This window comes from Bradyrhizobium sp. S3.2.6 (genome assembly GCF_040546885.1).
Classification (GTDB): Bacteria; Pseudomonadota; Alphaproteobacteria; order Rhizobiales; family Xanthobacteraceae; genus Bradyrhizobium; species Bradyrhizobium cytisi.
The window spans coordinates 1-56840 of sequence record NZ_JBEPOS010000033.1 but is presented as its reverse complement, the minus strand read 5'-3'; the positions used below and the strand labels follow the sequence as shown (position 1 = coordinate 56840).

Genomic DNA, 56840 nt, shown 5'->3' with positions numbered 1-56840 from the left:
GCGCGGCGAATTCTCGAGATCGCTTGTTCGAGGACTGAGCGAGTTTCAGGGTTCCCGATGCCAATTCTTATTGCGTCTGGCGGTATGAAGCCGTCACGGGCATAAGAGGCGCTGGCTGCAACCTGAACACCGTGCTTAAAAATTGCTGCCGCGATTCGATTGCTTGATAGGCCTTTCAGCGGCATCCAAACGTGAAGGCACCCCGGGTCACTGGCGAGCGGTTTTCCCCTGAGTCCGTTTACGACTAGATGATGACGTGCCGCGAGTTCGACTTTTACGGCGGCAAGGATTTGCAGGTCCTCGCCAGTCGAAATCAGCTCAGTCATAAGAGCTGCGCTCACCGGGGATGCCATCCAGTATGTCGCGCGAACGCCGGGCCAGAAAGCCCGCGCAGCTTCAGCCCCATTTGGAGCGACGACGAATGCCAGCTTTAAGCCCGCTGAAAAGCTCTTTGCCGTCCCGAGCAAATACCAGGAAAGCTCCGGCACAAAGGCTGAAATGGGTGGAGGCGGTGACGCTGCCAGCAGGCTGTAGACATCATCTTCGATTAGTTGGACTTGGTGCCGGCGTGCGACCGCAGCGATTTCTTGCCGCCTACCGACGGACATTGTTACCGTGGTCGGATTCTGAAATGTCGACAGCAGATACAGAGCGGCAGGTTTCTCTCGCCGACAAACCTGCTCGAATGCGTCAGGATTAAGTCCATCGCCATCAATTGCAACGTTTACGACCCGGATTCCATAGCGGGCTGCGAATGAGCGAACTGGTGGATAGCTCAACTCTTCGATAGCAAGCGGCCGCCCGTTGCCAGCGATACTTGGAAGAAGCATGTGCACTGCGGCTTGAATGCTGTGGGTAACAATTATTCGATCTGGACTTGGGATTTCGCCGAGGCGTCGCGCCACGAAAGCCGCACCTTGCTGTCTGTCCTCTTCGCTGCCCATCCAGCGATGGGTCGCCATCAGTTCGACCGGTGGACTCTTGGCCAAAACGCGGTTTAGGGCCTCAGAAACTATCGGATTGAACACATCAGGAACTGGAGGCGGATGATTCAGTGCGAGCCGGATCACACCGTCAGGGGAAATCGCTCTATCCCGGGTGTTTTTTGAGCTGTGGTTTGAAAGCGCTATCGCATTCATGATCATTCCTCCAAGACAATTGTTACTGTCGGCTTAGTTGCTATCCTTGGCGCGATAGAGCGGGCTCGATGAGCAGGGCCAAGGCGACTGAGGCGACGACAGCAAAGCCTGTCGCGACTGGTATCGCTTTCCCTCGAATTGGTGGCACCTTGATCGCCGTATTCACGTGAAGGATTGCCAATACGATGAAGGCGATGGCGACTATGTCGGGAAATGTTGTGCCAGGAACCAACGGCCGTCCGAGGATCAATATCGCGATAAGTGGCGTGTCATAGGAAACTGGAATGCCGACAAATCGCGCGTCCGCTGTTAGTCCGACATTTTCGAAATAGCTGAGCCTGATCGCACCACACAGAATGAGACCCAAACTGGCGACGAACGAAAGTGCCGTGCCATGACCAACAAGGATGATGACAACAGCCGGGAACACGACGCCGTGGATTAAGTCGGCAAAGCCATCAAAGCTTTTTCCGAACTCCGGTACACCTCGACGGCGACGATGCCTCGTCTTGCGGGCAACATGCCCGTCCCAATGATCCAGAAACCAGGTCCAGAGCATTGCCGCAACGCCGAGCTCGATCTTGCCGTTGAGGGCCAGGAACAGTCCGATGACGGCAAACAGATAGGCGAGGGCGGTGATGGCATTTGCATAGTCACGCAGATACCCGATCATCGCCTTGCTCCCGTCAGCGGGGAGGAACTCGCCGCGGAAACTGCGCGGCCCATCGACGGCGCGAAAATCTTCTCCGCTAGGCGCAGATCATCTTCGCTATCGATTTCGAACCAGCGGGTATCGCTGCAATCCGCCGCTGAAAGCTGCAGCTCTCGCTGCTCGACAAGCCGTGCGAGGACCTGCTCAACATAGGCCGTACGATGCCCGCTTTCCACAGCCTGGTGCAGTGCCGGCACGAGCTGTTCGCGCGAGGCTTCTGCGGAAAAGCGCGTCAGGTTGATGGTCTTGAAGAGACCTCTGGCCCGGGCCTCGACGGGCGTCTGGTTCATGACGAACGTGACGACAGAACCGTCGTCAGCCAGCTCGACGGCGGAACCACTCATTGCTGCGTTGAACGCCGCCACAGCCGCCACGCTCTGCTTGGTAGGTGAGACCGTTCGAAGTGTTCTTTCGAGGACTTCGCGCTCAAAGAACACATCGCCTTCGAGAAAGACGGTGTCGCCGGCAAGCATTGTATTTCGCGCTAGCAATAAGGAATAGGCGCTGCCGGTCCGATCGAAGATGGGATTGTGGACATACTCGATGTCGACCTCCTCGAACCGATGGCCGCAGGACTGTTCGATGGCTTCTTCGCGATAACCCACGACGATGGTTGCTTCGCTAGCCCCGAGCTCAGACAACTGATGCAGCGCGTTGTGCAGCATCGGGGTTCCGTTCACCTCCACCAAAGGTTTCGGAACAAATTCCGTGTAGGGGCGCAGCCTCGCGCCCATTCCTGCGGCAAGGATCACCGCCCGTGTACCATTGAGCATTTTCAAACGTCCTTCTGGCAAGCTTCAGGCTGCTTGCCTGGTCTTCAGGTTGTTCAGGGTCTCGACGACGCGTTTCAGTCCCGTCTCCAGCAGGTCCGGTGGAGCACCGAAACAGAGACGCAGGCCATTCACGTCGCCAAAGGTACCGCCGGCAACGGATCCCACATCGGCTTCCTCCAGGAGCAATCGTGCAATGTCGTCGGTGGATCGAAGGTGGCCGCTGGCCGGCAAAGCTGAGACAAGCCTACTGAGATCGAGATAGAAGAAAAACGAGCCGTCGGCGCCCGGCGAGCTTACGTCCTGCAGACCAGAGAGGATGCGAAGACCATTGTTGCGAGCGTCGGACAGACGCTCATGCATCTTTCGTTGAAAACTGCCGTCGCCGACTTGAAGATGATGCAGGATGGCGTGCTGTGCGATTACATTGGCATTCGAGGTCGTATGGCTCTGCAGCTTCTTGGCCGCGGAAACGATCTCCGGAGGAGCTGCGAAGTAACCCAGGCGCCAACCGGTGATCGCCAGCTCTTTTGAGAAGGCATTGACCAGGATTGTCCTTGAACGGACGCCGGGATGCGCCATGACGATCGACTCATGGCGCGAACCGGTGAATACGAAGCTGGAGTAGCTTTCGTCGGAAACGATCCAGAGCTGATAGTTGATCGCGAGATCGCCGATAGCTTGTAGAGTGGTTCGATCATAGACTGCGCCAGTCGGATTGTTCGGCGAGTTAATGATAATGGCTTTCGTGCGCGGGGTGACAGCGGCGCGAATTGCGACGATATCAGGAGTATATGTCGGGGGGCGAACATCAACGAACACGGGCTTTGCGCCAGCGAGAAGAACCTGGGACGGGAATGTCGGCCAGCAGGGACGAATGATGATGACCTCATCTCCGGGATTGAACACGGCCAAGGCAACGTCGAGGAGGCCCTGCTTTGCACCCGCAGTGATAGCGATGTTATCCGTATTCCAGCCGATGCCTGTTTCCGCAGACAGCTTTGCGGCGACAGCGCCGCGAAGCGGCGTCAGGCCGATGGAATCGGTATACCGGTTCGCCCCGGCATTGATGGCGGCAATCGCTCCTTCGCGCACGGACGATGGTGGCTCGATGATGACTTCGCCGGCGGCCAGATCGATGATCTGACGACCGGTCGCGGCAGCTATCTTAGCCGCCTCACGGGCGGCGGCCGTGCCCGAACCTGACAGCAAAGACATCCGTTGCGCCAACATGTGCGCTCCTCCTGCATCGATTGTCGAGTTTGTTAAGAAGATCGCAACCGCTTCGCCGCCGGTACGCGATCTGCCTCGGCGGATATCACTCTTCCGTTCGACAACCGCGGCGTAGCCAATGGGGCTTAAGCGTTTGTTGAGACCGGCGCCCCCTTCATCGCGCCAAGGTGCCCTTCATGCACTTACAAGGAGGGGCGCGGTTGGAGCAGACCTGAGCACACAGTATTTTGGAACCGAGGAGCCAACGCGTCGAGCGCGGCCGTCGGCCAGAACAGATTGTGAGTGAGTTTGCATGCTGAACTCCTTGCAGCTGATGTTCGTGTAGCCCGATGCTCATCCGTCAAATAGCTAGCTCCCATCACTGGATCAAATACTAGCGTTGGTAGTTGACCAGAGCGCAAGCGTAAGTCGTTAGAATTGAGACGAGAGTTGCGGCTCTAGGGTGCTCGGAGTCGAGCACGTCTCGAGTTGCCCATGCCGATGGCTTCTATCATTTGCAAGCATGTCGATCACGAGGCGGTTGAAACATGCCGCCGTCGGATCCTGAGAGTGCCGCCCGCGCTACCGACGAGGCCTATTGAGCTCACAGCGGCGCGGATGAGCGATGCATCGATGTGAACGACCTCGGCGGTGGCGATCTTCGCCTTGAGACGGGCCCCGACCGTCCGCTTGAAGATCATGCGGTGGCGCTCTGCACCCCACCGCTGGCGGATGCGTATCAAGCTGGAGTGGTCGGGAAGAGCGTCATGCGGTCCTTAGCCGACGAACCATCGGGTGGCGACATTGACTTGAGCCTCCGATCGTCGACGATGCCCGGTGACAGCCCAGCGAGCATCAAACGTACAGCGACTTCCGGATAGTCGCCCGGCCATCGCCGAGGCAACAACAGTGAGACTTCGTAGTGTAGCCAAGAAGAGTGCGCGATCGACCCGAACCACCACGTGATCGTCGGGGGATTAGCTGGCGAAGCGAGCCGGTGACGAACAGCTTTAGCTGATCCTGTTCCTTCCCAGCATGTGGCGCCCCTCCGACCGCGAATCACAAGGAAAGCGGAATCAATCTGAGCGGACTCTTCAACGACCTCCACTCGGCAGCGCTGTCACGTGGCGTTCAGCACCTTGGCGGCCGCCTTGATGGCTTCGTGGGCGTCCGAGATTCACTAGCTTGAGGCCGCGCAGACCCCGCCTGGCGAGCCTGCGCAGGAACGCCATCCGCGGATGGGCCGACATCCATGCCGGGAACTTCGCGCCGGCCATCACTGTACGATGATCGCGAGATCCCCGCGACCGATATAATGCGCCCCTGCTGGCGTACCTTCACGTAGGTGGCGTCGATCCACAGAGAGGCCTTCGCCCTCGACCGGACGGGCGAGGAACGCCCCGTCAACTATCAAGCCTGCTAATTGATCTAGATGTCAGAAAAGCCGAGTGATTGCCGAATGAAGGTTGGGCTGCTCAGTCGGGTTGCTCAACCGTCGCTCCTGGGGTGTTCGGCATGAAACGTCAACCACAATCTGTACTCGCCAACGGTCGTTGCACCGCATCCTCGCCCGCAGAGATGCTGCGTGCACAGGTGTGTTCTAATCTTGAACTTTCCGTTCTCATGGAAGCGCATGACGGCCTCTCCGCTGCGATCGCCGAGCGCGCAGGGTTCAAAGGTCTCTGGGCGTCCGGTCTTTCAATTGCCTCCTCTCTTGGGTATCGTGATGTCAACGAAGCGTCATGGTGCCAACTTGTCGATGCAGTCGAGCGGATCGTGGACTCGAGCAAACTTCCTGTTCTGGTTGACGGCGATGGCGGCTTCGGGAATTTCAACAATGCACGCCTCCTCGCCCGCAAGCTCCGTCAGCGAGGCGCTGCGGGCGTTGCGCTGGAGGACAGCTGCTTTCCAAAGATGAACTCGCTCATTGGCGATCGTCATCCCCTCGCCGATATTGACGAATTCTCAGGCCGCCTGCGGGCAGTCAAGGATACAGTCGCGGAAGACTTGGTCCTCGTGGCCCGGATCGAGGCGTTGATCGCGGGGCATGGAATGGACGACGCAATTTTACGTGCTCACGCCTACGCGGACGCGGGTGCGGATGCGATCCTCATTCACTCGCGAAAGAGCACCGCGGACGAGGTTCTTTCCTTCACGCGCACCTGGCAGAGCCGACTGCCCGTCGTGATCGTGCCAACGACATACTATCGAACACCGGTCTCTGCATATCGTAATGCCCGCATCTCAACAGTGATCTGGGCCAACCATTCCATGCGAGCTGCAATAGCGGCAATGCAGCAGATCTGCCGTCGCATCATTGCTGAAGAAGGCGTTGCCGGTATCGAGCCCAATATTGCGACGCTCGACGAGGTCTTCGAACTGCTGAGGTATGACGAACTTGCCCGCGCGGAAGCGCGCTATCTTCACCCTCCTGACTGAGGGCGATGACCTCTCATTTAAACGCAACAAACTCATTCTCGAAGGACCACCGCCATGCAATCGGGCGCCTTACTGGTACGCTCCACTGCATTTTCAGTGAAGCACAGGCGTTCCCTCCCAAAATTAGATGCGCCATAATCTTGCGCGGCTGATCCGAAGATGCTGCAGATCTACGGGCTCATTCCTCTCTTGAAGAGGCGCTAACGCGGACGGTGATCCGTCTTCCTCTTCGAGAAAGCTGCTAGACTCCGCAACAGCAACCACAAGCGACATTTGAGACCGACGGAGAGCGCTCATGTTAAGGCAGCGGACGGTTCTGCTCGACTCTTCGGGCACCGCCGCCAACGTGACAGATCTGCCTGGCGGCGCCGTTCGCAACGTGTTCGCTTTCAGTACGCGCCGCTGGCGCAAGCAACTGACCCGGCTAAGGCTGATTGGGACCATGGTTGTCGCCTCAACTGTGGCTGGCAGTGTTACCGATGCGATCGCGGGAGACGAGGGGAAGGCTGGCTTGCAAACCCAAATCGGCCGGGTGCAGCGGGGCTAAAGCCATCTCTCTACCGGTTCCCGCATGTGGCGAGACAACCCAAAAATTTGGCTCCAATGATCCGAACGATCCCGTCGATGGCGCCGTCAACAAGACGATCACCGACTGGCTGGCGGCAAGGCCGCTTGGAAATCCAGCTTTGGTCTGGATAGGCCCGCTCTTGGCGACGCAGAGTCCGAAATCGACACCTCCGATTACGGGAAGGATCTCTTCCCGACCGGCCCCGAAGCCAAGACCCGCGGCATCGATCCGCAGGTGCTTAGTGGCATCGGACATGCCAGAGGCATCGAGTGTCTTCAGCAACGCCGAGACGTTCCGTTGTCGTTTTTGAGCCCGCCTAGGCGGGGCTCTATGAGACCTCGTCAGGTTGTCTTCAGTTTTAGGGTGCTTGTCGGATAACCGAAGGCGAGAAAAAAGTGTGAAACTCGAATGGTGCCGTGCGTGGGAGCCAGCGACGGATCTCGTTCGTGCTCAGTGTCGAAATCTGCCGCCCTGAACATATTGGACGGCCTCCCTATCGGGTCGCCGCCGGAGGTAGGCTTAAGGCGCAATGCGGTTGCGAGGGCGGCGTCCTCCAGTGCTTCCCTGATCGGCGGGACCACATCAGCCTCCGGATCAAGAAGGACGCCCACCATGGCGGCGACCGCTTGTCGCCGGCTGTAGATGCCTGTGACGAAACGACCGAGGCCTTGTTCGAGCAGATAATGGTTACGGTGCTTCTTTTGCCGTCCCATGCGCTTGAACTCGAAGACGAGACGCATGCCTTGAGTGGTGTCGTTCCGGCCATAGACAATGTCGGTCCGCCGCTCCTGAATGAGCGCTCCAGTGCTCAGATCGATTTCCCCGATCACGTCGTCGGCTGATCGAGACCGCGCGCTCGCGCTTGCCATGGAGCAGCGGACGCGCGCGCTGCGGCTGTCGGAGCCGTTCTGCGACAAATCGCGCGAGCTCCCCGACGGAAGCTATGTCGGGTTGGTCGAGGCCGCCCGCGGCAGTCTCGGGCACTGGATGGCAGTGCGCGACGGCAAGATAGAGCGCTACCAGATCATCGCGCCGACCACCTGGAATTTCTCGCCGCGCGCTTCCTTCGACGTCGGCGGCCCGCTGGAGCGGGCGCTGGTCGGCACTGATGTCGGCGACGCCGGCCCGCGTGCGGTTGCGATCCAGCACATCGTGCGCTCGTTCGATCCCTGCATGGTGTGCACCGCGCATTGACCGGAAACTTCGTTGCCGGCTGCAAATCGAATTGTTTCCTCTTCTCGTGTTGGCAGCGTCCTCGCGTACCGTTCATGAAAGTGGTTCAAATTCACAACGTTATGGAATCTCTCCACTTTTGAATCTCTCCAGGCTGTTGGCCTGCTTCTTGCTACCCTTTGCGTCATCGAAAAGTCAAAGCCGAAGGCGGGAGCATTCATGGGCGCGGCGACGGAAACGTTTTACAGCGTGATCAGGCGGCAAGGCATCACGCGTCGGTGCTTTCATAAATTCTGCAGCCTGACGGCGACGAGCCTCGGCCTCGGACCGCTGGCGGCGAGCCGCATCGCGAACGCGCTCGAGACTAAGCCGCGCGTGCCCGTGATCTGGATGCACGGCCTCGAATGCACCTGCTGTTCGGAGAGCTTCATCCGCTCCGCGCACCCGCTGGTCAAGGATGCGGTGCTGTCGATGATCTCGCTCGACTACGACGACACCATCATGGCGGCTGCGGGCCACCAGGCCGAAGCCATCCTCGAGGAGACCCGCGCCAAGCACAAAGGCCAGTATATCCTCGCGGTGGAAGGCAATCCGCCGCTGAACGAAGGCGGGATGTTCTGCATCGACGGCGGCAAGCCGTTCGTCGAGAAGCTGAAGATGATGGCCGAGGACGCGATGGCAATCATCGCCTGGGGCGCCTGCGCCTCCTGGGGCTGCGTGCAGGCGGCAAAGCCCAATCCGACACAGGCAACTCCGATCGACAAGGTGATCACCAACAAGCCCATCATCAAGGTGCCGGGATGCCCCCCGATCGCCGAGGTGATGACCGGCGTCGTCACCTTCATCACCACCTTCGGCAAGCTGCCCGAGCTCGATCGCCAGGGCCGACCGAAGATGTTCTACTCGCAGCGCATTCATGACAAGTGCTACCGGCGCCCGCATTTCGACGCGGGGCAGTTCGTCGAGGAGTGGGACGACGAGGCCGCGCGCAAGGGCTATTGCCTCTACAAGATGGGCTGCAAGGGGCCGACCACCTACAACGCCTGCTCGACCGTGCGCTGGAACGGCGGCGTCTCCTTCCCGATCCAGTCGGGTCATGGCTGCATCGGATGCTCAGAGGACGGCTTCTGGGACAAGGGCTCATTCTACGACCGCCTCACCAACATCAAGCAGTTCGGCATCGAGAAGAATGCCGATCAGATCGGCATGGCGGCAGCCGGTGCCGTCGGCGCGGCGGTCGCGGCGCATGCCGCGGTGACGGCGGCGAAGCGCCTCGCCAACAAGCGCGACGATGCGAACCAAGATCACTAATCGAGTTCAGGGGAGATAGCGATGGGCATCCAGACACCCAATGGGTTCAAGCTCGACAATTCCGGCAAGCGCATCGTCGTCGATCCGGTCACCCGCATCGAAGGTCACATGCGGGTCGAGGTCAACGTCGATTCTGACAACATCATCCGTAACGCCGTATCGACCGGCACGATGTGGCGCGGCATCGAGGTGATCCTCAAGAACCGCGATCCGCGCGACGCCTGGGCGTTTACCGAACGGATTTGCGGCGTCTGCACCGGCACGCATGCCCTGACTTCGGTCCGCGCGGTCGAGAATGCACTTGGGATCACAATTCCGGAGAATGCCAACTCGATCCGCAATCTGATGCAGCTCGCGCTGCAGGTGCACGACCATGTCGTTCACTTCTATCACCTGCACGCGCTGGACTGGGTCGACGTCGTTTCCGCGCTCTCGGCCGATCCGCGGGCGACCTCGACGCTGGCGCAGTCGATCTCGAGCTGGCCGCTGTCGTCACCCGGCTATTTCAAGGATCTGCAGACCCGTCTCAAGAAGTTCGTCGAGTCGGGGCAGCTCGGTCCGTTCAAGAACGGGTATTGGGGCAGCAAGGCCTACAAGCTACCGCCCGAGGCCAATCTGATGGCGGTGGCCCATTATCTGGAGGCGCTCGATTTCCAGAAGGAGATCGTCAAGATTCACACCATCTTCGGCGGCAAGAACCCGCATCCTAACTGGCTCGTCGGCGGCGTGCCCTGTCCGATCAATGTCGACGGCACCGGCGCTGTCGGCGCCATCAACATGGAACGACTGAACCTGATCTCCTCGATCATCGACAGTCTGATCGAGTTCAACGAAATGGTCTATCTCCCCGATGTGGCGGCGATCGGCTCATTCTACAAGGATTGGCTCTATGGCGGCGGCCTTTCGAGCCAGAGCGTGCTCTCGTATGGTGATGTGCCAGAACATGCCAACGACTATTCCGCCAAGAGCCTGAAGCTGCCGCGTGGCGCCATTATCAACGGCAACCTGTCCGAGGTGCTTCCGGTCGACCACGCCAATCCCGACGAGATCCAGGAGTTCGTGGTGCACTCCTGGTACAAATATCCCGACGAGACCAAGGGACTTCATCCCTGGGACGGCGTCACCGAGCCGAATTACGTGCTGGGACCGAACGCGAAGGGCACCAAGACGGCGATCGAGCAGCTCGACGAAGGCGGCAAGTACTCCTGGATCAAGGCGCCGCGCTGGCGCGGTCACGCCATGGAGGTCGGCCCGCTGGCGCGCTGGGTCGTCGGCTACGCGCAGAACAAGGCGGAGTTCAAGGATCCCGTCGACAAGTTCCTTCGGGATCTGAACCTGCCGATGTCGGCGCTGTTCTCGACGCTCGGCCGCACGGCGGCGCGTGCGCTCGAATCCGTCTGGGCCGGACGCCAGATGCGCTACTTCCAGGACAAGCTCGTCGCCAACATCAAGGCCGGCGACAGCTCGACCGCCAATGTCGACAAGTGGAAGCCGGAGAGCTGGCCGAAGGAGGCCAAGGGAGTCGGCTTCACCGAGGCGCCGCGCGGCGCGCTCGCGCACTGGGTCAAGATCAAGGACACCAAGATCGACAACTACCAGTGCGTGGTGCCGACGACTTGGAACGGCTCGCCGCGCGACCCCAAGGGAAATATTGGCGCCTTCGAGGCGTCGCTGATGAACACGCCGATGGTCAATCCCGAGCAGCCGCTGGAGATCCTGCGCACCATCCATTCCTTCGATCCGTGCCTCGCCTGTTCGACGCACGTCATGAGCCCGGACGGCCAGGAGCTCGCCAAGGTCAAGGTCAGGTAGGAGAGGATCATGATGGATGCAGTTGCTCCCGCCTCGGACGCCAGGCCCGACCGCGCGGCGATCGCAGCCGATGCTTCCGGAGAACGTGCGGTGGGTCGTCCTAGCGTCTATGTCTACGAAGCGCCGGTACGGATCTGTCACTGGGTGAACGCGTTCTCGATTATCGTGCTTATGGTGACCGGCTATCTGATCGGAACGCCGTTGCCGACGGTCGCGGGCGAGGCGTCCGACAACTTCGTGATGGGCTACATCCGGTTTGCCCATTTCGCGGCGGGGCAAGTGCTGGCGGTGTTCTTCCTCGCCCGCATTCTCTGGGCCTTCGTCGGCAACCACCACTGCCGGCAGATTTTCTATCTGCCCGTGCATCGCAGGCAGTTCTGGAAAGAAGTGCTGCATGAAATCCGCTGGTACGCGTTCCTGGAGCGCGAGCCCAAATTGTATGTCGGCCATAATCCTCTGGCGCAGATTGCGATGTTCACGGGATTCACGCTGTTCGTGGCCTTCATGATCGTCACCGGGTTTGCGCTCTATTCGGAAGGCACCGGCATCGATAGCTGGCAGCATAAGCTGTTCGGCTGGGTGTTTGCGATCTGGCCGAACAGCCAGGACGTGCACACCTGGCATCATCTCGGCATGTGGGCGCTGGTCGTGTTCGTGATGGTGCACATCTACACCGCGATCCGCGAAGACATCATGTCGCACCAGAGCATTATCTCCTCGATGATCTCGGGCGAACGGCAATTCCGCGACTGAAATGGGAACGCCAAGTGAAGCCGACATTCTCGCCAGACGATCGCATCCTGGTGCTCGGCATCGGCAATATCCTGTGGGCCGATGAAGGGTTCGGCGTCCGGGCGGTGGAGGAATTCCACCGCCGCTACGCCGTACCCGACAATGTCACCATTCTCGATGGCGGCACGCAGGGGCTCTATCTCGTCAACTATCTGGAAGAGGCGGACCGCCTGATCGTGTTCGACGCGATCGACTATGGCCTCGAGCCCGGCCAGTTGAAGCTTGTGCGTGACGACGAGGTGCCGCGTTTCACTGGCGCCAAGAAGATGAGCCTGCACCAGACCGGCTTCCAGGAAGTCATCAGCGCGGCCGACCTGCTCGGCCGCTGCCCGAAACATCTGGTGCTGATCGGCTGCCAGCCGCTCGATCTCGAAGACTGGGGCGGGCCGCTGACGCCGCCGGTGCGCGACCAGATCGCGTCGGCGATCAATCTCGCTTGCGCCATCCTGGCCGAATGGGGCCTCACGGTGAGCCAACGCGCCGAGCCATTGGCAGATATCGAGCGGCTGCTCGCCAATGACATCGATCATCTCCATTACGAGACGCGGCCGGCCTGATCGGCCACACTGCCGGAGACTTGCCCATGTGCCTCGGCCTGCCCATGACGATTGTCGAGACCGACGGGATCTCGGCGCTGTGCGCGTATCGCGGCGAGCAGCGCCCCGTCTCTGTGCTGCTGCTCTCGAATCCTCCGGTCGGCGCCAAGGTGCTGGTCTATATCGACACCGCGATCCGGCTGCTGGACGAGGACGAGGCACGCCTGATCGCGAATGCGATCGAAGGTCTCAGCGCGGCGCTCGATGGCGAGGATTGCGACCGCTTCTTCGCCGACCTCATCGACCGCGAGCCGCAACTACCCGAGCACCTGCGGTCCGACTAGGATCGCCGCTGCTTCTCCCGTTTGATGCGTTGACGACATCAGTGACCGGCCGGCCTCGGCGGCCGCTGTGGGCCTGGAAGGTCGATTTCTACCTGCAAGGACAGCTCTCACCAGATATGGCAAGTATCTTTCCATTGAAGCTTAGCTTACAATCGGCGCCAAGAAATACATGATCCGGATCAATGGGATAAATCCGGACATGTGATAACCGATCCTGGCACGTGGCTTGCTAACCTCTAGTTCGGCAAAAACACAAGCTTGTCAGGAGAGGTTCGATGGAATTCCAGGTAGGAAAGCATGATCTGGCGCGGAATGGTCTGCCCGAGGTCGATGCTGCGACGGTCGATCATTTTCTTGGCGGAGCGGACGAGGCCGGTGCGGTCGCGGTGCTGCTGTCGGCGGGCGATCCCAACCGCTTTCCGGAGGCAATCGATGTCGCCGTGGTGCTGCCCGAGCTTATCGCAGCGTTCGGTAATCGGCTGCGCGGTGCGATCATCGCACGCGACGCTGAGCGTGTGCTCGGCGAGCGCTTCGAGGTGCGGGTGCAGCCGACGCTGATCTTCGTCGCCAACGGCAAGACGCTGGGGTTGATCGCCAAGATCCAGGACTGGTCGGTCTATGCCGACCGCATCACCAAGCTGATCGACCGGCCGCGCGGGCAAGGCGCCGCAGTCGCCGTCACCATCGTTCCCCAGCATCGCGCACAAGAGGTCGGGCTATGAAGGCCGGCTTCTGGGATGCGCCCGAAGGCGCCGAGCAACCAGTCAACGTGTTTCCGATCGGCGACGAGAGTCTCAATGCAGCGAAGGGCAGCCTGACGGCGGCCGGCGCGCTCGCAAAGCTTGCAACGCTCGACAGTGCGGAGCTTGCAGAGAGCTGCCCGAACGCGGTCGCGCTGCTCTCGAGGATCGCGGATGCCATCGCGGATCAAAAGGCGAACGCGCCGACAAGACTGTTTCGGCTGGCCAATCTCAACGATCTCGAGAGCAAGCTGGTGGCCGACGTGCTCGGCGAAGGCGAGGTCGCCGGCGTCGTCGCGCTGCCGGACGGATCGCTGGCGCAGATCCAGGAATCGGTGCTGGCGGGAATTTGGCGTGTGCGGCTCGAGACCGACGCCACTTCCGAATATCTCGAGATCGGCGCGGTTCCCGAGATCGTCAAGCGTGCGGCTGCCGACCTGACATCCGCCGATTTCGAGATCGGGCAGGTGCCGGAGGGCGCCATGAACGTGCTCCCGGTGCTCGCCGAAATCCGCGAGCGGGCACGGGCCTGGCGGCCCGGCATTCGCTCGCAGATCATCAATTTCACGCTGCTGCCGATGAGCCCGGTCGACATGAGCTTCCTGCAGGACACGATCCGGAACGGACCGATTCAGCTCGTCTCGCGCGGCTACGGCACCTGCCGGGCGCTCTCCACCGGCATCCGCAATGTCTGGTCGGTGCAGTTCTTCAACGCCATGGACACTATCATTCTCGATACGCTCGAAGTCGGCGGCGTGCCGACGGTTGCGCTGGCAGCGGACGAGGATTTCGAGGATTCCGCCGAGCGGCTGCAGGAAATCATCGAGGCCTACTTCAAATGAGCGCCTTCGAGAATATTGGCGTGCGCCAGGACGTCGCCGACGTCACGCGGCTGGAATGCGGCATCTGCTGGACCGTCTACGATCCGGCGGATGGCGATGAGGTAGCGCAGATCGCGCCGGGCACGCCGTTCGCGGCGCTGCCGGAGGAGTGGCACTGCCCGAATTGCGACGCGCCAAAGTCCAAGTTCATGGCGATCGAAACATGACAGGCAGCGCGCCAGCGAGTGCGTCAGGTCCTGCCGGCGACGCCGACGCCGCGGCGTGGGGCGAGCTTCTGGCCGCAAGCTACAGGGAGATCGGCGAGCGCGCGATGCGCGATCTACCCATCTACAACGATGCGCTCGGCATCGAGGCGGTCGGTTTCCGTCCCTTCAACGGCACGATCGTCGGCATCATGGTCACGCCGTGGTTCATGAACGTGGCGATGCCGGCGGGCGCGGTGACGCCAGCCACCTCGGACGCGACCGTGCGAATGCGTTTTCCCGCGGGCGATATCGAATTCACCCTCAGCGAGATCGCCCGGATCGGCCGGAACGCGAGCTGCTCGCTGTTCTCGCCGATGTTCCAATTCGCCGACATGGATGCCGCGCGAGCGACGGCCGAAGCCGCGCTTGCCGAATTGATGCTGCCGGCGGACAGCGAGGAGGCGGTTCGCCGCCGCGAGCCCGAGACAAGCCCGATCGATCGGCGTAACTTCCTGCGGGGTGTCTTGATGGAGCGGCATGGATGAGTCTCTCGTTCCGCAACGAGATCGATATTACGGTGCTGTTGTCCGGCGCCACGATCGCCGACGTCGCGATCAAGCCGCGCAACCGGCCGCCGCTGACGCGGCTGTTTGCGGGAAAGCCCGCGGCTTCGCTGCTTCCGGTGCTGCCGCGTCTGTTCTCGCTGTGCTCGATCGCCCATCACGTGGCGTTCCAGTCGGCGGTGGAAGCCGCGCAAGGGCGGGAGGCGGCTCCCGCAACGGTGCGGCGCCGCGTCACCGCAGTCGTCGTCGAGCGGCTGACCGAACTGCTGCGCGGCCTGTTCGTCGGACGGCTCGCGCTCGACGGCACAAACGCTCCGGCGGTGCGCGCCGTAATGCAGGCAAGCGCGCTGCTTTGGGGCGCGGACGAGGCCGTCCCGCCGGCCTTGCATCGCAACGCCGTGGTGCAGATCAAGGCCGCGCTCGGCGCGATGGGGATCGCCGGCGAAGAAGACGAGACGCTCGCGCCGGGCAGCCCGCTCGCCGCCTCCGTCGCGGGATGCCACGGCAAGCTGGTGTCAGAGCCCGAGGCCGATCCATCCTTCCTGACGGTGGCGGACGATTTGGACATCGTCACGCGTCTGCTGGCGGACGGTGCGGCCTATTCCGATGCGCCGGACCTCTGTGGCCGGATTCCGGAAACCGGCGTCTGGGCACGCAGGGCACGCCGTGAAGCGGTCTCGGCGGCGGAAGCGGGCTCCGCCGCGCGTCTGAATGCGCGGATTGCCGAGGTCGCGCGGCTCTGCGCCTGGCTCGATCGTGGCGATGCGGATCTTGATGAAGGCGTCGTCGCGAGCTACCGGCTCGGCGCGGGCAAGGGGGCAGCCGCGGTCGAATGCGCACGCGGGCGCCTTCATCACGCCGTCGCACTGGACGACGAGGATCGCGTCGTCAACTTCGAGTTCCTGGCACCGACCGAGTGGAATTTTCACGCCCGCGGACCGCTGGTCAGGAGCCTCAGGGGCGCGACGCTCGCGACCGGCCGGCAGGGACGGGACGCGGTTCGCGCGCTGGTCGGCTCCTTCGATCCCTGCGTCGGCTTCAGCCTGCAATTTCGCGAGGCCGGCCATGCATGAGATGGCGCTGTGCGAAGGCATCGTCGGTATCGTCGAGGAGGAAGCGCGCAAGCGCGCTTTCACCAAGGTGAACGTCGTCTGTCTGGAGATCGGTGCGCTGAGCCATGTCGTGCCGGAGGCGCTGAAATTCTGCTTCGAGGCCGTGGCCGCGCGGACCATCGCGCAAGGCGCGCGGCTCGAGATCGTCGAGACGCCCGGCACGGCTTGGTGCATGGCCTGTTCCAAAACCGTTGAGATCGGGCAGCGTTACGAGCTGTGCCCGTCCTGCGGCGGCTACCAATTGCAGGTGACGGGCGGCGAAGAATCGCGCGTAAGGGAATTGGAGGTCGACTGATGTGTACGGTCTGCCGCTGCAGCGACGGCAAGGCATCGATCGAAGATGCGCATGGTCATCATCATGATCACGGCGATGGCCATGAGCACGGAGGGCACCATCATCATGACCGCGGTCATGGCCACGACCACGGTCACCACCATCACCACGGTGGTGCCCACGACCACGCCCCCGATGAGGCCGGGCTGCTCGACTGCGGCGCCAATCCCGCGGGCCAGAAGATCGCCGGCATGAGCAGCGACCGCATCATCCAGGTCGAGCGCGACATCCTCGACAAGAACGACCGGCTTGCGGCCGACAACCGCGCCCGCTTCGCGGCCGACGGCGTGCTCGCCTTCAACCTGGTCTCCAGCCCCGGCGCCGGCAAGACCTCGCTGCTGGTCCGCGCCCTGTCCGAGCTAAAGGCAAGCTTTGCGATCGGCGTGATCGAAGGCGACCAGCAGACCTCCAACGATGCCGAGCGCATTCGCGCGACCGGCGTGCCGGCGATCCAGGTCAATACCGGCAAGGGCTGTCACCTCGACGCCGCCATGGTCGGCGAGGCCTATGACCGGCTGCCCTGGCTGAACGGCGGCCTGCTCTTCATCGAGAATGTCGGCAACTTGGTTTGCCCGGCGGCGTTCGATCTCGGCGAGGCCTGCAAGATCGTGGTGTTCTCGACCACCGAGGGCGAGGACAAGCCGCTGAAATACCCCGACATGTTCGCAGCCTCGTCGCTGATGCTGATCAACAAGATCGATCTCGCGCCCGTGCTCGATTTCGATCTGGCGAAGACCATCGACTATGCGCGCCGGGTCAACCCGAAGATCGAGGTGCTGACGGTGTCGGCGCGCACCGGCGAAGGCTTTGCGACGTTCTTTGCCTGGATCCGCAAGCGGATGGCGGCGACGACGCCTGCCGCGATGACGGCGGCGGAGTGACGATGGGCGGCGAGGCCACGGCGCGGGACGGACGGCGGCTGCGCCTGCACGTGCGCGGCGCGGTACAGGGCGTCGGCTTTCGCCCCTATGTCTACGGCCTCGCCACGCGCTACCGCCTCGGCGGCTTCGTCGCCAACGATTCCCATGGCGTCGTCATCGAGGTCCAGGGCGAGCGCGCGTCGGACTTCGTCAGGGCACTGCCGCTGGAAAAGCCGCCGCTCGCCCGGATCGACGAGATCTCGGTGCAGCCGGTCGGGGCGGGGGCGAGCGAAGGGTTTTATATCCGCGCGAGCGACCAGGGCAGGGTGTCGACACGCATCGTCGCCGATGCCGCGACCTGTCCAAAATGCCTGAGCGAGCTGTTCGATCCAGCCGGCCGGTTCTATCGCTACCCCTTCGTCAACTGCACCCATTGCGGTCCGCGCTATACCATTGCCGAGCGGCTTCCTTACGACCGCGCGACCACGGCCATGAAGCGCTTTGCGATGTGCAAGGCCTGTGCGGGCGACTATGCCGATCCCGACAGCCGCCGCTTCCATGCCGAAGCGATCGCCTGCCCGCAATGCGGCCCGCGGCTCAGCCACGGTATCGAGGACATCGCTGCCGCGATCGCCGCAGGCAAGATCGTCGCAGTCAAGGGGCTCGGCGGTTATCAGCTTGTCTGCGATGCCCGGGACGAGGCGGCCGTGCAGCGCCTGCGCCAGCGCAAGCAGCGCGACCAGAAGCCGTTTGCCGTCATGGTCGGCTCGGTGGACGCGGTCGCCGGCATCGCCGACGCCGATGCTGCCGAGCTCGCCTTGCTCGAGACGTCGCCGCGGCCGATCGTGCTGATGACATCGCGCCATCGGCTCTCGCCGGCGATCGCGCCGGAGCTGGCGCGGATCGGCATCGCGCTGCCGGTCACTCCGCTCCATCATTTGATCTTCGAGGCGCTGGATGCGGCGTATCCGCTCGCCGGCGAGAGCTGGGCGATCGTCGCCACCAGCGCCAATCCCGGCGGCGAGCCGCTTCTGACCGACAATCGCGAGGCCGAGCTGCGGCTTGCCGGCATCGCCGACCTCATCGTCAGCCATGATCGCGACATCGTCACCCGCGCCGACGATTCCGTGGCGGCCGTCGTCGCCGGCCGGACGCAATTTATCCGCCGTGCCCGCGGCTACGTGCCGGAGCCGGTTCGGCTGGCGCGACCGGTGCCGCCGATCCTTGCGGTCGGCGGCACGTTGAAGTCGACCGTGACGGTCACGCGCGGCAGCGAGGCCTTCGTTTCCCAGCACGTCGGCGACCTCGGCACCGCCGAAGGCGTCCGTGTCTTCGAAGAAACCATCGGCCACCTGCTGTCGACGCTGGACGTGGAGCCGGCGGTTATCGCCCATGATCTGCACCCGAACATAGCCTCGACCCGCTTCGCCGAAGCGAGCGGGCGGCGACTGATAGCAGTCCAGCACCATCATGCCCATGCCGCCTCCGTGATGGCGGAGCATGGCCTCGCGGGATCTGCGTTGGCGCTGGTGCTCGACGGCTTCGGCCAGGGCAGCGACGGCGGCAATTGGGGGGGCGAGCTCCTGCTGTGCGAGCGCGCGCAGTTCCGGCGGCTCGGCCATCTGGCGCCGATGAAGATGGCGGGCGGCGATCGCGCCGCGCGCGAGCCGTGGCGCATGGCTGCAAGCGCATTGCATGGCCTGGCCCGCGGCAACGCGATCGCGACCCGGTTTGCGGCGCAGCCGCAGGCTGCGCGTCTCCATGCCTTGCTCGACCAGCCGGGCGTACCGGTGACGACCAGCGCCGGCCGGCTGTTCGATGCGGCGGCGGGGCTGCTCGGTCTTTGCCAGGTGCAGAGCTATGAGGGCGAAGCCGCGATGAAACTGGAGGCGCGGGTTCGCGCGCCGCGCTCCATGAAAGACGGCTGGACGATCGAGGATGGGGTGCTGTCCCTGTTTCCGTTGCTTGCGCGCCTTGCGGCCGAGGGCATCGATCCGGTCGAGGGGGCCGGGCTGTTCCATGGCACGCTCGCCGCTGCCTGCGTCGACTGGATCGCCCGTGCGGCGCGCGAGACCGGTGTCACGACCGTCGCTCTGAGCGGCGGCTGCTTTCTCAACGCGATCCTCAGTTGCGAGATCGAGCGCGGCTGTATCGCCGCCGGTCTCTTGCCGCTGCTGCCGCGGCAAGTGCCGCCCAATGACGGCGGTCTCAGCCTCGGCCAGGCCTGGATCGCCGCGCTCCAACTCGAACAGTACGGCCTGGAAGGAACCGCCTGATGTGTCTCGCGATACCTGCTGAGGTCACGAAGCTCCTGCCCGACGAGATGGCGATCGTCTCGATCGACGGCGTGAGCAAGGAGATATCGGTCGCCTTGATCGAGAATCTCGCCGTCAGCGACTATGTGATCATCCATGTCGGCTATGCCCTGACGAAGATCGATCCGGAGGAGGCAATGCGGACGCTCGAGCTGCTGCGCGAGCTTAGCGCCGAGGGGCAGGGAGCCGCGTCATGAAATATGCCGACGAGTTTCGCGACAAGGAGATCGCGCTCGGGCTTGCGAAAGCGATCCGCGCGGAAGCCGATCCGCAAAAGCTCTATCGCTTCATGGAATTCTGCGGCGGCCATACCCACGCGATCTCGCGTTACGGCCTCGAGGACATGCTGCCGAAGAACGTGCGGATGATCCACGGCCCCGGCTGTCCGGTGTGCGTGCTGCCGGCCGGACGCATCGACATGGCGATCCGGCTCGCCGAGCGGCCGGACGTCATCCTGTGCGTCTATGGCGACCTGATGCACGTTCCCGGCTCGCAGGGCACATCGCTGTTGAAGGCGAAGGCGCGCGGCGCCGACATCCGCATGGTCTATTCCACCATCGACGCGATCCGGATCGCCGAGGACAATCCCGGACGCGAGGTCGTGTTCTTCGCCATCGGCTTCGAGACCACGACGCCGCCGACTGCAGTCATGATCCGGCTGGCGGAGAAGAAGCAGCTCGAAAACTTCACCGTGTTCTGCAACCACGTGCTGACGCCGCCGGCGATGCAGAACATCCTGGAAAGTCCCGACATCCGCAACATCGGCCGGGTCGAGATCGACGGTTTCGTCGGGCCGGCCCATGTCTCGACGATCATCGGCACGGCCCCTTACGAGTTCTTTGCCGAGGAGTTCGGCAAGCCCGTGGTGATCGCGGGCTTCGAGCCGCTCGACATGATGCAGGCGATCCTGATGCTGGTGCGGCAGGTCAACGAGGATAGGCACGAGGTCGAGAACCAGTACAGCCGCGCGGTAAACCGCGACGGCAATCTGCGCGCCAAGGAGGAGGTCTCCGACATCTTCGAGCTGCGCGATCAGTTCGAATGGCGGGGGCTCGGACAGGTTCCCTATAGCGGGCTGAAGCTGAAGCGCGCTTACGCCATATACGACGCCGAGGTGCGCTTCGACATGCACGAGCTGCGCGTCGACGACAATCCCGCCTGCGAATGCGGCGCCATCCTGCGCGGCGTGAAGAAGCCGGTCGACTGCAAGCTGTTCGGCACCGTCTGCACGCCGGAGACGCCCATGGGCTCCTGCATGGTCTCCTCCGAAGGCGCCTGCGCCGCACACTGGACCTATGGCCGCTTCCGCGACCACCAGCAAAGACGCGTGTCATGAAGGCCTACCAGCGCAAGCTCGACATCAGGAACGGCTGCGTCGACCTATCCCACGGCTCGGGCGGCCGGGCCATGGCGCAGTTGATCTCGGGTCTGTTCCACGAGGCCTTCGGCAATGAATGGCTGGCGCGCGGCAACGACCAGTCGGCATTCGACGTTGGTGCCGGGCGCATGGTGATGACGACCGACGGCTATGTGGTCTCGCCGCTGTTCTTCCCCGGCGGCAATATCGGCTCGCTTGCAGTGCACGGCACCGTCAACGATATCGCCATGGCCGGTGCACGCCCGCTCTACCTCTCTGCAAGCTTTATCATCGAGGAAGGCTTCCGCTTCGCCGACCTCAAGATGATCGCGGAATCGATGGGCGAGGCTGCGCGCACGGCCGACGTTCACATTGTCACCGGCGACACCAAGGTTGTCGAGCGCGGCAAGGCCGACGGCCTGTTCATCTCGACCGCCGGCGTCGGGGTCGTGCCCCACGGGCTCGATCTCTCGGCGGAGAATGCCCGCGTCGGCGATCGCGTCCTGATCTCGGGCACGCTCGGCGATCACGGCGTGGCGATCATGTCGAAGCGGCAGAATCTCGCCTTCGAGACCGAGATCGTCTCGGATTCGGCGGCGCTGAACGATCTCGTCGCGAAGATGGTCGAAGCCGGCGGCCACGGCATCCGCCTGATGCGCGATCCCACCCGCGGCGGGCTTGCCGCCACGCTGAACGAGATCGCCCAGCAGTCCGACCTCGGCTTCCATCTTCGCGAGGAGGCGATCCCGGTCAAGCCGGGCGTCGCGGCAGCGTGCGAGCTGCTCGGGCTCGATCCGCTCCATGTCGCCAATGAGGGCAAGCTGGTCGCGATCGTGGCGCCCGAAAATGCTGCTCCAGTGCTGGCCGCGATGCGGGCGCATCCGCTTGGCCGCGACGCCGCCGACATCGGCGAGGCCGTGGCCGACGATCATCATTTCGTGCAGATGGCCACGAGCTTCGGCGGCGGGCGGATCGTCGACTGGCCGTCGGGCGAGCAATTGCCGAGAATCTGTTGAGGCAAATCATGCGCATCCTGCTCCTGTCGCATTCCTTCAACAGCCTGACGCAGCGGCTGCATGTCGAGCTCAGGGATCGAGGCCACGATGTCGCGGTCGAGCTCGACATCCATGCCGAGGTCACGCGCGAGAGCGTGGCGCTGCATCGGCCGGATCTTGTGATCGCGCCGTTCCTGAAGCAGGCGATTTCCCAACGACGTCTGGCGCAGCCTGCGGTGCCTGGTCGTCCATCCCGGTCCGCGCGGCGATCGCGGTCCGGCGGCGCTCGACTGGGCGATTCTGGACGGTGCAAGCGAGTGGGGCGTCACGGTCTTGCAGGCGGATGGCGAGTTCGACGCCGGTTCGGTCTGGGCGTTCCGCAGCTTCCCGATGCGGCGCGCGCCTAAGTCCAGCATCTACCGCAATGACGTGATGTCCTGCGCGGTTGCGGCGGTGCTCGAAGCCGTCGCGGCGATCGAATCCGGACGGTCTGCCCCGCAGCCGATGGACACGGACGACCCGCGCATTCGCGTGCGCGGACCTTGCCGCCAGGCGGCCGGGCGATCGACTGGCAGCACGACACCACCGCGACGTGCTGCGCAAGATCGACAGCGCCGACGGCATGCCGGGCCTGGTCGACAGCCTGTCCTTCCAGGAGGCCAGGCTATTCGATGCGCATGAGGCGCACGGCATCTCCGGCGTGCCCGGCACCGTCGTCGCGCAATGCGACCGCGCGCTGACGCGCGCCACGGTCGATGGTGCGGTCTGGATCGGGCATGTCAGGAAGCTCGCGCCGAAGAGCCTGAAGCTGCCGGCGGCGAAACTCTTCGCCGCCGAGGCGGCGCATCTGCCGCACCGGCCCGGCTGCGGCTACGCCCCGATCCGGTATCGCGAGCATGTCGAGGTCGGCGAGCTCACGTTCTCCTTCTACAACGGCGCCATGGCGACCGGCGACTGTGAGGCCCTGCTCGAGGCCTATCGCGCGGCGCTGGCGCGCCCGACCAGGGTGCTGCTCCTGACCGGCGGCCGGGATTATTGGTCGAACGGCATTCATCTTACAGAAATCGAGGCGGCCGACAGCCCCGCGGATCAGTCCTGGCGCAACATCAATGCGATCGACGATCTTGCCCGCGCGATCATCGAGACCACCGACTGCCTGGTCGTCTCGGTCATTCGCGGCAATGCGGGTGCGGGCGGCGTCTTCCTGAGTCTTGCCGCCGACGAGGTCTGGGCAAGCGACCAGATCGTCCTCAATCCGCATTACAAGGACATGGCAATCTTTACGGCTCGGAATACTGGACCTATCTGCTGCCGCGCCGTGCGGGCGCCGCGAACGCAACCCGGATCACGCAATGCCGGCTCCCGATGGGCGTGGCGGAGGCGCGGCGCCTCGGCATCGTCGATCGCGTGCTATCGGGCGAGGAGCTTGCCGATATAAGCCTCGTACAGCGCGGCGCCACCATGGCGTCGGATGCCGGCTTTGCCAAGCACCTCGCCGCCAAGCGGCAGCGGCGCGCCGCCGATGAGGCCGAGAAGCCCCTGCAATCCTACCGCGACGAGGAGCTGCGGCGGATGAAGCTGAATTTCTACGGCTTCGATCCGAGCTACCACGTCGCGCGCTACAATTTCATCCACAAGGTGCCGAAGTCGCGCACGCCGCTGACCATCGCTGGTCACCGGTCCCCGGCGTGCGCCAGATCGGCCTGTCGGAATGGTGGTGCCATCGTGAACATCAGGGAACCATTCTCGTCGTCGACGACGAGGTCCGCTCGCAGGAAGCGCTGCGGCGCGTGCTCAGGGAGGATTTCGAGGTGCTCTGCGTCGGCAATGCGACCGATGCGGAGAAGCTGCTGGAGGGCGAGATCGTCCACGCGATCCTCTGCGACCAGCGGATGCCGCACGAATCCGGCGTGAGCTTCCTGAAGCGCGTCCGCGAGCTCTGGCCGGATCCGGTGCGGATGATCATTTCCGGCTATTCGGAGTCCGAGGACATCATCGCACGACTGAACGAGGCCGGCATCTATCAATACATCACCAGGCCCTGGCAGCCGGACCAACTGGTCGAAACCGTCAAGGAGGCGGTTTAGCTCTATCGGCTGCAGACGGAGACCGAGACCGCCGGCGTCGACGTCAAGGCGACCTCGGGGCACATCAAGAAGGTCGTCTCGGTCAAGCGCGGAGTGGCCAAGCAGCTCTACGATTTCGACCGCATCGTGCATTCGACGGAAAGCCCGATGCATGTCAATCGGCGTTCAAATATTGCAAGCCGAATGACACCGGGTTGAGTTGCGAGGCTTCGGAGTATTTTCGGTCAGCCATCGGCAGGCTCGCACAGGCCGTAACCCAAAAACGGGCCAGTACGTGCAAATCGAGCAAAGCGCTTTCCGGTCTTCAAGGCCGAAGCGCTGCTCTGTCCCGGAAATTCGCCAGCAAAGCCGGGCCAGTTCCTGGAGGATGGAGCTGGCGATAGCCATCCACTCAAACGGACGTAGGGTTCCATCATGCCAAGCCGGCGGCGGCCGACGCGGTAACGACTACCCGTTGGGCAGGGTCCTAGTCACCATTAGCATCGACAAGTCCCGCGGTCCGCCAAGATCAGTCCATCCACGCCTGACTCAGACCAGGGCCGTTGCGCTGAATTGGTTCGGCTTCAAGTGAATGATCGTGAACAAACCGTGGTGAGAACCTTCGTCCGCCCCCTCGGAACCGATTATCACTGGGCTCCCGGAAGCACGGAAACCACAAACGAGGGTCTTTGATCTGGCGTTCGTTTCGGGCCCCGCCACCAAATCGATCGAAAGAGCCCAGCAACTCAAGAGATTGCTGGATTTCGTTTTGGGTCGCTTTGGTCAAGCGATCAGTAACGGGAGGTGCCACCCCGAATGTCCTCTGCGCTGACGCGTAAAGCCATAGCGCGGGTTGATGCCGCATCCTGCATGCTGCCCGAACCGTCGCCCTGCACTGGGCCGTTCGGTTTGCTGTCGCCCGCGATTAAAGACCGGACGACTTTAGATACCGACAACGAAACCTTGTCCCGCGTCGTAAACTACACGGCCAGCATTGGGCCGCCAAACCTGGAGCACGAAATTTTCCTCCGCCGAAGCTGATTAGGGGGCTAGCTTCAGCACGTGTTGCGTTCAAACGACGGGTTATCGGCGCAAGCGCTGGGCCGTCTTGGCCGTAGTCGCCTCGCTCAACGAGACTTGCCAGCAGCGCGTATGCCTTGAGCAGCGCATCGACAGTTTCCCCGGCCTCGTCGTTGAGACCGCCGGAGAAAGGGCGCAGTGCCGACCGCGCGCGCGTCATGTGGTCGTTCACAACCGAAAAAACTCGCGCAAAAATGGCGTGCCAAATCAGGCCAATTTCAACGAATCAAGTCCTCTGTGTCGAGGTACAGGTCAGCTTCTCGAAAGCCAACCTTCTAGCATTCGAACCTGGTCTCTAGATGCCGATGCCGCCTATGACTGGACTGGTGACTGCGCTCCTCGCTAACGACCTCCTTGCCGATTCCAAGGCGGCCGGCAGGCTGCGTTACATACCCGTCGGTATCGAACGCTCCTAATTCCATCCGCTGGAGGTGCCGCAGCTCATTGAGGAAAGCTTCTATCAGATCCTGGCAACCGCTGCCGCGATCAGCGACCCCTTCGAACAAGCGTTTTCGTGATGGTGCAGCTCCATACCTGCAGCCCTTCGACGACGTGAACAAGCCCGTGTCGCGCCTCGCCGCCAACATCCCGCTACCGCTCGGCGAGCATGTCGTCTTTAAGGGCGGTCCGTCGCTCTCGAAAGGCTACAAGGTTATTCGTCGATTCTATGCCCACGCCAACCGCTCTCCGGTTCTCACCCCAGGGCGGAGCGGAGAGCGAGGCTCGAAGCTACGCGTGGCGTTGCCTAAAGTTAATTGGGTTTGGCCGGTATTTTGGGCGATGCCGTGGCGCCTAGCTGCTCGGCGCCTGGTCAGGAAGTCGCTGCCGATGGCACGGTGGTCGACCGGGCTGCGCCCATTGGGGAGCGGCCGACGATAATGGTGAGCAGACCCTGGCCCCACAGCCGCTGTGCGGCCCTCTTGGCGTCCTCCAACGTCACTGCATCGACGATGGCGTTATGCTGTTTGACATAGTCGATCGGCAGCTTATCAAGCTGATGCTGCAGAAGCGTTCGCGCAAACTTCGAGGAAGTGTTGAGGGCCAGCATCTGTGAGCCTCTCAGGTAAGACTTTGCATCGTCGAGTTCCTGCTGGGTCGGTCCTTCCTCCGCGATTCGGCGGGCTTGATTCTCGATCTGTTCGACCGTCTCGTCAGCGCGATCGGCGCGGGTGCCGCTATTGCCGACAAACATGGCGGAATGATCCATCCAGACCAAGCGCTCATGGACCGAATAGGCCAGCCCGCGCTTCTCGCGGACTTCGCGGAACAGCCGCGACGTCAGACCGGGGCCGCCGAGGATGTGGTTGACGACATAGGCCGCCATGAAATCGGGCTCGCTGCGGCGGACGCCGGGACCGCCGAAGGTCACAACGGTCTGGGGCACATCGAGCGGAATGAAGACGCGCTGCGGCGGTGTTGCTGCGACCACGTCGGGCACCGGCGCCAACTCCGCCATGGCCGGCAGGCCGCCAAAAGTCCTGTCGAGCAATTTGCACAGGGCCTCTGGATCGACGTCGCCGACCACCGCGATCTTGAGCGTGTCTTTTGCTATCACGCGTCGGACATAGCCCTTGAGATCCGCGACCTCGATCTTTGGCACGCTCTCTATCGTGCCTCTGGCCTCCCGAGCATAAGGATGATCGTTAAAGGCGACTTCGAGGAATTTGCGCTTGGCGAGGGACGAGGGATCGGTCGAGCCTTGCCGAAGGCTCGCAAGCATGCCGGTACGAATCCGTTCGACATCGGCCGCGTCGAACCGCGGCGAGGTTAGTGCCATCCGTAGCAGGTCGAAGGCCTCGTCCCTGTTGTCTTCGAGCGTGCACAAGGCACCGCGGAAGTGATCGCGGGTCGATTCAAAGTTCAGCTCAATCGCGCGACGGCCGAGCCGCTCATGAAAGGTCTGGGAATCCAGATCGCCGGAGCCTTCACCGAGTAGGTCAGAAACCATGTAGCCGACGCCGGGTTTATCGGCGGGGTCTTGGGTCGCGCCGCCGCCGAATGCGTAATCCATCGCAATCAACGGGACAGTGGCGTCCTGCACGAACCAGGCTACTATACCGCAAGATGACACTAGGCGCTGGATCTTGGTCGGGCCACGCGTTCCGGCCGCGGAAAGTGAACGTGGCGAGGCGAGCATCGCGGTCGAGCGCGAGGCTCCGCCAGCGAAGACCGCACGACGTGTGAAGGAATAGGTCATGATCGCTTCTCCTGGTGGTTCCGCTTTGACTCTTTCATAAGATAGCCGGTCACGGAGCGCTTCTTGTCGAGCCATTTCCCAGCGGCCGCGCGCACCTGGTCGGCGGTGACGGCGCGGATGCCGTCCTGCCAGCCTCGGATTTCGTCGATGCTGAGCCCAGTCGTGAGCCCGCCACCATACCAGACTGCAAGCTTTGTTTGGCTGTCCTGGGCGTAGGTTGCTTGCGCGATCAGCTGCGTCTTGACCCGCTCGAGATCCTCGGCGCGCGCGCAACTGTGCGCAATATCGGCTATCACCTCGTCGATGGCGCACTCAATCTCCCCGAATCCGACGCCGGGTTTCGGGGTCGCATAAATCTCGAATTGCGTAGGATCGAGCGAGGTACGCTCGTAGATTGTCTCCGCCGTGATCGCAATCTGCTTGTCGATTACCAGCGCGCGATAAAGATGTGAGTTGGCGCCGCCACCCATCAATTGCGCGAGCACATCAAGAACTGGACTCTCGCCGGCGGCCGCGGGGTGAGCCGACGGCACGAGATAATAACGGCGCAAGGCTGGCTGCTCGACGCGGGGATCGGTCAGCGTCACGGTACGCGGCGCGGCCGGCGTCGGCTCCTGCGGTCGCAGGCGTTCCGCGGGAATTGATGGTTGCGGGGGGATGTGGCCATAATTCTTCTCTACCATCGGGCGGATCGCATTTGCGTCGACGTCACCGGCGATGATCAGGATGGCGTTGTTCGGCGCGTAAAAACGCTTGTAGAAGGCGAGCGCGTCCTCGCGGTCGAACTTTTCGATTTCCTGACGCCAGCCGATTAAAGGGCGGCCGTAGGGATGGTTGAGGTAAAGAGCCGCCATCATCTGCTCGGCGAGCTGCGCATCCGGCTCGTTGGCGACCCGCCTATTGAGTTCCTCCAGCACCACGTCGCGCTCCGACAGCACGTTCTCCTCTTTGAGGATGAGACCGGTCATGCGGTCGGCTTCAAATTCCATCATCTTACCGAGCTGCTCGCGCGGCACCTGCTGGAAATAGGCGGTATAGTCGGTCCCGGTGAAGCCGTTCTGGTAGCCGCCGCAGCGCTGCACGGTCTGGGAGAATTCACCCGCCGGATGTTTGGATGTGCCCTTGAACATCAGGTGTTCGAGGAAATGCGCAAGCCCCGATTTGCCGGGTGGCTCGTCGGCGGAGCCGACCTTATACCAGATCATCTGAGTCGCAACGGGCGTCCGATGATCCGCAATCACCACGACCTGCAGGCCGTTCTGAAGCGTGAAGCTGGCTGGTCGATCCGACCTGACTGTGTCCCGGGCAAGCACGCTCCCTTCTCCAGGAACGTACCGAAGGTTACCATCCGCGCTATCATACGTTTCGACAGCCAGTGCGGTGCGCGTCATCAAATCGAAGGCACCGGCCGCGGTGCTTCGCACCTCGGCGGTTACCGAACTCCAGTTCTTCATCGCATCGCCTTTTCGTTCCACTGAGAGCCACGTTCTGTAACAGACAATCCCGACAAAAGCGGGAAACCGCACACCGTTTGGCAAGCAGCTGAGCAAAGACCGGGCCAACTGCTGGCGGCCTGCGCACGGCCACGCTACGCGCCAACTGGACGCAGAACAAAACGTGGGGCGCACGTTCTGGCCAAAGGTCAACCCCGGCATGTCGTGAACACGACATTGCGCACGAAAGCGCACCATAACTTGGCGCCGACTGGCAGAATGGCAACTTGCAGCAAACGACAGACCGAGCGGCAATTACAACGCCGTCTCAACTTTCGCCTGGCTCACTGTTACACGCTTAAGGACCCTCATCCATCGAAACGTCTGACGCACGGCGTCCTACCGACGGTCCAACTCGGGCGGGCAGTGAACGATTGCCTGTTCGCTGGAGCGCAAATTTCTTCGCAGTGGATGCCACGGCATTGCACTCAACTCGGCTGATGGCTCACTCTCCCTCTGCGCCGTGAGTGGCTTCGCAATATTTCTCATGATCGCGATACGCGAGTTGGCGAGCTGCTTGGAGTGCACTCCGCCGAAACAGTGTAGGACAAGGTGCCAGAATAACGTAGATTTCTCGGTAACGCGAATTAGGTTGTCGAGAATGGGCCCACTTCGCCAATGTGGTCCAGGATAACGTTGATATCGTTCAGCCGGCGAACCGCCTTGTCGGCAATCACCTCTAGCAATCAACAAACGCGTTGTTCCCTATGGCGTCGTAGAATGGCTTTTCTGCAGCAGACGCGCGGCAAGTCACACCTCGTCAAATGCGATCATAACCATCAGGGAGAATTCGTCTTTGAGATGTCAGCCATGGACCAAATCATGTGATCGAATGTTTAATCTCTCTCGAAGGTCCGTTTCGGATCCGTTAGCGACAGCTCTGTGGTGCGGATGACCCCATCGGCGTGGCGCTCTTTCGGCTGTCCATAATTAAACAATGCCCCGGCGTCATCCGTAGCGATCACTCCTACTGCGTCATAATTTGCACCGACTTCGACGTCAGATTGGTCTGATGCAATAAGGGTATCGAAATAGTGTGGACACGAGAGCCGCGTTCCATCCGCTCCGAACGGTGGCGATCGAATTTTGGGAGGTCGCTTAGGCCGCAATGGCGGATCCCTCGGTCGATAAGTTTCGGAATTGCAGCTTCCTTGAACAGCTTGGTGGAGGCTGTTTCTGAGGGGGAATCGTTTATCGCTCACGGAGCCCAGATTCCGTAGGCGGCAATGCACGGTGTTGCGTGATGGTGGAAGCCACGCCAGCTTCGCCCCTCGAAGTGGCCAAGGCCAACTTCCTGTTTGAGTTCGTGGTAGTCGCGCTCAATGCGCCAGCGCAGCTTGACGGCATCGACGAGCTGACGGAAGCCAATGTTCGCCGGAAGCGTTGACAACTAATATTTGGTCGGCGCCTCTTCGCCTGCCGGCCCCTCGATCGGCAGCCATTTCCTCCGGCCGGCTTTCGGCGCGCCACCGATCTCGATGTGCCGGACGGACGCGCACACGGGGGAAGCGCGACGACAACCGCTCTGCCGTACCCTCACGCCACGTGATCTTGTGCCACGCATGTGATGGCAGGCGGAGCGCAAGCTTCTTGGCCGAAATCGCTCGGTGCGTAACCCTGTGGTAAAGCGATCATCCGGTATCCACGGGAGGAGCGAACCTCAATGACCACGCGCACGCTGTTCGTGACCCATCGGGCGCCAAACCGCCCGTATAAGGACAGCCAGGTCATCAACGCTATATTGAAGGAGGCATTCGCGGCGACGTGCAGCACCGTCTTCTCGTGTGCAAGGCTGTGGTGATGGCGTTGGCGATAGTCTGACTCTTGCCCCCGCCGGGCCGGCCGAACAGCCCGCGCCGCGCTGGGTAGCGACGACGGCAGCGATCTGCGAGGAATCGGCCGACAGCGGCGCGAACGGTTCGATCGGGTCGACGATATCGTCGATGGTCCGCGCATCGATGAAGCTCGCCCGGGACCCATCGGAGCTGTGGGTCGGGGTATCGATCAGGTCACGCACGACGGGATTGCTCTTGAGCAAATCTGCGCGGTCGACGAGATCCTCCCATATCAGTTACTTGGTGAAGGACTGCGTCGCGAGCGTGACCGGCTCGGTGGCTTCCCAGCCCTGGATGCTCCTGATGTGACGGCGGACACCTTCGAGCTGGGCAGGCGGATCGGCTCATTCTGAATGAGGGGATTGAGTTGCGCCGGTGCTCACCGACTTGTCGGCCGGACTCAATTCGCAGGTTCCTGAAGTACGAGCTGAAGACATTCGGCGGAAGCTGATCTGGATGATTGGGCTTCCAACGATGCTCATGGGCCTGCTCGCCCAACTGTTGGGTTGCCGCATCGCCACAAACAGTCGCGTCGATGACGGCAGCCATGCGCCAGCTCGGGCGACGGCCGGTTCGATGTGGTTCTGCCGGGTAGCGGATCCAGGAAATGGCCTCCACGTTAGACGGTACCGAGTCTGACGTCCTTTGAATGCGGGAGCTGCTTCTCCAACTGCACGATCGACATGTTGCCTCAGGCAAGTTTAAGCGTGTCGCCGCCGATCTCCCGGTTGCAAGGGCAGAGCTCATCAGTCTGGATCGCATCCAGAACGCGTAACGTGTCCTGTGGGCTGCGGCCGACATTGAGGCTTGTCGCATAGACATGCTGGATCGTATTTTCAGGATCGACGATGAAGGTGTAGCGATGCGCGATGCCATCACGCGAGCGCACTCCAAGGCCATCGACCAGTGCGCCCTTGGTGTCGGCAAACTGCCAGATCGATAGACGGTGCAGGTCCTTGTGCTCACGCCGCCAGGCGAGCTTGCAGAACTCGTTATCGGTCGAGCCACCAAGTACGACTGCATCGCGATCGGCGAAATCCTTGGATAGGCGGGCAAACTCAGCGATTTCGGTTGGGCAGACGAATGTGAAATCCTTCGGGTAAAAGAAGATGACTTTCCATTTGCCGGGAAAGCTCGTCTCAGTCAGCGTCTCAAAGGCGCTCTGCCCGTTCTCCTCTGGCAGGTGAAAGCCGGGCTTCACGCCTGTGATTTCGAACGGCGGCAACTTACTGCCAATTCCAGACATATTGTCCTCACTACAACATCGCGTCACGCGGAAACTGCGTTCCGGGCCTAGCAAAGCAAGCGATATGCCACCCGCTCTGACGGCAAGTACCCACCGTGCCGGTCATGAAACATTCGCCTCTGATGATGGCGGTGTCCTCGAACCCGATCTGCACCGTACGATCTCCTCAATCGCCTCGGGCTAAGGCCCGGCATTCCCCGTTCCGCGCCCTGTCGCCGGGCGCTCGTAATGGAATCAATGCGCCAGGGTTTTGTCCGGTTTCTGTCAAAAGGGCTTTGTCCGGTCTCTGTCAAAGCCGTTGCCGCTGTCGCGTCCGCAACGGCATCCGGTCTCGCACGCCGCGCGATTAGTCCAGCATGCTCAGGCGCTTGACGCACCTGCGAACGAAATGGCACGCCAGTTGCTAAATGGATGCAGCAACAACGAGTGAGGGCTGAGGGCATGCCGACGCCGATGGCGAGCGATGGCCTCCTTCCCGAAACCCGTGTGCCCACGTTTCTGAGAGAGAAATAGCCTCGCGCGTTCGGCGCGAAAAAGTTGGCAATCGGTTGATGGAGAGCAACATGTCTTCGCTGAGACAAATCGCGTTTTATGGCAAGGGTGGCATCGGTAAATCGACGACGTCGCAAAATACGCTAGCGGCCCTTGCTGAGCTGGGCCAAAAGATTCTGATCGTCGGTTGTGATCCCAAAGCAGACTCGACCCGCCTCATCCTGCACGCCAAAGCGCAGGACACCATTCTGAGCCTGGCGGCGAGTGCCGGCAGCGTCGAGGACCTCGAAATCGAGGACGTCATCAAGCTCGGCTACAAGGACATTCGATGCGTCGAGTCCGGCGGTCCGGAGCCAGGGGTCGGGTGCGCCGGAAGAGGCGTGATCACTTCCATTAACTTTCTGGAGGAGAATGGCGCCTATGAGGGCATCGACTACGTCTCTTACGACGTGCTCGGCGACGTCGTCTGCGGCGGCTTCGCGATGCCTATCCGCGAGAACAAGGCGCAGGAAATCTACATCGTGATGTCCGGCGAGATGATGGCGATGTATGCCGCCAACAACATCTCCAAGGGTATTCTGAAATATGCGAATTCCGGCGGCGTGCGCCTCGGCGGCCTGATCTGCAACGAGCGGCAGACCGACAAGGAGCTGGAGCTTGCAGATGCTCTTGCCAAGAAGCTCGGCAGCCGGCTGATCTACTTCGTGCCGCGCGACAATGTCGTTCAGCACGCGGAGCTGCGCCGCATGACGGTGCTGGAATACGCGCCAGATTCCAAGCAGGCGGATCACTATCGCAATCTCGCGACCAAGATCCACAATAATGCTGGACAAGGCGCTATTCCGACGCCGATCAGCATGGACGAGCTCGAGGATATGCTCATGGAGCACGGCATCCTCAAGCCCGTCGACGAGAGCTTGGTCGGCAAGACCGCCGCCGAGCTCGCCGCTGTTTCGGCATAGTTCATGATGTCGGCCTTCTCGACCCGGGAAGGCCGACATCGTCCACTCAGATGCTGGGGGGACCTTCATGATTGGTACACAAAGAAAAGTGGCCGATACGGTGTCACCTCCTGTATCGGCAGCTCACGTCGCCGAGCTGCGCGATGCAAGTAAGCTCTACGGCCTTCTGACTGGACGCCATCCAACAGAAGTCGACATCAGCGATAACTACGATTTCGATCGCCATGTGCTCGCCTGCGTTCTCGCCGCATCCGCTATGGATGGCGGCCAACTTCCCGAACGGGCTGGCTTGACTAACCAGGAGCTCAATGCGCTCCTAGTGCAATACTTCCCGTCCAGCCCGGTCAGAAGGTGGACCTGGCGCGAACAGTCCGCGTTATCGGCTCCTGCCGAGACAATTATGGTGCGCGACCTCCTGCTTGCGCAACGTTCTACCCATAGCGAGGTCGGCGGCTGGTTGGCGACGATGATCGCGCGGCGCGCTATGGAGCCCAATCACTTGTGGGAAGATCTTGGTCTGCGGAAGCGGGACGAATTGTCCCGCCTCCTGACGCGCCATTTCGGGCCGTTAGCGGCTCGCAACTCAAAGAAGATGCGCTGGAAGCGCTTCTTATATCGCATGCTATGCGAAGATGACGGTCTGGTGATGTGTACTACGCCGGTCTGCACGGAATGCAATGATTTTGATCTTTGCTTCGGCGAGGAGAGCGGGGAGAGCCGGATGGCCGGACGACGGCGGGATCATCTGCGTCGTCTCGATGATTCCGTTTAAAAGACCAGCGCCCTACCAAGCGCTGGACCCGCGATTGCTTGGCCGCTCCCACCGCATTGTGATCGGCTAGCATTCAGGGTTTGCCGCAATCACTTCGCTGTTGTCCGAGTTGCAGCTGTCGGTCACCGCCGAGCAAACCGAAACCATCCTCGCGCGCGTCCGCTAGCATGCCATCGAGCACAAAGGGCCGGTTGCCCCGGCGTGGTGGCAATCTGACGCGACAATCACGAGGGCTCCCTCGTCAAGGGCGCGTGATCGGTTGGTCAGCCAGGGCCGCGCGATCAAGTCGAAACATTCGGCCCGGATGGTTTCTGGGCGTGGATCTAAATGGAGGTTGAGAATGATGACGGACGGCATCCTTTCGCAATTGAAGAAGGCCTCGGCGGCAGAGGAGTTTTTTGCACTGCTCGGCGTCGAGTACGACGAGAAAATCATCAACGTGGCGCGGCTTCACATCCTGCGTCGCATGGGTCAGTATCTTGCGGGTGAGGAGTTGACCGGTGCATCCGATCCCGACATCGCCTTGCGTTGTAAGGCTACGCTTGAGCGCGCCTATGCCGACTTCGTCACGTCCTCCCCGATCGAACAGCGCGTGTTCAAGGTCCTCAAGGATGCGGCAGCGCCACAACCGAACAAGCATCCAGCCCTGGTCCAGCTCGGTTCCTTGGAGTGACTCGAGTTTACATCTCGTGCTCTGGACCGTGATGGTTCGGAGCTGACAGCTCCAGCTTGCAATTCAAACGGAAGTTGCAGTGGCCTCGTGGATCCGCAGCTTTAACACTTACTCCGCTCTCCTTAAGGGCCAATCACGACTGAGCGCTGGTTTGTCCATCCTTTCAAGCTGCTGCCCATGGCGCACCTATCTCCTGCAATGGTACGCTGATAGCGGGAAGCGCACATTCGGCGGGGAAAGCGCACCAGATTCGGATGACTGTCTTCTGTCGCATTCCGGACACTCCTCGACTCGGTTCTCGAATGTTCCGATCGTCGTGAGAGGCTGCCAACCAATTTCCTTCCGTAAGAGTCTGTATTAGCGCCCAATTTTAATCGCCTACGCAATTGGTACGACAATTGCTGACATATGCTCAGCCAGTCTGGAGAAGCGCATGCACATCTTGGTCCGCATCGATTGTGTTTTTGACGTCGCGCAGGTTCGCGCGCGCTGCCTGTCTGCACCATGATGCGTCGCGACGCCAACGCGATGGCCGCATATTCCGGCCTGGCTGAGCTGAACGCTGGGCGCGATCCGCGCCAAAGGTTCGTCGACGAAATCACCCCCGTTGGCCGAGCTATGGCCGATGTTTCGCGGGGGCAGTCCTTGCTCTCCAGCGCCGGTCGCGCGGCGCCGTTGACGGGCGGCTTGACCCCGGCGCTCGTGCTCTCGGCAAGAGTTGCGGGCTTGTCGCTGCAATCGGCGAGATCTCGAGGGCATTCGGAGCAATGGATCGCGTTTTCACCGAAAAGCACGTGGCGGATAATGATATCAGCCGAGCCTCTGCCACATCCTCGATCCGTTCCAGCTCGGTTGCATCTCGAAGATGAGCGGACCAATCGATCGGCTCGCGTGACCGGCGCGGAGAACCCGAAACGCGTGATTCCGTGGTCGTCGACACTTCGAGCAATGTCTGTCTCGGCCCAGCGCTGCTGCCAGGCGGTGCTGACTGAATGGCGGCGGGCACCCGGCCGAACTTTTGACTGAAGCAATCCTCAAGCGCGAATTCAAAGCTGGGGGCGGAGCGCGCTGCGCTGGCGAGCCACTACTGAACAACGGATGGGAGTACAGATGATGAGCACCGGACCCAAAGGCGCAGCGCCGGCCGCGGGTGGTGGTCGCGCAGCGACCAAGAGGGAGCTGCCCGAACGATTTAAGGCGTATAAGCACGTCTGGGTCTTCATCGAGCAGGAACGCGGGGTTGTGCACCCCGTCTCCTGGGAGCTGATGGGTGCCGGCCGCCGGCTCGCCGACAAGCTCAACGTCGACCTCGCCGCGGTTGTCATCGGCCCGGTCGGGGAGACAACGGAGCAGGCAGTCGCCGAATCCTTCTGCTACGGCGCCGACCTCGCCTATATCGTCGCGGACCATCTCTTGGCCGACTATCGCAATGAGTCCTATACCAAGGCGCTGTCAGAGCTGGTCAATACGTACAAGCCGGAAATCCTACTCCTAGGGGCAACTACACTCGGCCGGGATCTCGCCGGCTCAGTGGCCACCACACTGCTCACCGGCCTAACTGCCGATTGCACCGAGCTCGATGTCGATCCCGACGGCTCGCTTGCAGCGACGCGGCCGACGTTTGGCGGTTCACTGTTGTGCACGATCTACACACTCAACTATCGTCCACAGATGGCAACCGTCCGCCCACGCGTGATGCCGACCCCCGAGCGCGTGACGGGCGCCGTCTGGCGCGTCATCTCGCATCCGCTCGGGCTTGTAGAAGAAGATATCGTCACAAAAGTCCTCTCGTTCCTGCCGGACCGCGATTCTAAAAAGTCCAACCTTGCCTATGCGGACGTGGTCGTCGCTGGAGGGCTCGGTCTGGGATCGCCTGAGAACTTCCAACTGGTACAGCAGCTCGCCGACGTGCTTGGCGCCGAGTATGGCTGTTCGCGGCCGCTCGTCCAGAAGGGCTGGGTCACCTCGGACCGACAAATCGGCCAGACTGGGAAAACCATTAGGCCAAAGCTTTATATCGCGGCCGGTATTTCCGGGGCGATCCAGCATCGCGTCGGAGTGGAGGGTGGCGACCTCATCGTTGCCATCAATACCGACAAGAACGCCCCGATCTTCGACTTCGCCCATATCGGTATCGTCACCGACGCCATTCGACTGTTGCCGGCATTGACCTCTGCATTCCGCGCGCGGCTGTCGCCGCACTCGCACGACCGCATCGCCGGCTAGGGAGCTTGTTATGATCGAGGAAAAATTCGACGCGATCGTCGTCGGTGCTGGCATGGGCGGGAATGCAGCGGCGCTTACCATGGCCGAGCGCGGCCTGAAAGTGCTGCAGCTGGAGCGCGGCGAGTATTCGGGGTCGAAGAACGTGCAAGGGGCCATCCTCTATGCCGATATGCTGGAGAAGCTGATCCCTGATTTCCGCGAAGATGCACCGCTTGAGCGGCATCTGGTCGAGCAGCGCTTCTGGATCATGGACGAGCGTTCGCACACGGGGCTTCACTATCGCTCCGATGATTTCAATGAGGAGAAGCCGAACCGCTACACCATCATCCGCGCTCAGTTCGATAAATGGTTCTCGCAGAAGGTCCGCGAGGCCGGCGCCACGGTCCTGTGCGAGACCACGGTGACCGAGCTCCTCCAGGATTCACATGGGCGGGTGGTCGGGGTGCGCACAGACCGCGATGGCGGTGAAATCCATGCAGATGTCGTCGTGCTGGCCGAGGGGGTGAACGGAGTGCTCGGGACGGGTGCGGGGTTAAGAGGGCGACTGAAACCGGATAAGGTGGCACTCGCGGTCAAGGAGATGCATTTCCTGTCGCGCGAGACAATCGATGCTCGCTTCAGTCTCAAAGGCGACGAGGGGCTCGTCATCGAAGCTGCCGGAACCATCTCCCGCGGCATGACCGGCATGGGCTTCATCTATTCGAACAAGGAATGTATCTCGCTCGGTATTGGCTGTCTTGTTGCCGACTTCCAGCGTACCGGCGAGACGCCCTACGGCTTGCTCGAGGCTTTCAAGCGTCACCCCTCCGTCGCGCCGCTGATCGAGGGTTCGGAAGTAAAGGAATATTCCGCGCACTTGATCCCCGAAGGTGGGTACAAGGCGATCCCGCAGCTTTGTGGTGAGGGCTGGGTCGTCGTCGGGGACGCCGCCCAGCTCAACAACGCCATCCATCGCGAGGGGTCCAATCTGGCGATGACGTCGGGCCGTATCGCGGCGGAAGCGATCTGTCTTATCAGATCGCGAAATGATCCGATGACGGCGAAAAATCTTTCGCTTTACAAAAAAATGCTGAATGACTCCTTCGTCATCAAGGACCTGAAGAAGTACAAGGATATGCCGGCACTGTTGCATACCCACTCGCAGAACTTCTTTCTCACATATCCGCAGCTCTTCTCGAAGGCGATGCAGGATTACCTGCGCGTCGACGGTACACCAAAGCTCGAGAAAGAGAAGCTGATGCTGAACTCGTTCATCAAGGCGCGATCGTGGAGTGGACTGTTCAGCGATGCCCTCCGCATTGCCCGGGCCTGGCGCTGATCACGAAGCAAAGACAACGATTGACGGAGCCAGAATCAATGCCGAGCGAGCCATCCCAACGTGTCGAGGACAAACTATTCTACAACCGTTATCTTGTTGATTCCGGCCGCGCCCATATCAAGGTGCGGCCGCACACCACGCCATCGTCGCAGCTGCTATCGATGCTGAAGGCTTGCCCAGCACGGTGCTACGATCTCAACGATAAAGGTCATGTTGAGGTTACAGTCGACGGGTGTCTCGAGTGCGGCACCTGCCGGGTGATTTGCGAAGAAAGCGGTGATATCAAGTGGAGCTACCCACGGGGCGGTTACGGTGTGCTATTCAAGTTTGGTTGAAGCTTCAGGGGAGGGCCTGGCTTTGGCAGGATGCGGCGTTGTCGCGATGCAACGAGGTGCGCGGGATTCGAGATTTCAACCCGGGCACATTCAATCGGGGCCACGGGCAGGCCCTTGCATGGTGGACAACCGCAGCTTCCCAGCTTCCCCCCATAATCTTCCCGAAGATAGCCAAAGCGAGCGGATCCAAAACAAGGGCGCAACGCATTGTATCGCGGGGATATATCGTCGGCTGGAGAGCATTATGATGATTCGAGTACAAAAGAGCAGGGCAGCCGCTAACGCGCGGCGAGCAGAGGTAGGCCGTGAGAGTTCGGTTGGCGACATCCAGGCATGCATAGCCGAACTGAGAAGCTTGCCGCGCGAGGAGCTCGCGGATGCGGTGTTCATGCTCTCGATGAATGCAAGACAGCAGGGCGAGTTGATCCGACAGGCGATCGAGAAGCGCGCCGAGGTCGACTTGGACTTTGATCCGCCGGTGAATGCGGATTTGGCGACCTATCTCGCCAATGATGCGGTCTCGACCTTACGCCACCACGTTGTTGACCTTCCGGACTTGCTGGACTTCTTGGTTCAGCAAGCGCCTGACGTCTGCTTCACCGTCCACCGGGAGGAGGCCGTTTTGCTGCTCGCCGCAATCATTCGCGAACAGCGGTTCGAAGGAGTCCTTGAAGGCCTCAGGCTCGCCGGGCTCCTGAATGAGCCAGCGAAGGATCGTCATGCCGGGATCGGTTCGGACGCGGACTTGAGGGGAGCTGCCGACGGCGTGTGAGTGTTCAGGGCGCTTTGAGAACGGTCCTGCAGAGAGGTCAAAACCGCCTCGAAAGTCGCGGTTCCTTTGTCCTCCGTTTAACATTCATCGCCGACGCGGAGCCGCTGGGCACGCCCGGTCGCAGTCCCCGGCCGCGTCAAGCTCGGGTCCTTATCGTGAGCACAAGATCCGCAGTTCTGAGCTTTCGTGCTCAGTTGCAGCACGCGCGGTGCGGTGCGCTGCGCTGGCGGATCATGGAATCGTTCGTTAACAGCCTAGCAAGGGAAATGACGGCAGGACACGCCGGCCAAGCAGCGGCGCGGCGGACGCCGCTTTTCCGCAGATGCCAGGCTTGCCGGGCGCAAGTTGATCCATGTTCACTTTAGCGTCCGGTTTTGGCGCCACGTCCTCCCGATCATGCGCATAGTAAGATGGTCTCAAGCTCTGGTATGCGCGAACGGCGCAAGACACAAAGTCGCGAGCTCCGCAGGAATGACACCATATCGGCCGTGATTCTTGAGAACCACGGACTCGCGGTCATGCCAAGACGCCGCCTTTTGAGTTCGAGAGAGAGCGGCATTCGCCTCAGAAGAATGATGGGGTTCTCCAGGGCCTGGCAAGACAAGGGCGTGGCACGGAAATAACAATCAGATTCCGCCGGGTAGCCCAGGCGACCCCAAGCAGACCGGCGACCAACAAAATGCTACTCCAGTCCATGGCGACCCTGCGTTCATCGGAGGGTTGTCCCCGCGGCTGATGTAATGATGAGCTGCAGGGCCGAGCTTCGCCAGGACTCGCGATTCGCTTCGATCAGGCAGCGGCCAAACTGCTCTCAAAGATCAGCTCTCGGACGTTATTGGTTCAGCGAATTCACACGATCGACAAAGCAGAAAGCCGTCCGTTCCGTTCATGCGATCGGCAATGTTGCGAAAAGTCGCCCCTTCGAAGAGATCCTCGTACCTGTCGCGGAGGAGGTTGCCCAAGACGTGTCGTCGCTCAAAATCCATGCAGCAGAAAGTAACATCGCCGTTTGGGAGAAGAACATTACGATATTGCCGTTCGTCGGGACATGTTAGTGTTCCAACGATCGGCTGTCGTGCTTCAGCCATCTCGAGCTCGCCGCTGCCAGCTCTCCTGCGCGGCGGACGCAAGCGGACCAGCGCTTCGTCAGGAATGATGCCGACAAGTTCGGGATGAACCTCGCCCATGACTATGAAGAGCAGTGATGAAATGTCGGCGTCGACAAGTTGGCGCATCAAATCGACATAGTTGCGCGTGACGAGACCACTATCCATGGACGTGCCGTCATCAACAACCTGCACCAGGAAAACGCGGAACTGCAGCGCACGTAAGCGTCTTAGATCCTGCCCATTCATTCCGGCAAGGGTTGTGAAAATCCGGATTCCATGGCCACATCCGTAGGCATGCTTAACCATTTCGGTGCAAGCCGGATTGAGCCAAGGCTGCGAAAACCCGGAAAAGCTAATGTCGACAGCTACTGGTACGTGCGCCAGGCATCGCTTGAAATCTTGCAGAGAAAGATGCTTCACGTCGGATATCGCTCTTTGCCGTTGGGCAAACCTGTCCTGCGAGCAATAAGAACATCCGACGACACAGCCCGTTGTCGTAGTTATCTCCAAGACCCTGCCGCCAGTGACTGCAGAGCGCAGCTCCTGTAGAGTCATCGATTTGATATTATCCACTTCCGCGCTTTCCCCGTTTGGAATAAGTAATCTTGAGGGTGACCGTCGAGTTGTAGCCCTCATGCCAGTTCGCTCATGCATCATTTTCGTTCGTCGCCCATCAGCGCGACACGGCACCGTTGCAAGCGCGACCGCGAAAGATGAAGAAAGCGCCATGGCTCTCTCCCGCCTGGTCGAGCAGGACCGGACGGCTGCCGAGTGCGCTTGCATCGATGGGTTTGGTCTAACGTCTCGTTTACTTCAATAAGCATCACTCATGCCAGGCGGTACTATGTCCATAAGTCGACACGTTCGCGATGAATGTCGTCCCAATTTGCGGCAACCGAGGCGCAGTTCTACGCTCTCGATAAAGTACAATATGAGACCTTACGTGCGATTCAAGCTCTTTCGAAGATGAGTTGAATTGCGGGTTTCTATGAAATGTGACAGCGTTGCCGCTGCCCCGCGCACCACGTCATCGTGATCGTGGTGCATGATCAAACGCGATTGGTCCGCGGACCAGGGAGGCGATATCTTCGTGGCGCGCGCTGATATGATCCAGGATCGGTCTTTGCGTCTCGCGGTCGTGGTCGCCGACGAAACCAGCTTCGGTACGGAAGCCGAGCTTCACGAAGCGCTCATCGTCGATCGCGATGCGCTGCACGCGCAGAACCTCTGCCTCATCGAGCGGTCCCCGTCCCGCCTTCCCGATGACCATTCCCCATCGCTGGATACGGTCCTGCGGTGGTCTCTCGCCTTCTATTGACGTAGCTCGACTTTGATTCTTTGAGGAGATGAACGGCAGCGGTTCGCGCGAGCAGATCTTTTGGAATCTGGCTCACTGAGGCGCGGGCGCGTTCCTTGATATCCTGCGCAACAGACCCACCAGTACTGGCGTCTTGAAAACGAGCGCGCAGAAGTCCGGTGTACCCAGCAGATTGTTGCGGACACGATGCCGTGCCGAATTCTGCCCGGAACTGGCGTACTAGAGCTCGGTGTCAACGGAGATTTAAATCAACGCCCCAACAGCCATTCCCCAACAGCCATTCATGGAGAAACCAGATGCGACGTGTGTAGAGTTCTTGAAGGAGACGCCCTCTCGGGCGTGACTATCCGAGAGGTACCGCGTTTACCGTGAGGAAACTTCGGCAGGTGAATGGTTTGCCGCGAGAGGCGCTGGCGCTCCGCGCGGAGACGATCGAACCTAACGCCAATCAGCGATACGTATGGTTTTACAATCTCATCCTCGCGGCCGGGCCTCACACGAGCAAAGCTTAATGCGGGGCGGCGCGTCTCTCTCCGTTTCGTGATGACCGGCACGGACAGTGCCGTATAGGGTGCCCGTGCTTTCGCGCCCGACCGCATGTTCGGGCTTCCATAAGGATCATGATGGCCTCAGACCGAGCGACCGCCCTTTTCGTTGCCGCACTTGTTTGCACGACCTCGCTGTCATGCAGCGGCCTCCGCGCCCAGACCACGGTTACCTCCGAACGCCCCGCCAGCTTCACGCTCAGCAACGGCCTCCAGGTCGTGGTGATCCCGGACCACCGCACGCCCGTGGTCACGGAGATGATCTGGTACAAGGTCGGCTCGGCCGACGAGACGCCGGGCAAGTCCGGCCTCGCCCATTTCCTCGAGCACCTGATGTTCAAGGGCACCGAGAAGCATCCGGTCGGCGAATTCTCCCAGACCGTGCTCCGCGTCGGCGGCAACGAGAACGCCTCCACCTCGGTCGATTACACCAACTACTACCAGCGCGTGCCGCGCGAGCAATTGCCGACCATGATGGAGTTCGAGGCCGATCGCATGACCGGCCTGATCCTCAAGGACGAGAACGTGCTGCCCGAGCGTGACGTCGTGCTCGAAGAGTACAACATGCGCGTCGCCAACAGCCCTGACGCGCGCCTCAACGAACAGATCATGGCCGCGCTCTATCTCAACCATCCCTATGGCCGACCGGTGATCGGCTGGCACCAGGAGATCGAGAAGCTCAATCGCGAGGACGCGCTCGCCTTCTACCGCCGCTTCTACGCGCCGAACAACGCGATCCTGGTGATCGCCGGCGACGTCGAGGCCGCCGACATCCGTCCGCTGGTCGAGCGCAATTTCGGCCCGATCCCGGCCCAGCCGGCGATCCCCGCACAGCGCATCCGCCCACAGGAGCCGGAGCCGGCCGCACCGCGCACTGTCACGCTGTCCGACCCGCGCGTCGAGCAGCCCGGCCTGCGGCGCTATTACCTGGTGCCCTCGGCAACGACGGCCGCGGCCGGCGAGAGCGCCGCGCTCGACGTGCTCGCGCAATTGATGGGTAGCGGCAGCAATTCCTACCTCTACCGCGCGCTCGTCGTCGACAAGCCGCTCGCGGTCTCCGCCAGCGCCAGCTATTCCAGCACCTCGCTCGATCCGACCCAGTTTGCGGTCTCCGCCTCGCCAAGACCCGGCGTCAGTTTCGCAGACGTCGAACAGGTCATCGACGGCGTCATCGCCGACATCGTGCAGAACCCGATCCGCGCCGAGGATCTCGAACGGGTCAAGACCCAGCTCATTGCGGAGGCGATCTACGCCCAGGACAACCAGGCTGTGCTGGCGCGCTGGTATGGTGGCGCGCTGAGCACGGGCCTGTCGACCGAGGACATCCGAAGCTGGCCGGATCGTATCCGCGCGGTCACCGGCGAACAGGTCCGTGAAGCTGCGCAAAAATGGCTCGAGAAGAAGCGCTCAGTGACGGGCTATCTGATCAAGGACACCACACCCGCCAAGCGCGAGGAGAAGCGTTCGTGAACCAACCTTTCCTTCGCGCAAGACACTTCCTGCGCATAAGGCATTTCGCGCTGTCCTTCGTCACCGGTGCAGCACTCGCGCTGACCGCGGTCTCGCCGTCGCAGGCCGCTGCAAAGATCCAGCATCTGATCTCGCCCGGCGGTATTGAGGCTTGGTTCGTGCAAGATGCGACCGTGCCGCTGATCGCCATGGAATATTCCTTCGCCGGCGGCTCGGCGCAGGACCCCAAGGACAAGTCCGGCGTCGCCAATCTCGTCGGCGACCTCCTCGACGAAGGCTCCGGCGATCTCGATTCCAAGACGTTCCACGAGCGGCTCGACCGCCGCGCCATCGAGCTCTCCTTCAGCGCCACCCGCGATACGTTCCGCGGCAGCCTGCGCATGCTGCGCGACAACAAGGACGAGGCCTTCGACCTGTTGCGCTCGGCCCTGACCTCGCCGCATTTCGAGACGGCCGATGTCGAGCGTATCCGTTCCCAGGTCATCTCGAGCCTGCGCCGCGAGACCACCAACCCGAGCTCGCTCGCAAGCCGCAAATTCCTGGAGATGGCGTTCGGCGATCACCCTTACGGGCAGCAGACCACCGGCAACCTCGACAGCGTGCCGACCATCACGGTCGCCGACATGAAGGATTATGTCGGCCGCGTGCTCGCCAAGGACACGCTGAAGATCGCGGTGGTCGGCGACGTCGATCCAGCCACGCTGGGCAAGCTGCTCGACCACACTTTTGGTAGCCTGCCCGCCAAGGCCAACCTCGTACCGGTCCCCGACGTCGAGGCCGCCAAGCCGCCGCAGCGCGCCTTCGTGACGCTCGACGTGCCCCAGACCGTGATCACCTTCGGCGGCCCCGGGGTGAAGCGCAGCGATCCGAACTTCATGGCGGCCTATGTCGTCAACCACATCCTCGGCGGCGGCGGGTTGTCCTCGCGGCTCTATCGCGAGGTGCGCGAGAAGCGCGGGCTGGCCTATTCGGTATTCGAATCGCTGCTCTGGATGGAGCATTCGGCGGTTTTCATCGGCAATACCGGCACCCGCGCGGACCGCGCCGGCGACACCATGGACGCCATCGACAAGGAAGTGCGCCGGATTGCCGAGGAAGGCCCGACGCAGAAGGAGCTCGACGAGGCCAAGTCCTACCTCAAGGGCTCGCAGATGTTGGCGCTCGACACCTCCTCGAAGCTCGCGCAGGCGCTGCTGCAATACCAGCAGGACAAGCTGCCGATCGACTACATCGAGAAGCGCAACGCCATCGTCGATGCGGTGACGCTGGACGACGCCAAGGCCGCCGCCAAGCGGCTCTGGGGCCAGGGGATCCTGACCGTCATCGTCGGCCGCGCCCCGCAGGCTGCAGCGCAGCCGGCCGCAGCGGCGCCCAAGTCGAATTGACGTTTTCCTACGCGCACCTCCGTTGCGGCTTACCCTCTCCCTACCCCCTCCCCCGCAAGGGGCCGCAAGGGGGGAGGGAGCCTGAACGGGGCTCTCACCTCACAGCGCGTTGCAGATGACTCCGAAGTCATTGGGATCAGTAAGGGGCGCATTGGCCGGCGGGCTCCCTCCCCCCTTGCGCTGACGGGATCCCCGAAAGTGATCGATCGGGATAGGGGGAGCCTCGAAGCTCCGCCCACCGGGTCACCGGAGGCGGTGGCCCGCCCCCGGTTCCCACAGAACGTGGCTGCGGATTTCCCGCACCACGCTCTTCGGCAGTTGGTTCACAGCTTTCACTGCTATCTGTTCAAGTTTCGTTTCCCCATGTGGACAACTTTCCCGTCCTCGGAGTGTCAGGTCGGGGGAGGCGCCCATTGAAGGGCTTGCCCGCCGCTCAGATGGCTCGTGCAGGTTTCCCGCAAGCCGCTTTCATGAATGGGCTTTCGTGATCTGAAGTGAAGGGATCAGTGAGACAAGGCCAACTAACCTAAAGCGGGATGGGGTTAGTCCTAGTCTGCAAACAGGCTGGCGTTGCAGTCACCTTGCCCAAGCCCATGACGTCGAATGCCAAGGCGGAAGGCCGGTTCGGGGGTTCGGCAAACAGGACTTCGCCTATCTGCCTGATGAGGACGTCTACCGCTGCCCATCCGGCCAGCGGCTGCCTATCACTACACCAACGTCGAGCACGGAATGACGCTGCACCGTTACTGGTCGACAGCAGCGTGCCAAGGCTGCGCGATCAAGAGCCAATGCACGCCGTCAAAGGAGCGCCGCATAACGCGCTGGGAGCATGGGCATGTGGTCGAGGAGGTCCAGAGGCGGCTCGATTCCAATCCCGACGCCATGCGGACGCGGCGCGAGAGTCGAGCATCCCTTCGGCACGATCAAAGCCCGTATGGGTGCGACCCACTTCCTGATGAAAGCGCCTAGGGAATGTAGCCGCTGAGATGGCGCTGCATGTTCTCGCCTATAACCTCACAAGGGCGATGAACATCGTCGGCAAACCGGGCCTGATTGCAGCCATCCGCGCTAGTTGAAGGCGGCGAAGTGCGCCAAAGGCGACGCCGCGCGTCGCTTAACCACCTTGGCCGGCTACTTAGACGCTCCGAAGCGAAAACATTGGCGGCCTGGAACGATTGTCGACCACGGCCGCCTCTGAGCTATCCGTTTCCACACAACCAAGACCCATTGCGGAAGTGGTCGGAAGGAGGAGCGCCCTAAACCTTCGTATTGTTCCGTCACCCATCTAGATGCCGGACGATTACCTACGTTCAATTGAGCTGCTGATCGTGATCGTCTTAGGCTGCATGCGTTGGAAACGCGCACAGGCTCATCAAGTGCGACAGTGAAAAAAGGATGATCGACGAACGGCTGCGATAAAGCCAAGAGGAGAGTACAATGCCCAACTGCTCCGAAAGTCTTAGATCTGGCGGTGCCGCGCGATGCGCAGTTTGTGACGGCAAGTTCGGTCTCGTCCGGCACTACTCGTGGCGAACGCCTCTTTGTTCCAAGAAGTGCGTCGATCGCTTCAGAGCTCGCAGGGAAAGTGACCGCAATTGGGTGGGCTGGCTCCAGATCACCTTCAACCAGCTGCCAGAGAACCGCGCGAGGGCTTTGTGATGGTCCAGATCTCTCAACGAGGCAAGGCATATTTAGAGACAGCACGGACTTTGCTCCGTGCAGCCCAAACCATGACCGACTCAGCGATTGCGGGTCAGCTTAAGGTCCTTGCCGACGACTACGAGCGGCGTGCTGAGAAAGCTTGGCATGTTGATGCGGCCAAAGCATTCGCCCGATCGGCTGCTAGCGCTGAACGCGAATTGCGTGCATGACCGGGTGGGCAGCTTCAAACATGTTCCCCGAATTCTGTACCATTGAAGCGCTGAACCTGCGCCCCGGCTCCAAGGAGCTGGAGGCATTCAACGTCGAGCGTGTGCGCGGCTACCTCGAGTGTAATCTCGGCTGCAAGAAGAAGGAAGTGATCCACGCGCTAGGCCTGCATCCGCGCACGGTGGCCAAAGCCATCAAGATCATCCGGGCAAATGCCCATCGCAGCGATGGGGCTCTCCAGTCGTGATCAAGATCATCGCTGTGCTCTGCGGTCTCTCCTCTCCGGCAAATTGCCACGAGCAGACCGTGACCACCTCGGACTTCGCCGACGTCTCGATGCAGTCCTGTCTGATGGGTGCGCCGCAGCTCGCGGAGATGAAGCTTCATCCGGCAGAACGCCCGGCGGGCTGGCGCTGCGTGATCAGCTTGACATGCGGTGGCAGAAAAAATTGCAGTTCTCGCGCTGCTGCTCGAGAAGTGCTCCCAGTTTCGTCAGAGAGTTCGCCCCAGGTACAGCAGCCCTCATGTCGAGAACGAAGCGCTCTGGCTTCGGCACAAACTACCAGTGGGCTGCCAATCCGCCTTCAAATCGTTGGCCGCTTTCGCGATGAGGCCAACGCTGGTCCGTATCGCACGCATCTGAAGGAAGCCAGACCTTGGGCCACCAGCGGCCAAGTGTTAGAGCAAGAGCGGTCTGAAACTGTCGATTGTGGGTACCCAGGGCTTGCGCACCGTCTGATCGATACTGGTCTCGACACGCGACATGCCGGTCATCCAGGTCTGCGTCATGATCTTCTGCTCGGTCTATCTCTTCCTTGGGTTGCTGGTCTATATCGCCGGGATCCCATCTGACCCGAGGCGCGGTCATCATTGAAACTGATCAGACCATTGCTGCAGTCGAAGCGCTCGCCCCGGTCGCACCTGGGGCGGTCCGCTCGCAGGCACGAATCGGCGCTAGCATCGTTGCCGCCTGATGGCGATCACACGTCCCGTACATAGCCCTCACAACATCGGCGCGCCGGTCGACAATGACTGTTCGCGCGCTTGTGCTCGGCGCTGCCGCTCGGCAGCAATTACCTCGGCCGCGCGTCCTCAGCCGCATCGTTGTCGGCGCGCACTCCAATCGGGATCCTGCGGCGGCAACTTTCCTTGCCATCCTGATGGGCGGCACACTCGGCATGCTGAACGCTTTTGGTGCCGTCGAACGAACGCGGCGGCGTCGCTCTACTCAATCGAAGAGATCAACCGCTCGGAGCGGGATTCTGAGCAGGCCAGGAGCCCATGCGTGTGACGCAACTTCAGCTCCTCACCCCCTGGAAGACTATATGAGTCGCAAGAAGTTGAGCAGCAGCACGTGCCCTTGTTGGGTAAGTATCGATTCAGGGTGGAACTGCACACCAATAGTTGGGTGATATCGATGTGCGAGGGCCATGACCTCGCCTTCCTCCGAACGCGCTGTCACCGTGAGATGCGACGCGCATGACTCATCGACCTTGACAACGAGAGAATGGTAGCGCCCGACGCGAAGTGGGGACGGGAGTTCCTTGAATAGCCCTCGGCTATCATGAGTTACGTAGGAGGATCGACCATGCATAGGGCGACGTGCACGCGCCACTTGAGCGCCGAAAACGCTCCCAATGCACTGGTGACCGAGGCAGATGCCTAAAATAGGGACTTGACCCGAAAGTTCGCGGACGACGGCGGTGGATATTCCGGCCTCAGCTGGACCGCAGGGACCGGGCGAGATAACTACTGCGCGCGGCTTGAGGCCAACAAGATCGCTAACGCCGACCACGTCGTTCCGGATCACTTCCGTTGCTTCACCAAGCTTGCGGAAATAGCGGGCAATGTTGAAGACGAAGGAGTCGTAGTTGTCGATGATGACAATCAAGATGCACCGGATGTTTCAGCACGAAACGCGTCAAAGATTCGCTGCGCCTTGGCGAGCGTCTCTTCGTATTCGGCCTCTGGATCCGACATCGCCGTCACGCCGCCACCCGCATGAAACACGGCCAGATCGTCGTCGATCGTGACAGTGCGGATCGCGATATTCGTGTCCATGTGCCCGTTGAAGCTGATAAAGCCAATAGCCCCGCAATAGACGTATCGCGCCGCCCGCTCGATTTCCGCAATGATTTCCATCGATCGCACCTTTGGCGCCCCTGTAATGGAGCCTCCGGGAAAGCAAGCTCGAAGCAGGGTAATAGCGTCTTGGTCGTCTGCAAGTTCACCCGTAACGATCGATACGAGGTGGTGCACTGAGGCGTAGGATTCGAGGCCGCACAGCACTGGAACGTCGATCGAATGTGGAGTGCAAACGCGCGACAGATCGTTGCGCATGAGGTCGACGATCATAGTATTCTCGGCACGGTCCTTTTCGGACGTGACTAGGATTTCAGCGCGACGCTGGTCTTCCTTGGAATCAGCAGAACGCGCGATCGTGCCTTTGATGGGGCGCGTTTCGATCTGTCGTCCGTCGAGCCTCAGGAATCGTTCCGGCGAGCTCGATGCAATGGTGAGCTTGCCGTAGCGCAGGAGGGCCGCAAAGGGAGCCGGGTTCAACGACCGCAGCTGGCAGTAGAAGGCAAGAGGATCAAATGAGGTCGACAGGCGGGCGCTGAAGCGCTGCGCAATGTTGGCCTGGAAGACCTCTCCAGCCAGAATCAAGTCGATGACGCGCTGTACCGCCGCAATGTAGCCCTCACGGCTGAAGTTCGAATGCCATGCGGCAGTTCGGCCGGGGAAGTCGTTCCACGACGTCTTTGGGCCCGCAAGCAATGCTGCTGCAAACTCGTCGGCTCGACGGCGTGCGCGCTCGGCGCGACGTGCGGGATCCTGCTCCGGCCATCCGGTAGAAACGATCCAGCATCTGTCGTCACGGTGGTCGAAGCTGATGACCACGTCATAGAAATGCAGGATGGATTGCGGCAAACGCTGACCGGGAATTGCCGGCGCCGGCAATCGCTCGAGAGTCCTGTTCAGATCGTAACCAAAGAACCCGGCCGCACCTCCTTGGAACGGCGGGAGATCGAGGCGATGCTCTTGCGGATACTCGGCGAGCAGGGTGCGAAGGACTTCCCATGGATCGCCCTCGAGAGCCTCTCCGTTGCAACTCGCCTGTCCGTTCGCGACCATGTAGGTGCTAAAGGGGTCGCAGGACAGATATGAGTAGCGCCCGAGCAACTCATGCCTTGCTGCGCTATCAAGAAACGTAAGGTGCGGTCGATGCGCGAGACATCGCATCGCTGTGACAGGCCCAATCCACGGTAACTCGCGGACGTGCATCGGCCAGTCAGTCACCGAGGACTGCCGTGCTGGGAGACGCGCTCCGATTGTGATTCTTACCCCAACGAGAGCGACGCTCGCCAAGGACCCGCAAGCTCTTGAATTCGATTTTCAGGTTAACCCCCGCCAGTGGACGCGGTGGGCCGAGTAACTTGGCTTATCACTGTCGTTGAGGCGAAACGCGCATCCGTTGATAAATTGTAGTCAGCTGCGAACCGCAGCTCCCGGAGTGGTCGTACCCGCCTGATCGCTTCCTGGTATAGCTCATGCGCTTTGTAAGCTGCGAGTTCCGTCTCGTTATCGAACTCACCATAGACCACGACGTCGATATCGTTGTCGAGCTGGTCGGTCTTGCGATTGCGAGCAACCTCGAGCCGGCGTGCATGTGGGATATTGGTGAGAACCGACAGGCCTTCGATGATTTGGTCGATGTCGGCCTTATCTTTGGCGGTGAATAGAACGATGTGACGAATCATGGATGGCCGTTGGGTGATTACGGAAGTAGATCGCATAACTATCTTGGGATCGACCCCGCTGCAACGCTGTCGTCGCAGGTTATGTCGCTCGGCAAGACGGTCGGTCGTTTGACAGTCTTGCGATGGCTTGCTGTCTGCAGCTGACCTCGCCAGCTCTCATTCCTGGTCAGGCGCGGGAAGGGCAAGGCGCTCAATCGTTTGAATGTGGCGCGCGAGCAGATTACAGGCTTGATCGACGTCGCGTGCTCGCAGTGCCCGCAGAATCAGGCGGTGATCCTGATTGGACCGCGGTTGCCAGCCTGCACTGCGCGCCGTTGCAAACACCAATCGCGAATTTGCAAGCTGTAGTCCATCGAGGCTCGCGAGCAGGCGCGGCATCGCGCAGGGCGCCATCAGCGCGTGGTGAAAGGCGCGGTTGGCCATCTCAAAATCCTGAATCGTCTGGGCATTCTCTCCTTCAATCAGGGCGAGCTCGATCCGTGCCAATTGTGCCGATGTGAGCTTTGAAGCCGCATTGCGCAACGCGACCACTTCGAGCGCTGCACGCATCTCGGCGATCTCCTTCACTGAATTGGTATCGAGCGGGGCAACCCGCACGCCGCGGCGAGTCACAGCGACAACAAGATGTTGAGCCTCCAGTTGCCGAAAAGCCTCGCGCACCGGGACGTGGCTGGAATTGAATTCCCGCGCGACATGATCCTGCCGGAGCGGGCCGTCTGGCTGCAGCGCTCCGCTGATGATGCGCTCACCGATTGACTCCGCAATGCGCACCGCAATCGTCGTGTTCTCGTCAGTCATCATAGATTATCTATCATTACCCCTCCGTCGATGATCGGCATAAGCCCGCTCGTTTTGCAGAATATCTGCAATCCCCGCAGACTTTCGCGGTCTTTGGGCGTCGGCATACGGTTATGTTTCATGTTGGAGAGACAAAGAAGGCAGCAACGGGCGGTCACATTATAGATAATCGCCCGGATTATCTATTATAAGGAAGGCGAGACTTATGGTTGCTGCCGTGGGAGTGAAACGGAATGACGGAGGCGACAGCGCGCCCGTCCGCCATGACTGGCAGCGCGCCGAGGCCGAAGCACTCTATGGCCTGCGGTTTGCCGACCTGATGTTGCAGGCGCAGAGCGTTCATCGCAAGAACTTCGATCCAAACCACGTCGAAACAGCAAGCCTGCTCAGCATCAAGACCGGTGGCTGTCCGGAAGACTGCGGCTATTGCTCGCAGAGCGCGCATTACGACACCGGCCTGAAAGCCACCCGCCTGATGGATCGCGCCGAAGTGGTCGCCACCGCGCGAGCCGCCAAGGACGCTGGCGCGACGCGCTTCTGCATGGCCGCGGCCTGGCGCAGTCCGAACGACCGAGATCTCGATCAGGTCTGCGACATGATCAGCGCTGTTAAAGACCTTGGCATGGAAACCTGCGTCACGCTCGGCATGCTGACGTCGAAGCAGGCCACCCGGCTCTCCGAGGCCGGGCTCGACTTCTACAATCACAACGTCGATACCTCGCCCGAGTTCTACGACAAGATCATCACCACCCGCACCCTGCAAGATCGCATCGACACACTGGCACACGTGCGCGACGCCGGCATCAAGGTCTGTTGTGGCGGTATCGTCGGCATGGGCGAGCGCGTCGAGGATCGGCTCGGCGTGCTCATGCTACTCGCCAATCTTCCCAGCCATCCGGAAAGCGTGCCGATTAACCTGTGGAACGAGGTCAAGGGCGTGCCGGTCAATGACACTGCGGAGCGTCCCGATCCGATTGCACTGGTGCGCCTGGTCGCGACGGCCCGGATCATGATGCCGAAGAGCGTCGTGCGGTTGTCCGCTGGACGGCAGTATATGAGTGATGAACTGCAGGCGCTGTGCATTTTGGCCGGCGCGAATTCAATCTTCATCGGCGATGTTCTGTTGACCACCAAGAACCCGCAGCGCGACCGCGACGCGAATTTACTGGACCGGCTCGGCGTCACGTCCGGGCTTGCCTGATTGAAGCAGCTCAACGAGCACCTGTGCGCAAACTCCGGTTTAGGTGAGAAATGCAGATTGCGTTGATGAAAGGCAAAATCCTTCGCGCCTCGGTGACTAAAGCCGATCTGCACCGTGATGGCTCGATTTCGATTGATCGTGCGCTGTTGGATCCGGCAGGAGTCCTGATCGACGAACGCGTCGAAATCTACAATATCGAAACCGGAGCGCGCTTCGCCACCTTATGTGGAGGACGCCCCCGCGGATCTGGCACCATAGATTTGAACGGAGCGGCTGTGCGCCTCGCGATGCCCGGAGACAAAATCATTATCGTTGCATATGCCTCCTTCGATGAAGCGGAAGCGAAACTCTTCAGACCGCGCGTTGTGGTGGTTGGCCGAGAAAATCGCATCTTGTCAGGTTGAAAACCAAGAGCCCGATGCTGAAGCTTTGTTCTTCGCGGCCATCAGAACTTTCGAGAGATCGACCGCTACTTTGCGAGTGAAGAATGAATTCAATCCAGAGGGCCAAAGTTGGCGACTATGTCGCGGCGTTGCATGCCTTGAAGGAAGACAACCGGCTGCGTGGCCTCAAGCCGCGCGCCGGCATCGATTTTGCGTCGAACGACTATCTAGCGCTGGCGAGCGCGCCGCGGATGAAAAAGGCTGTCTCCGCCGCGCTCGAGGCCGGCACACCGATCGGAGCCGGCGGGTCGCGGCTTCTGCGCGGCAATTGCGAGGAACACGAAACTCTCGAAAAAGAAGCGGCTCAGTTCTTTGGGGCTGAGACGGCGCTATTCTTTGGTGGCGGTTATATCGCAAATTTTGCCGTCCTGACAACGCTGCCGCAGCGGGACGATCTGCTTGTTCTCGATTCTCTGGTGCACGCCAGTATTCATGAAGGCGCGCGCGCTGGCCGTGCCGAGTTTCGGATAAGCGCCCATAATGATCCCCAATCGATCGAAGACACAATTCGTGACTGGCGGGCCGAGGGCGGAACGGGCCGCGTCTGGATCGTGGTCGAAAGTCTCTACAGCATGGATGGCGATTTCGCGCCGCTCGAAGGCCTGGTCGCGATCGCGGACCGGTACGACGCGTTCCTGATGGTGGATGAGGCTCATGCCACGGGCGTTTACGGCGAGCAGGGACGAGGGCGCACCGCGCCCTATGAGGGACGCGAAAATCTCCTGGTCGTTCATACCTGCGGCAAGGCGCTGGGTGCAGCTGGTGCGCTTGTCACTACCTCCGGCGTGCTGCGCGACTTCATGATCAATCGCTGCCGTCCCTTTATCTTCGCCACGGCACCCTCACCGCTGATGGCTGTTGCCGTGCGGGAGGCGCTCTTCATCCTGCAACATGAACCTGAGCGGCAGCAGCGTCTGGCCAAGCTGGTCGCGTTTACGCATCGGGAGATGGGTTTGCGCGGTTGGCGAAGTCCTTCGGTCTCGCAGATCGTGCCGTATATCGTTGGCAACAACGCGCGTGCGATGCGGCTCGCCTCCGCACTGCAGGCTCGCGGCTTCGATATCCGCGGAATTCGGCCGCCAACCGTACCGGCGGGCACGGCCCGTTTGCGAATTTCACTAACGCTCAACGCTGGGGAGGATGATGTGCGTGCAATGCTCGATGCTCTGATCGAGGAGACGAGAGGTGAAATTCGATGAGTCAGCGGATCGTGGTGACAGGCACCGATACCGGGATCGGAAAAACGGTGTTTTCCGCGGGGCTCGCCGATCTCCTTGGCGCGAGCTATTGGAAACCGATTCAGGCCGGTCTTGAAGGAGAGAGCGATACTGAGTTCGTCGCGCGACTGGGCAATCTCTCGTCCGATCGCATCGTGCCGGAGCGTTATCGCCTTCAAACGCCCGCTTCACCCCATCATTCCGCGGAAATTGACGGAATTCGCATCGAGCCAGATTTGCTCGATGTGCCGGACACCGGGAAGCGACCGTTGGTGATTGAGGGCGTTGGCGGCCTGATGGTTCCGCTGAGTGGCGAGACACTCTACATTGATGTCTTCGAGCGATGGCGGCTTCCAGTCGTGCTTTGCGCGCGTACGGCACTGGGCACCATCAATCATTCGCTGCTGTCGATCGAGGCGCTACGAAAGCGCCAGATCCCTATTCTTGGGATTGCCTTCATTGGTGAACGAAATGCTGAGGCTCAGATTGCAATTCGTGAGATCGGGCGGGTGCGTTGGTTAGGGCGATTGCCCTGGCTTTCTCCCCTCACGGCAGACACGCTGCAGGCCGCGTTCAAAACCTCGTTCCATGCCGATCATTTCAAGCTATGACGACGAAGCCGAAGTCGCCGATCTGGCATCCGTTCACGCAACACGCGCTTCAGGACGAGATGACAAAGGTCGTTCGTGGGCAGGGTGCTTATCTCTACTCCGCGGATGGCCGCCGTATCATAGATGCAATCTCATCGTGGTGGGTTGTCACGCATGGTCATTGCCATCCGCATATCGTGAGCGCCATTCAGGACCAGGCAGGCAAGCTCAACCAGATCATCTTCGCTGGCTATGCCCACGATCCGGCTGAGGAGGTTGCGGCACTGCTTTTGAAAGTTGCGCCCCGTGGACTTGAGCATGTCTTCTTTTCTGACAGTGGCTCGACCAGTGTGGAAGTCGCGCTAAAGATGGCGCTCGGCTACTGGCACAACATCGGGAAGAAGCGGACGTGCATCGTCGTGATGCAACATTCCTACCATGGCGATACGATAGGGGCGATGTCGGTTGGCGCCCGTAGTGTGTTCAACGCGGCGTACAGGCCCCTGCTGTTCGACGTTACGTCAATCCCGTTCCCGGCGAGAGGTCATGAACAGGCGACGCTCGATGCGCTCGAGTCTGTATGTCGCAACGAAGTTCCGGCAGCCTTTATTGTGGAGCCTCTGATATTGGGGGCGGGCGGGATGCTGATGTACCCAGCCTGGGTGCTAAGAGAGATGAGGCGGATCTGCGAGGCCTCGGATGTCCTGTTCATTGCCGACGAGGTCATGACAGGCTGGGGTCGCACCGGAACACTATTCGCCTGCCAGCAAGCTAATGTCACCCCCGATATCGCCTGCTATTCGAAGGGCCTCACGGGAGGGGCGCTTCCACTCGCGGTGACACTCTGTCGCGCGGACATTTTCGACGCGCACTATTCGAAAGATCGGACGCGTACGTTCTTTCATTCGAGTTCATATACGGCAAATCCAGTGGCCTGCGCCGCCGCAAAGGCCAACCTGGATCTCTGGCAAGATCCGGAATCTCGCCAACGCGTGGCGTCGGTTGCCACGATGCAAGAGCAGGCAATTGAGCCATTCCGCGCCGACCCGCGGTTTGCAAACGTCCGGCGGACCGGCACGATTACAGCACTCGATCTGAAAACGAAGGATGCAGGCTATCTCGCGGGCGTCGGTCCGAAGCTTCAGGCGTTCTTTAAAGACCGAAATCTGCTGCTGCGCCCGCTCGGCAATACGATCTATGTAATGCCACCATATTGCGTCACAGGGGCAGATCTTGATGAAATCTACCTCGGCATCACAGATGCCGCCGATGCGCTAGCTTAAGGCGGGCTTGGCGCGTTTAGCGAGCGGGAACCCAAGGTTCGACCGTCGGGTTTCGGATTGCCGTGCTTTAACCGCGTAAAAGCAAAGAGGTGGCACTGATAGCTACAGATCAGTTGCTGTACGCACCCCCATCGGCGGCAGTTGAATTCCGTCGAGGAAAGCCGCCCGCACGCGGCATTTATAGCGCGACAATCTGGGTGGGAAGCGCGCGACAATCAGGATGGCGAGTCGGTGTCGCGGCGAGGTGATGATTGCCGCGATGATTGTCGTGCG

The 56840-nt window shown here is 61.2% G+C and carries 50 protein-coding genes and 9 pseudogenes (1 of these 59 running past the window's edge); 41 read left to right on the top strand and 18 right to left on the bottom strand.

Annotated features, from left to right (window positions below; genetic code table 11):
* The 6 genes and pseudogenes from ABID58_RS34610 to ABID58_RS34585 all read right to left on the bottom strand — a co-directional run.
* Positions 1-1139, bottom strand: the 5' portion of a protein-coding gene (locus ABID58_RS34610; protein WP_354037382.1) for an aminotransferase-like domain-containing protein. 10 nt of this gene lie to the left of the window's left edge; 1139 of the gene's 1149 nt are visible here — the first part of the coding sequence; the start codon lies at positions 1137-1139; the stop codon falls past the left edge of the window.
* Between the two features lie 40 nt (positions 1140-1179).
* Complete coding sequence (locus ABID58_RS34605; RefSeq protein ID WP_354037381.1) at positions 1180-1812, bottom strand: CDP-alcohol phosphatidyltransferase family protein; 633 nt, start codon at positions 1810-1812, stop codon at positions 1180-1182.
* The gene (locus ABID58_RS34600) at positions 1809-2624 is read right to left on the bottom strand and encodes a phosphocholine cytidylyltransferase family protein (protein WP_354037379.1); all 816 of its coding nucleotides are present in this window, start codon (positions 2622-2624) and stop codon (positions 1809-1811) included. The genes ABID58_RS34605 and ABID58_RS34600 overlap by 4 nt, the downstream gene beginning before the upstream one ends.
* A 24-nt stretch (positions 2625-2648) precedes the next feature.
* Positions 2649-3854 (bottom strand): pyridoxal phosphate-dependent aminotransferase, encoded by a 1206-nt coding sequence (locus ABID58_RS34595; RefSeq protein WP_354037378.1) that lies wholly within the window; start codon positions 3852-3854, stop codon positions 2649-2651.
* 581 nt (positions 3855-4435) lie between these two features.
* Positions 4436-4841: pseudogene (locus ABID58_RS34590) on the bottom strand (transposase); the annotation flags it as partial.
* 115 nt (positions 4842-4956) lie between these two features.
* Positions 4957-5235, bottom strand: a pseudogene (locus ABID58_RS34585) (transposase); the annotation flags it as partial.
* 176 nt (positions 5236-5411) lie between these two features.
* Here ABID58_RS34585 and aepX point away from each other — a divergent pair.
* Complete coding sequence (gene aepX / locus ABID58_RS34580) at positions 5412-6272, top strand: phosphoenolpyruvate mutase (RefSeq protein WP_354037397.1); 861 nt, start codon at positions 5412-5414, stop codon at positions 6270-6272.
* Positions 6273-6726: 454 nt separating this feature from the next.
* Here aepX and ABID58_RS34575 read toward each other — a convergent pair whose 3' ends face one another.
* Together ABID58_RS34575 and ABID58_RS34570 are read right to left on the bottom strand one after the other, a co-directional pair.
* The gene (locus ABID58_RS34575; protein WP_354037377.1) at positions 6727-7122 is read right to left on the bottom strand and encodes a hypothetical protein; all 396 of its coding nucleotides are present in this window, start codon (positions 7120-7122) and stop codon (positions 6727-6729) included.
* Between the two features lie 59 nt (positions 7123-7181).
* Positions 7182-7670 carry a hypothetical protein gene (locus tag ABID58_RS34570; RefSeq protein ID WP_354037376.1) on the bottom strand — a complete coding sequence of 163 codons (489 nt, stop codon included), beginning with the start codon at positions 7668-7670 and terminating at the stop codon, positions 7182-7184.
* A 5-nt stretch (positions 7671-7675) separates the two neighbouring features.
* On the opposite strand from ABID58_RS34570, the pseudogene ABID58_RS34565 reads away from it, so the two are divergent.
* From ABID58_RS34565 to ABID58_RS34470, 20 genes and pseudogenes are all read left to right on the top strand, one after another.
* Positions 7676-8034 (top strand): annotated as a pseudogene (locus tag ABID58_RS34565) (nickel-dependent hydrogenase large subunit); the annotation flags it as partial.
* Between the two features lie 198 nt (positions 8035-8232).
* Positions 8233-9324, top strand: coding sequence for a hydrogenase small subunit (locus ABID58_RS34560; RefSeq protein WP_354037375.1), 1092 nt, complete (start codon positions 8233-8235; stop codon positions 9322-9324).
* 21 nt (positions 9325-9345) lie between these two features.
* On the top strand, positions 9346-11136 hold the full coding sequence (locus ABID58_RS34555) for a nickel-dependent hydrogenase large subunit (protein ID WP_354037374.1): 1791 nt from the start codon (positions 9346-9348) through the stop codon (positions 11134-11136).
* 9 nt (positions 11137-11145) lie between these two features.
* On the top strand, positions 11146-11889 hold the full coding sequence (gene cybH / locus ABID58_RS34550) for a Ni/Fe-hydrogenase, b-type cytochrome subunit (protein ID WP_354037373.1): 744 nt from the start codon (positions 11146-11148) through the stop codon (positions 11887-11889).
* A gap of 14 nt (positions 11890-11903) precedes the next feature.
* Entirely contained in the window at positions 11904-12485 is a 582-nt protein-coding gene (locus tag ABID58_RS34545) for a HyaD/HybD family hydrogenase maturation endopeptidase (protein ID WP_354037372.1), read from the top strand.
* Positions 12486-12511: 26 nt separating this feature from the next.
* Positions 12512-12808 (top strand): HypC/HybG/HupF family hydrogenase formation chaperone, encoded by a 297-nt coding sequence (locus tag ABID58_RS34540; RefSeq protein ID WP_148744597.1) that lies wholly within the window; start codon positions 12512-12514, stop codon positions 12806-12808.
* Between the two features lie 275 nt (positions 12809-13083).
* A complete protein-coding gene (locus ABID58_RS34535) occupies positions 13084-13530 on the top strand; it encodes a thioredoxin domain-containing protein (protein WP_354037371.1) in 447 nt (148 codons plus the stop codon).
* On the top strand, positions 13527-14390 hold the full coding sequence (locus ABID58_RS34530) for a hydrogenase expression/formation protein (RefSeq protein ID WP_354037370.1): 864 nt from the start codon (positions 13527-13529) through the stop codon (positions 14388-14390). The genes ABID58_RS34535 and ABID58_RS34530 overlap by 4 nt, the downstream gene beginning before the upstream one ends.
* Positions 14387-14596, top strand: coding sequence for a rubredoxin (locus ABID58_RS34525; protein WP_148756122.1), 210 nt, complete (start codon positions 14387-14389; stop codon positions 14594-14596). The genes ABID58_RS34530 and ABID58_RS34525 overlap by 4 nt, the downstream gene beginning before the upstream one ends.
* Positions 14593-15120, top strand: a complete 528-nt coding sequence (hybE, locus tag ABID58_RS34520) for a [NiFe]-hydrogenase assembly chaperone HybE (RefSeq protein ID WP_354037369.1) — start codon at positions 14593-14595, stop codon at positions 15118-15120. Before ABID58_RS34525 ends, hybE begins: the two co-directional genes overlap by 4 nt.
* Positions 15117-16211 carry a nickel-dependent hydrogenase large subunit gene (locus ABID58_RS34515; RefSeq protein WP_354037368.1) on the top strand — a complete coding sequence of 365 codons (1095 nt, stop codon included), beginning with the start codon at positions 15117-15119 and terminating at the stop codon, positions 16209-16211. Before hybE ends, ABID58_RS34515 begins: the two co-directional genes overlap by 4 nt.
* A complete protein-coding gene (gene hypA, locus ABID58_RS34510; RefSeq protein WP_354037367.1) occupies positions 16204-16545 on the top strand; it encodes a hydrogenase maturation nickel metallochaperone HypA in 342 nt (113 codons plus the stop codon). Before ABID58_RS34515 ends, hypA begins: the two co-directional genes overlap by 8 nt.
* Positions 16545-17465, top strand: a complete 921-nt coding sequence (gene hypB, locus ABID58_RS34505) for a hydrogenase nickel incorporation protein HypB (protein ID WP_354037366.1) — start codon at positions 16545-16547, stop codon at positions 17463-17465. The genes hypA and hypB overlap by 1 nt, the downstream gene beginning before the upstream one ends.
* A gap of 2 nt (positions 17466-17467) precedes the next feature.
* Positions 17468-19720: a carbamoyltransferase HypF gene (gene hypF, locus ABID58_RS34500; RefSeq protein ID WP_354037365.1), complete on the top strand. Its 2253-nt coding sequence runs from the start codon at positions 17468-17470 to the stop codon at positions 19718-19720.
* Positions 19720-19956, top strand: a complete 237-nt coding sequence (locus tag ABID58_RS34495; protein WP_354037364.1) for a HypC/HybG/HupF family hydrogenase formation chaperone — start codon at positions 19720-19722, stop codon at positions 19954-19956. Before hypF ends, ABID58_RS34495 begins: the two co-directional genes overlap by 1 nt.
* Entirely contained in the window at positions 19953-21095 is a 1143-nt protein-coding gene (hypD, locus tag ABID58_RS34490; protein WP_354037363.1) for a hydrogenase formation protein HypD, read from the top strand. Before ABID58_RS34495 ends, hypD begins: the two co-directional genes overlap by 4 nt.
* Positions 21092-22132 carry a hydrogenase expression/formation protein HypE gene (gene hypE / locus ABID58_RS34485; RefSeq protein ID WP_354037362.1) on the top strand — a complete coding sequence of 347 codons (1041 nt, stop codon included), beginning with the start codon at positions 21092-21094 and terminating at the stop codon, positions 22130-22132. Before hypD ends, hypE begins: the two co-directional genes overlap by 4 nt.
* 8 nt (positions 22133-22140) lie before the next feature.
* Positions 22141-22518, top strand: coding sequence for a formyl transferase (locus ABID58_RS34480; RefSeq protein WP_283018168.1), 378 nt, complete (start codon positions 22141-22143; stop codon positions 22516-22518).
* 215 nt (positions 22519-22733) lie between these two features.
* Positions 22734-23294, top strand: a pseudogene (locus ABID58_RS34475) (hydrogenase maturation protein); the annotation flags it as partial.
* A pseudogene (locus ABID58_RS34470) lies at positions 23207-23599 on the top strand (hypothetical protein); the annotation flags it as partial. The pseudogenes ABID58_RS34475 and ABID58_RS34470, both read left to right, overlap by 88 nt.
* On the opposite strand, the gene ABID58_RS34465 reads toward ABID58_RS34470, so the two are convergent.
* Entirely contained in the window at positions 23522-23788 is a 267-nt protein-coding gene (locus ABID58_RS34465) for a hypothetical protein (RefSeq protein WP_354037361.1), read from the bottom strand. The pseudogene ABID58_RS34470 and the gene ABID58_RS34465 sit on opposite strands and share 78 nt — an antisense overlap.
* A gap of 26 nt (positions 23789-23814) precedes the next feature.
* Here ABID58_RS34465 and ABID58_RS34460 point away from each other — a divergent pair.
* Positions 23815-24348: pseudogene (locus tag ABID58_RS34460) on the top strand (response regulator); the annotation flags it as partial.
* Positions 24349-24397: 49 nt separating this feature from the next.
* Positions 24398-24769, top strand: coding sequence for an HU family DNA-binding protein (locus ABID58_RS37460; protein WP_502916451.1), 372 nt, complete (start codon positions 24398-24400; stop codon positions 24767-24769).
* A 1299-nt stretch (positions 24770-26068) separates the two neighbouring features.
* On the opposite strand, the gene ABID58_RS34450 is transcribed toward ABID58_RS37460, so the two are convergent.
* From ABID58_RS34450 to ABID58_RS34435, 4 genes and pseudogenes are all read right to left on the bottom strand, one after another.
* Entirely contained in the window at positions 26069-27394 is a 1326-nt protein-coding gene (locus ABID58_RS34450; protein WP_354037360.1) for a M16 family metallopeptidase, read from the bottom strand.
* Positions 27395-27450: 56 nt separating this feature from the next.
* Positions 27451-28845, bottom strand: a complete 1395-nt coding sequence (locus tag ABID58_RS34445) for a M16 family metallopeptidase (protein WP_354037396.1) — start codon at positions 28843-28845, stop codon at positions 27451-27453.
* Positions 28846-30160: 1315 nt separating this feature from the next.
* Positions 30161-30557 (bottom strand): annotated as a pseudogene (locus tag ABID58_RS34440) (transposase); the annotation flags it as partial.
* Positions 30558-31473: 916 nt separating this feature from the next.
* Positions 31474-32028 (bottom strand): peroxiredoxin, encoded by a 555-nt coding sequence (locus tag ABID58_RS34435; protein WP_354037358.1) that lies wholly within the window; start codon positions 32026-32028, stop codon positions 31474-31476.
* Positions 32029-32591: 563 nt separating this feature from the next.
* Here ABID58_RS34435 and nifH point away from each other — a divergent pair.
* The 7 genes from nifH to ABID58_RS34395 all read left to right on the top strand — a co-directional run bounded on the left by nifH (position 32592) and on the right by ABID58_RS34395 (position 39578).
* Positions 32592-33482, top strand: coding sequence for a nitrogenase iron protein (gene nifH / locus ABID58_RS34430; protein ID WP_148774729.1), 891 nt, complete (start codon positions 32592-32594; stop codon positions 33480-33482).
* Positions 33483-33549: 67 nt separating this feature from the next.
* Positions 33550-34254: a nitrogen fixation protein NifQ gene (locus ABID58_RS34425; protein WP_354037356.1), complete on the top strand. Its 705-nt coding sequence runs from the start codon at positions 33550-33552 to the stop codon at positions 34252-34254.
* A gap of 340 nt (positions 34255-34594) precedes the next feature.
* On the top strand, positions 34595-34927 hold the full coding sequence (nifW, locus tag ABID58_RS34415; RefSeq protein WP_085398577.1) for a nitrogenase stabilizing/protective protein NifW: 333 nt from the start codon (positions 34595-34597) through the stop codon (positions 34925-34927).
* A gap of 1110 nt (positions 34928-36037) precedes the next feature.
* Positions 36038-37153, top strand: coding sequence for an electron transfer flavoprotein subunit alpha/FixB family protein (locus tag ABID58_RS34410; protein ID WP_354037355.1), 1116 nt, complete (start codon positions 36038-36040; stop codon positions 37151-37153).
* 10 nt (positions 37154-37163) lie between these two features.
* Positions 37164-38471: an FAD-binding protein gene (locus ABID58_RS34405; protein WP_354037353.1), complete on the top strand. Its 1308-nt coding sequence runs from the start codon at positions 37164-37166 to the stop codon at positions 38469-38471.
* Between the two features lie 38 nt (positions 38472-38509).
* Complete coding sequence (locus ABID58_RS34400; RefSeq protein ID WP_148774735.1) at positions 38510-38806, top strand: ferredoxin family protein; 297 nt, start codon at positions 38510-38512, stop codon at positions 38804-38806.
* 244 nt (positions 38807-39050) lie between these two features.
* On the top strand, positions 39051-39578 hold the full coding sequence (locus ABID58_RS34395; RefSeq protein WP_354037352.1) for a hypothetical protein: 528 nt from the start codon (positions 39051-39053) through the stop codon (positions 39576-39578).
* An 818-nt stretch (positions 39579-40396) separates the two neighbouring features.
* Here ABID58_RS34395 and ABID58_RS34390 read toward each other — a convergent pair.
* Positions 40397-41107, bottom strand: a complete 711-nt coding sequence (locus ABID58_RS34390) for an SPASM domain-containing protein (RefSeq protein WP_354037350.1) — start codon at positions 41105-41107, stop codon at positions 40397-40399.
* 625 nt (positions 41108-41732) lie between these two features.
* Between ABID58_RS34390 and ABID58_RS34385 the strand changes: the two genes are divergently transcribed.
* The 6 genes and pseudogenes from ABID58_RS34385 to ABID58_RS34360 all read left to right on the top strand — a co-directional run.
* Entirely contained in the window at positions 41733-42005 is a 273-nt protein-coding gene (locus ABID58_RS34385; protein ID WP_354037349.1) for a hypothetical protein, read from the top strand.
* A 620-nt stretch (positions 42006-42625) separates the two neighbouring features.
* Positions 42626-44020, top strand: a complete 1395-nt coding sequence (locus tag ABID58_RS34380; RefSeq protein WP_354037347.1) for a M16 family metallopeptidase — start codon at positions 42626-42628, stop codon at positions 44018-44020.
* Positions 43939-45405 carry a M16 family metallopeptidase gene (locus tag ABID58_RS34375; protein ID WP_354037346.1) on the top strand — a complete coding sequence of 489 codons (1467 nt, stop codon included), beginning with the start codon at positions 43939-43941 and terminating at the stop codon, positions 45403-45405. Before ABID58_RS34380 ends, ABID58_RS34375 begins: the two co-directional genes overlap by 82 nt.
* 545 nt (positions 45406-45950) lie before the next feature.
* Positions 45951-46481 (top strand): annotated as a pseudogene (locus tag ABID58_RS34370) (transposase); the annotation flags it as partial.
* A gap of 815 nt (positions 46482-47296) precedes the next feature.
* Positions 47297-47521 (top strand): hypothetical protein, encoded by a 225-nt coding sequence (locus ABID58_RS34365; protein ID WP_148750447.1) that lies wholly within the window; start codon positions 47297-47299, stop codon positions 47519-47521.
* A pseudogene (locus tag ABID58_RS34360) lies at positions 47518-47712 on the top strand (hypothetical protein); the annotation flags it as partial. The gene ABID58_RS34365 and the pseudogene ABID58_RS34360, both read left to right, overlap by 4 nt.
* 883 nt (positions 47713-48595) lie before the next feature.
* On the opposite strand, the gene ABID58_RS34355 reads toward ABID58_RS34360, so the two are convergent.
* From ABID58_RS34355 to ABID58_RS34340, 4 genes are all read right to left on the bottom strand, one after another.
* Entirely contained in the window at positions 48596-49165 is a 570-nt protein-coding gene (locus tag ABID58_RS34355; protein ID WP_354037345.1) for an anthranilate synthase component II, read from the bottom strand.
* Positions 49162-50559: an aminodeoxychorismate synthase component I gene (gene pabB, locus ABID58_RS34350; RefSeq protein ID WP_354037395.1), complete on the bottom strand. Its 1398-nt coding sequence runs from the start codon at positions 50557-50559 to the stop codon at positions 49162-49164. The genes ABID58_RS34355 and pabB overlap by 4 nt, the downstream gene beginning before the upstream one ends.
* Positions 50560-50675: 116 nt before the next feature.
* Positions 50676-51035, bottom strand: coding sequence for a Dabb family protein (locus ABID58_RS34345; RefSeq protein ID WP_148774747.1), 360 nt, complete (start codon positions 51033-51035; stop codon positions 50676-50678).
* Between the two features lie 156 nt (positions 51036-51191).
* Entirely contained in the window at positions 51192-51836 is a 645-nt protein-coding gene (locus ABID58_RS34340) for a GntR family transcriptional regulator (protein ID WP_354037344.1), read from the bottom strand.
* Between the two features lie 202 nt (positions 51837-52038).
* Between ABID58_RS34340 and bioB the strand changes: the two genes are divergently transcribed.
* The 5 genes from bioB (at position 52039) to ABID58_RS34315 (ending at position 56567) form a co-directional block, all read left to right on the top strand.
* The gene (bioB, locus tag ABID58_RS34335) at positions 52039-53034 is read left to right on the top strand and encodes a biotin synthase BioB (protein ID WP_354037342.1); all 996 of its coding nucleotides are present in this window, start codon (positions 52039-52041) and stop codon (positions 53032-53034) included.
* Positions 53035-53084: 50 nt separating this feature from the next.
* A complete protein-coding gene (gene panD, locus ABID58_RS34330) occupies positions 53085-53438 on the top strand; it encodes an aspartate 1-decarboxylase (protein ID WP_354037341.1) in 354 nt (117 codons plus the stop codon).
* Between the two features lie 83 nt (positions 53439-53521).
* Positions 53522-54676 (top strand): 8-amino-7-oxononanoate synthase, encoded by a 1155-nt coding sequence (locus ABID58_RS34325; RefSeq protein ID WP_354037340.1) that lies wholly within the window; start codon positions 53522-53524, stop codon positions 54674-54676.
* Entirely contained in the window at positions 54673-55305 is a 633-nt protein-coding gene (gene bioD, locus ABID58_RS34320) for a dethiobiotin synthase (RefSeq protein ID WP_354037339.1), read from the top strand. The genes ABID58_RS34325 and bioD overlap by 4 nt, the downstream gene beginning before the upstream one ends.
* Entirely contained in the window at positions 55302-56567 is a 1266-nt protein-coding gene (locus ABID58_RS34315; RefSeq protein ID WP_354037338.1) for an adenosylmethionine--8-amino-7-oxononanoate transaminase, read from the top strand. Before bioD ends, ABID58_RS34315 begins: the two co-directional genes overlap by 4 nt.
* Positions 56568-56840 lie beyond the last annotated feature (273 nt).

Excerpts from the sequence above, each read along its gene's own strand:
- ABID58_RS34605 (WP_354037381.1), bottom strand. The coding sequence starts at position 1,812 with ATGATCGGGTATCTGCGTGACTATGCAAATGCCATCACCGCCCTCGCC.
- ABID58_RS34600 (WP_354037379.1), bottom strand. The coding sequence starts at position 2,624 with ATGCTCAATGGTACACGGGCGGTGATCCTTGCCGCAGGAATGGGCGCG.
- ABID58_RS34595 (WP_354037378.1), bottom strand. The coding sequence starts at position 3,854 with ATGTTGGCGCAACGGATGTCTTTGCTGTCAGGTTCGGGCACGGCCGCC.
- aepX (WP_354037397.1), top strand. The coding sequence starts at position 5,412 with ATGCTGCGTGCACAGGTGTGTTCTAATCTTGAACTTTCCGTTCTCATG.
- ABID58_RS34560 (WP_354037375.1), top strand. The coding sequence starts at position 8,233 with ATGGGCGCGGCGACGGAAACGTTTTACAGCGTGATCAGGCGGCAAGGC.
- ABID58_RS34555 (WP_354037374.1), top strand. The coding sequence starts at position 9,346 with ATGGGCATCCAGACACCCAATGGGTTCAAGCTCGACAATTCCGGCAAG.
- cybH (WP_354037373.1), top strand. The coding sequence starts at position 11,146 with ATGATGGATGCAGTTGCTCCCGCCTCGGACGCCAGGCCCGACCGCGCG.
- ABID58_RS34540 (WP_148744597.1), top strand. The coding sequence starts at position 12,512 with ATGTGCCTCGGCCTGCCCATGACGATTGTCGAGACCGACGGGATCTCG.
- ABID58_RS34535 (WP_354037371.1), top strand. The coding sequence starts at position 13,084 with ATGGAATTCCAGGTAGGAAAGCATGATCTGGCGCGGAATGGTCTGCCC.
- ABID58_RS34530 (WP_354037370.1), top strand. The coding sequence starts at position 13,527 with ATGAAGGCCGGCTTCTGGGATGCGCCCGAAGGCGCCGAGCAACCAGTC.
- ABID58_RS34525 (WP_148756122.1), top strand. The coding sequence starts at position 14,387 with ATGAGCGCCTTCGAGAATATTGGCGTGCGCCAGGACGTCGCCGACGTC.
- hybE (WP_354037369.1), top strand. The coding sequence starts at position 14,593 with ATGACAGGCAGCGCGCCAGCGAGTGCGTCAGGTCCTGCCGGCGACGCC.
- ABID58_RS34515 (WP_354037368.1), top strand. The coding sequence starts at position 15,117 with ATGAGTCTCTCGTTCCGCAACGAGATCGATATTACGGTGCTGTTGTCC.
- hypA (WP_354037367.1), top strand. The coding sequence starts at position 16,204 with ATGCATGAGATGGCGCTGTGCGAAGGCATCGTCGGTATCGTCGAGGAG.
- hypB (WP_354037366.1), top strand. The coding sequence starts at position 16,545 with ATGTGTACGGTCTGCCGCTGCAGCGACGGCAAGGCATCGATCGAAGAT.
- hypF (WP_354037365.1), top strand. The coding sequence starts at position 17,468 with ATGGGCGGCGAGGCCACGGCGCGGGACGGACGGCGGCTGCGCCTGCAC.
- ABID58_RS34495 (WP_354037364.1), top strand. The coding sequence starts at position 19,720 with ATGTGTCTCGCGATACCTGCTGAGGTCACGAAGCTCCTGCCCGACGAG.
- hypD (WP_354037363.1), top strand. The coding sequence starts at position 19,953 with ATGAAATATGCCGACGAGTTTCGCGACAAGGAGATCGCGCTCGGGCTT.
- hypE (WP_354037362.1), top strand. The coding sequence starts at position 21,092 with ATGAAGGCCTACCAGCGCAAGCTCGACATCAGGAACGGCTGCGTCGAC.
- ABID58_RS34480 (WP_283018168.1), top strand. The coding sequence starts at position 22,141 with ATGCGCATCCTGCTCCTGTCGCATTCCTTCAACAGCCTGACGCAGCGG.
- ABID58_RS34450 (WP_354037360.1), bottom strand. The coding sequence starts at position 27,394 with ATGCTCGCCTCGCCACGTTCACTTTCCGCGGCCGGAACGCGTGGCCCG.
- ABID58_RS34445 (WP_354037396.1), bottom strand. The coding sequence starts at position 28,845 with ATGACGCGCACCGCACTGGCTGTCGAAACGTATGATAGCGCGGATGGT.
- ABID58_RS34435 (WP_354037358.1), bottom strand. The coding sequence starts at position 32,028 with ATGTCTGGAATTGGCAGTAAGTTGCCGCCGTTCGAAATCACAGGCGTG.
- nifH (WP_148774729.1), top strand. The coding sequence starts at position 32,592 with ATGTCTTCGCTGAGACAAATCGCGTTTTATGGCAAGGGTGGCATCGGT.
- ABID58_RS34425 (WP_354037356.1), top strand. The coding sequence starts at position 33,550 with ATGATTGGTACACAAAGAAAAGTGGCCGATACGGTGTCACCTCCTGTA.
- nifW (WP_085398577.1), top strand. The coding sequence starts at position 34,595 with ATGATGACGGACGGCATCCTTTCGCAATTGAAGAAGGCCTCGGCGGCA.
- ABID58_RS34410 (WP_354037355.1), top strand. The coding sequence starts at position 36,038 with ATGATGAGCACCGGACCCAAAGGCGCAGCGCCGGCCGCGGGTGGTGGT.
- ABID58_RS34405 (WP_354037353.1), top strand. The coding sequence starts at position 37,164 with ATGATCGAGGAAAAATTCGACGCGATCGTCGTCGGTGCTGGCATGGGC.
- ABID58_RS34400 (WP_148774735.1), top strand. The coding sequence starts at position 38,510 with ATGCCGAGCGAGCCATCCCAACGTGTCGAGGACAAACTATTCTACAAC.
- ABID58_RS34395 (WP_354037352.1), top strand. The coding sequence starts at position 39,051 with ATGATGATTCGAGTACAAAAGAGCAGGGCAGCCGCTAACGCGCGGCGA.
- ABID58_RS34385 (WP_354037349.1), top strand. The coding sequence starts at position 41,733 with ATGATCAAACGCGATTGGTCCGCGGACCAGGGAGGCGATATCTTCGTG.
- ABID58_RS34380 (WP_354037347.1), top strand. The coding sequence starts at position 42,626 with ATGATGGCCTCAGACCGAGCGACCGCCCTTTTCGTTGCCGCACTTGTT.
- ABID58_RS34375 (WP_354037346.1), top strand. The coding sequence starts at position 43,939 with ATGGCTCGAGAAGAAGCGCTCAGTGACGGGCTATCTGATCAAGGACAC.
- ABID58_RS34365 (WP_148750447.1), top strand. The coding sequence starts at position 47,297 with ATGTTCCCCGAATTCTGTACCATTGAAGCGCTGAACCTGCGCCCCGGC.
- pabB (WP_354037395.1), bottom strand. The coding sequence starts at position 50,559 with ATGCACGTCCGCGAGTTACCGTGGATTGGGCCTGTCACAGCGATGCGA.
- ABID58_RS34345 (WP_148774747.1), bottom strand. The coding sequence starts at position 51,035 with ATGATTCGTCACATCGTTCTATTCACCGCCAAAGATAAGGCCGACATC.
- ABID58_RS34340 (WP_354037344.1), bottom strand. The coding sequence starts at position 51,836 with ATGATGACTGACGAGAACACGACGATTGCGGTGCGCATTGCGGAGTCA.
- bioB (WP_354037342.1), top strand. The coding sequence starts at position 52,039 with ATGGTTGCTGCCGTGGGAGTGAAACGGAATGACGGAGGCGACAGCGCG.
- panD (WP_354037341.1), top strand. The coding sequence starts at position 53,085 with ATGCAGATTGCGTTGATGAAAGGCAAAATCCTTCGCGCCTCGGTGACT.
- ABID58_RS34325 (WP_354037340.1), top strand. The coding sequence starts at position 53,522 with ATGAATTCAATCCAGAGGGCCAAAGTTGGCGACTATGTCGCGGCGTTG.
- bioD (WP_354037339.1), top strand. The coding sequence starts at position 54,673 with ATGAGTCAGCGGATCGTGGTGACAGGCACCGATACCGGGATCGGAAAA.
- ABID58_RS34315 (WP_354037338.1), top strand. The coding sequence starts at position 55,302 with ATGACGACGAAGCCGAAGTCGCCGATCTGGCATCCGTTCACGCAACAC.